Below are 57,671 nucleotides of genomic sequence, written 5' to 3' on the forward strand. Positions count from 1 at the left end.
GGCGGCGCCACTTCTATATTTCGTCGTTCTTACGGAAGCTTGAGCCAGGGGCTACGGTAAGGGAGCGTGGCGTTCCCGCTGGACGTCCACGATATCTGCGTATAAGTGGCGTAGGCCTCGCCCCGCTCGGCCGTGCTGTCGCGGAAGTCGGGGGCGGTGAACCGCTTATTGCGAATGCCTCCGCGGGGGCACGAGTGCACCTTCTGGGACATCAGCCTCGAATTGCCCGACCGGGCCACCCGAATGTGGATTTTGCAGGCGGGATGGCCGGAGCGAAGCGTGATGTACGCGTCGGGTCGGCCCACACTGCGGCGCGGCGCGCTGATGCACGTCTTTATGTCGACATATGTGGCCCTGGTGGTCGAGCCTTCGGTATAGCTGTAGCAGCCACCACCACTCGCCGCCTGGGCGCTGGGCCCCGTCATGACCGACGCGGCCACAATTCCGGCGACGCCGACCACTTGCGCCGTTTTTTGCATGAAGCGATTCAATGAAACCCCCAGTTTTGACTCGCCGGAGATCCGGCGAGACGGTCACCGCGCACACTATGGCGGCCTGTGAGCCGCGCATAGCGATCTTCGTGATTTCTGAGGTTTTCTTGAGGTCGCGCCGGTACCCGGGTTTTGTGACCGTCACCAACGAATGGGCTCCGCCGCATTGCGCGGCGGAGCCCATTCGGTCGGCTCCTCAGAAGAGGGATGCCGGTCAGAGAACCTTCGAGAGGAACGCCTTCGTCCGGTCGTGCTGCGGGTTCGTCAGTACGTCGCGCGGGTTGCCCGACTCGACCACCACGCCATCGTCCATGAAGACCAGCGCGTCGCCGACCTCACGGGCGAAGCCCATCTCGTGCGTGACGACGATCATCGTCATGCCGTCCTCGGCGAGACCGCGCATCACGTCGAGTACGTCGCCCACCAGCTCGGGGTCGAGCGCCGACGTCGGCTCGTCGAAGAGCATCAGCTTCGGCTCCATCGCCAGCGCGCGGGCGATCGCCACGCGCTGCTGCTGGCCGCCGGAGAGCTGCGACGGGTAGTTCTTCGCCTTGTCGGCCAGGCCGACGCGGTCCAGCAGACGCTCGGCCCGCTCTCGGGCCACCGCCTTCGCCTCGCCCTTGACCTGGATCGGGGCTTCCATGACGTTTTCGAGCGCCGTCATGTGCGGGAAGAGGTTGAAGCGCTGGAAGACCATGCCGATGTCCCGGCGCTTCAGTGCGACCTCGCTGTCCTTCAGCTCGTACAGCTTGTCGCCCTTCTGGCGATAGCCGACCAGCTCGCCGTCGACGTACAGCCGGCCGGCGTTGATCTGCTCCAGGTGGTTGATGCACCGCAGGAAGGTCGACTTGCCCGAGCCGGACGGACCGACCAGACAGAAGACCTCGCGCGGGGCGACCTCAAGGTCGATGCCCTTGAGGATGTGGGCGGCGCCGAAGGACTTGTGTACGCCCTCGGCCTTCACCATGGGGGTCATCGGGCTGCCTCCGCACCACTACGGTTGCTCAGGGACAGAATGTTGGCCCTGATCTTCTGCAAGGGAGTCCCGGGCAGGCTGCGGGTCGAACCGCGTGCGTAGTACCGCTCCAGGTAGTACTGGCCGATGCTGAAGACGGTCGTCAGAATCAGGTACCAGGCGGCGGCGAGGAACAGCATCTCCACCGGGGCGCCCGACGTCTGACCGATGTCCTGGGCCTGGCGGAGAAGTTCGTAGAACTGCACCGCGGAGACCAGCGAAGTCGTCTTGAGCATGTTGATGACTTCGTTGCCCGTCGGCGGCACGATCACGCGCATCGCCTGCGGGATCACGATCCGGCGCAGCGTCTTGTTGTGGCTCATGCCCAGCGCGTGCGACGCCTCCGTCTGGCCCTCGTCGACCGAGAGGAGACCGGCGCGGCAGATCTCCGCCATGTAGGCGGCCTCGTTGAGGCCCAGGCCGAGCAACGCCGTGAGCAGCGGCGTCATGAACGAGGACCAGTAGTCCTTGTAGATCGGCCCGAGGTTGATGTACTCGAAGACCAGGCCCAGGTTGAACCAGACCATGAGCTGTACGAGCACCGGGGTGCCGCGGAAGAACCAGATGTACGACCACGCGATCGACGAGACCACGGGGTTCTTCGACAGCCGCATCACGGCCAGGACGATGCCGCCGAAGACGCCGATGGCCATCGACAGGACGGTCAGGAGCAGGGTTTGGCCCACACCGTCGAGGATCCGGTCGTCGAAGAAGTTGTCGGGAACGGCCGCCCAGTTGATCTTGCCCTGGGCGAAGGCGTAAACGATGGAGAAGAACAGAGCGACGGCGACGACCGCGGACACGTAGCGCCCGTAGTGCCGGACCGGGATGGCCTTGATGGCCTCCGGTCCGCCCACGGGGGTCGGTGCGTCCTCGGGCCCGTCCGTCTTGTTGACGTCAACAGTCACGGGTGGTGCCTTTCAGAGCTCGGCCGGTTTTCAGGAGCCACCGTTGATCTTGGCTTCCTTGATGGCGCCGGCCTTGACGCCCCACTTGGAGAGGATCTTGTCGTACTCGCCGTTATTGATGATCGCGTTGACAGCGAGTCGCAGCGCCTCGGTGAGCTCCTTGTTGTCCTTGGCGACCGCGATGCCGTACGGAGCGGCCTCGACCTGCTCGCCGACGAGCTCGAAGTCCTTGCCGCCGCCCGAGGTCTTCACGGCGTACGCCGCGACCGGGAAGTCGGAGGAGCCGGCGTCCCCGCCACCGCCGCGCAGGCGGGTCTGGGCCTGCTGGTCGTTGTCGAAGGACTCGATCGCGATCTTGCCCTTCTTGTCCTTCTCGCACTTCTTCGACTCGGCCTTGGCCATGTCGTGCGAGACGGTGCCGCGCTGGAGGACTACCTTCTTGCCGCAGAGGTCGGACCAGCCCTTGATGCCCTGGGTCTTGCCCTTGGGGGTGTAGAAGGAGACGCCGGCGATGAAGTAGTCGACGAAGTCGACGCCCTCGCCGATCTTCTTGCCGGTCTCGGAGTCGATGCCCTCCTGGCGCTGCTTGGTGTCGGTCATGGCCGACATCGCGATGTCGTAACGCTTTGAGCGCAGGCCGGTGAGGAGGGTGTCGAAGGTGCCGTTCTCGAACTCGAACTTCACTCCGAGCTGCTTGCCGAGGGCCGCGGCGATGTCGGGGTCGATGCCGACCGTCTTGCCTGTCTTGTCCTTGAATTCGACCGGCGGGTAGGCGATGTCCGAGCCCACCTTGATGACGCCCTTGTCCTGGATGGCCTGCGGCAGCTTGTCGGCGAGCGGGGCGGACGAGACCTTGTCCGGGTCGTCCTTCTTGCCGCCGCCGGTCTGGTCGCCGCAGGCGGTCAGCAGCATCGTGCCCGCGACCGCGATCGCGCCGACCGCGACAATCCGGGACTTGATGGCGGTCGTACGGCGGATGGTGCGTGCGGTCATGGGTGGTTCCTCCAGCGGGACGGGGGAGTGGCCTGGGAGGTCGGGCACACTACTTCGAGTATCGCGACCTCGTGTGATTACGGCATCTTGCCATTCGGACTAGCCCATTCAGGGCTCCAGTCATGTCAAAATCGGGTAACGGGTGACCCCCGAATCTCAACAGGCCGGTACATCAAGGCCGGACCATCTGTTGAGCACTGCCGTTCCGGCCGGAAAATCTTCGGTCCGTCTCGCCATTCGGAACCGATTCATGCAACAAACCGGACTTGTCCGTACATGTGTGCATGAGTCGTGTCACCGAGGTGATATGGGCTCTCGTTGATGCCGCCGATCAGGTAGAAAAGACGGTTACACCCCTCATCCGGGGCTCAGGGCGCGTGTGCGGCGCGCCCGCGCGTACGTACCTCCTCTCTGCCAGGGCGGGCCAACCGCCTGGTGCAGGGAACGGACGCGGTGCCCGCCCACCCCTCCTCAACCAGGAGCGGCCACCCTCAATTGATGAAGACTTAAGGGGTAAAACAATGGCAGCGGAGATCGTCAATCCTCGCAGCGACAGCAGCACGGACAACAGTGCGGAAGGTGCTCCGGAGGAGCCCTTCGATCCGGCCTTCGCCCTGCACCGGGGCGGCAAGATGGCCATCCAGGCGACCGTTCCGGTGCGCGACAAGGACGACCTGTCCCTCGCGTACACGCCGGGCGTCGCCAAGGTGTGCAGCGCGATCGCGGAGCAGCCCGAGCTCGTGAACGACTACACCTGGAAGTCGAACGTCGTGGCCGTCGTGACGGACGGTACGGCGGTTCTGGGGCTCGGTGACATCGGTCCCGAGGCCTCGCTCCCCGTCATGGAGGGCAAAGCGATCCTCTTCAAGCAGTTCGGTGGCGTCGACGCGGTTCCGATCGCGCTCGCGACGACCGACGTGGAAGAGATCATCGAGACCGTCGTGCGGCTCGCCCCGTCCTTCGGCGGCGTGAACCTGGAAGACATCTCGGCGCCGCGTTGCTTCGAGATCGAGCGCCGGCTCCAGGAGGAGCTGGACATTCCGGTCTTCCACGACGACCAGCACGGCACGGCCGTGGTCACCCTGGCCGCGCTGCGCAATGCCGCCAAGCTCACCGGCCGTACGCTCGGCGACCTGCGCGCCGTGATCTCGGGCGCGGGTGCGGCCGGGGTTGCCATCGCGAAGTTCCTGCTGGCGGCGGGGCTCGGTGACGTGGCCGTGGCCGACCGCAAGGGCATCGTCAGCCGGGACCGCGAGGATCTGACGGACGTCAAGCGCGAGCTGGCCGAGATCACGAACCGGGCGGGGCTGAGCGGCTCGCTGGAGACGGCGCTGGCCGGTGCCGATGTCTTCATCGGTGTTTCCGGCGGTACGGTGCCGGAGCCGGCGGTGGCTTCGATGGCGCCGGACGCGTTCGTGTTCGCCATGGCCAACCCGAACCCCGAGGTTCACCCGGACGTCGCGCACAAGTACGCGGCGGTTGTCGCGACCGGGCGCAGCGACTACCCGAACCAGATCAACAACGTTCTGGCCTTCCCGGGGATCTTCGCGGGTGCGCTTCAGGTGCGGGCGTCGCGGATCACCGAGGGCATGAAGATCGCCGCGGCGAACGCGCTGGCGGATGTCGTCGGTGACGCGCTGGCCGCGGACTACGTGATCCCGTCCCCGTTCGACGAGCGGGTCGCCCCGGCCGTCACTGCGGCGGTGGCCGCGGCTGCCCGCGCGGAGGGTGTGGCGCGGCGGTAGGCGCTCCTGGCTTTACGCAGGCATACGGGCCGTGGCGTCCCCCCGCTGAGGGGTGGCGGCACGGCCCGTGCGCGTTCCGGTGCGCGGGAGCGTATGCAAGCGCCGGCAACCGGCGCCTGCCCCCGTTTGCTGAGTTGACGTGTGTCACACCAATGCGTGGTTCCGCCACGCACCCGCCCGGCCTATCGTCATGGTCATGTTCGCTGCCTACGCCGCCCGCATCGACCGCGACCACCCGCTCAACGGCCTTGAGCTGGGTGAGCGGCCCGCGCCCGAGGTGAAACCCGGCTGGACCACCGTCAACGTGAAGGCCGCCTCCCTCAATCACCACGACCTCTGGTCCCTGCGCGGCGTCGGCCTCGGTGAGGAGGCTCTGCCGATGATTCTCGGCTGCGACGCCGCCGGCATCGACGCCGACGGCAACGAGGTCGTCGTGCACTCCGTCATCGGCGAGACCGGCCACGGCGTCGGCCCGCGCGAGAAGCGGTCGATCCTGACCGAGAAGTACCAGGGCACCTTCGCCGAGCAGGTCACCGTCCCCGTGTGGAACGTGCTGCCGAAGCCCAAGGAGCTGTCGTTCGCGGAGGCCGCGTGCCTGCCGACCGCCTGGCTCACGGCGTACCGCATGCTCTTCACCAACGCCGGCGTACGCCCCGGCGACAGCGTCCTCGTGCAGGGCGCCGGCGGCGGTGTCGCGACCGCCGCGATCGTGCTCGGCAAGGCGGCCGGGCTCAGGATGTACGCCACCAGCCGCGACGAGGCCAAGCGCAAGCGCGCCGTCGAGCTCGGCGCGGTGGAGGCGTTCGAGCCGGGCGCGCGGCTGCCGCAGCGCGTGGACGCGGTGATCGAGACCGTCGGCGCCGCCACCTGGTCGCACTCGGTGAAGTCCCTGCGGCCCGGCGGCACGCTGGTGATCTCGGGCGCGACGAGCGGCCCCAACCCGCCGTCCGCCGAGCTGAACCGGATCTTCTTCCTGGAGCTCAAGGTCGTCGGCTCGACGATGGGATCCAAGGACGAGCTGGAGGACCTGCTGTCCTTCTGCGCGGCGACCGGCGTACGCCCCGTCATCGACGAGGTGCTGCCGCTCGACCGCGCCCGCGAGGGTTTCGATCGGATGGCGGGCGGCGACCTCTTCGGGAAGATCGTGCTGACTACCTCTTGATGGTCCGTCAGTTCTGCTGATTGCCTCTCCGGTACGCGTTACGCGTCCACGTGTGCTGGAGGGGTGTCCATGCGAACGTTCAGAGGCATTGGTGCTTTCGTCTGTACGGTCGCGCTGGCGGCCGGGGTCCTGACCCCGGCCGCCAACGCGGAGAACGCGGAGGAAGGCGGGGGCGGTATACCGCGGCTCACCGACGACCGCGGCCGCGTCATCACCCTGCGCGGCTGGAACGTCGAGGACAAGACGAACCGCGGTGAGAAGGCGCTCGCCGCCATCACGGAGCGGCACTTCCGCGACCTGAACGCCAACGGTTTCAACTTCGCCCGGCTGCTCGTCTTCTGGGACGACCTGGAACCCCGCCGGGGGCAGTACAGCGCGGCGTACCTCCGCAAGATCGAGCGGATCCTGGACTGGGCCGACACGTACGACATCCAGGTGCTGATCGACGCCCACCAGGACGTCTTCGGCCCGGCCTTCGGGCATCGCGGCATCCCCGAGTGGGCGACGCGCACCGACGGGCTGCCGTTCACGCCGAATCCCGACGACTGGTTCTCGGAGTATTTCCAGCCGGCCGTGCAGCGCGCCTTCACCCACCTCTACGAGGACCCGGATCTGCAGCGTGCCCAGGCCGCCATGTGGCGCGTGCTCGCCGACCGGTTCGAGGGGCATCCGGCCGTGCTGGGGTACGACCTGATCAATGAGCCGATGGGTGAGCTGGGGGAGGGCGAGGACCTGCCCACCGCCGCCCGCCGGATCGAGCGCGACCAGATCACGCCGATGCACAACCGCCTCGCGGACGCGGTACGTTCCGTCGACCGCGACAACTGGGTGTTCGTCGAGCCGACGCCGATCGTGGGCGAGGGCGTGCCGACCGGCCTCGGAAAGATCAAGGACCCGAAGGTCGTGTACGCCCCGCACTTCTACAACACCGCGATGGAGGCGGGCGCCGACTACGACCCGGCGGCCGGCTGGATCGAGTCGTACGAAGCGGCTGTCACGGCGTATCCGAAGGAGCACCGGGTGCCGGTGGTGGTGGGGGAGTGGGGGCCTCTCAACAACGCCCTCCCCAACATGGGGCGTTTCTACCGCGAGGCGCTGGCGTCCATGAACCGCTACAGCTCCGGCTGGGCGGGCTATGTGTGGTGTTACGGCGGTGGCTACTGCGCGGTGGACGGGGCGGGGAAGTTCCGTACGAACAAGGAGCAGACGGCGTCGCCGTACGCGTCCGCTGTCGCGGGCCGGGTGCGATCCGAGTCGTACGACCCGGCGACGCGGACCTACCGCCTCTCGTACGTCGCCTCCGGGCGCGGCGCCGCTACCGAGCTGTCGCTGCCGTCGCGCGCCCGTGACTGGCGAGTGGCGGTGGAGGGGGCGGCGTGGGTGCTGGGCGGGCGGATCCATGCCCGGCCGGGTGCGCGGATCTCGGTGACGGTCGGTCCGGACCCCTTCGTGTCAACTGTGGTTGACGGTCGCGGCGTGTCAATGTAGGTTGACACGCATGACCAATGCAACGGATCTCGCCGAGCGCGCGGGCGATCGCGACCCACGGGTCGGGCTGCGCGCTGTTGTCGCCCTGCGGCGGCTGCTGGAGCAGCTCGAAGCCGTGCAAGTGAGGAGTGCCCGCGCCCAGGGCTGGTCGTGGCAGGAGATCGCGGCCGAACTGGGCGTCAGTCGGCAGGCCGTCCACAAGAAGTACGGGAGGCGTTGATGTTCGAGCGGTTTACGAAGAGTGCCCGGGGTGCGGTGAAGGGTGCGGTCGTCCAGGCGGAACGCGCGGACGCGGACTCGGTCACCGAGGAGCATCTGCTGCTGGCCCTGCTGGACCAGGAGGGCACGCGCTCGTCCTTCGCGTTCGCCTCGCTGGGCATCGCCGGACGGCGGGAAGCGGTGGCGCGGGCGCTGGCCGATGCGCGGCGCCGGGGTGGCCTGTCGAAGGCGGACCAGGAGGCGCTCGCCGGTATCGGCATCGACGTCGCGGAGATCGTGTCGAAGGTCGAGCAGGCGCACGGCGAGGGCGTCATGCAGTCCGGCCGCGGCCCGAAGCGCGGTCTGCTGACGGGGCACCGCCCGTTCACGCCGCAGGCGAAGGCCGTGCTGGTGAAGTCCCTGCGGGTCGCGCTGGGTCGCGGTGACCGGCGCATCGGCGACGAGCACCTGCTGCTGGCGCTGGTCGCGCAGCCGGGCGCGGTGGCCGACGTACTCGCGGAGTACGGCGCGACGTACGGGGCGGTGGAGCGGGGGCTGTTCGGGGGCGGCTCGGTGGGGGGCGCCGGTGGCGGCGGCGAGGCCGCGGTGGGGTGACGGGGCGCGGGCTTGGGTGCGGGTGCGCGGGGTGCGGGGCGGGTGTGGTGCGCTGCGGGTGCCTGCGGCGCTTTCCTCTACCCGCCCCAGACCCCGCTCCTCAAACGCCGGAGGGGCTGGATGGTGCGGCCGAGTCCAGCCCCTCCGGGGTCTGGGGCTAGGCCTTCGGGCCGCGCAGGAGTGCGCCGATGTGGGCCGCTGCCGTCGACAGGTGGCGGCGGGCCTCGCGGAGTTCGTGCTCCGTTACGCCGTGGTCCCGGGCCGCGTCGCGGATGTCGTCGCGGAAGCGGTCCAGCAGGCGGTCCAGGTCGCGGGCCGGGTCGCCGGACGGGGGCTCCTGGGCCCACTCCGGCTCGGGGGGAGTGTCCGCGCGCTCGACCTTGACCTCGGCATCGGCCGGCTCCTGCGGGGGCGCCGCCGGACGGCCGAAGAAGCCGAACTCCTTGGTGACCTCGGCCAGGCCCTCGCGCACCCCCTTCGGCCAGTCGCCCCGCGCGAAGTGGTCCTGCACCTGCTGCGCGATCCGCTGCATCTGCTCGCGCGCCTTCTCCTGGGCCTCCTTGGCCTGGCGGCGCGCCTGCTGCGCGTCCTCGCGGGCGCGGCGGCTCTCGTCCTTCGCGCGGCGGGCCTGCTCCTTCCACTCCTGCTTGGCCTTGCGCAGCTCCTCCTTCGCCGCGTTCCATGACTCGCTGTCGCCGAACGCGCTCTCCCAGTCGCCCCCCTTGGGCTGCGACGGTGCGGCCGTGTGGCGGGTTTCGCTCGCCGCGGCCCGCATCTCACGGCGCAGGTTGCCCGCCGCGCCGCGTACGTCGTCGCGGATCTCGGCGGCCAGTTCGGAGACCGACTCGCGGATTTCCAGCTCCAGGTCGGCCAGTTCGCCGCCGCGTCCCGCCAGTTCGGCGCGGCCCGCGTCGGTGATCGAGTAGACCTTGCGGCCGCCCTCGGTGGCGTGCGTGACCAGGCCCTCGGCCTCCAGCTTGGCGAGGCGCGGGTAGACGGTGCCGGCGGACGGGGCGTACAGGCCCTGGAAACGCTCCTCCAGGATGCGGATCACTTCGTAACCGTGACGCGGCGCCTCGTCGAGCAGCTTGAGGAGGTACAGGCGCAGACGGCCGTGGGCGAAGACGGGGGGCATGTCAGAGCACCTTCTTGTTGGCGTCGGCCTCGTGCAGGTCTTCTTCGGCCGGCGGGCGGCGCAGCAGGGCGATGGAGCCGGAGACGGTCGTCGCGCGCAGCCGGCCGCTGCCGGACCCGAGCGTGCCCGTGATCCGCTTCGCGCCCCACTGGCCGCTGACCCGCAGGTCCTCGAAGGCGTTGGAGACGGAGCCGCTCGCCGTGTTCGCCTCGACCGTCGCGTCGGCCGGGTGCGGCAGCCGGATGGCGACCTCACCGGAGACCGAGGTGAGGGCGATGTCGGTGGGCTTCCCTGCCGGGTCCACATCGACGACCATGTCGCCGCTGACGGAGTCGGCCCGTACGGAGGATCCCGAACCGTCGACCACGGTCAGGTCTCCCGAGACCGAGTGGAAGCGGAGGTCGCCGGTGACGCCTTGAGCCTCCAGGTTCCCCGCGACGGTGTCGGCGCGGACGGCGCCGGAGAGACCGACGAGGGTGGTGTCGCCGGTGATGCCGCGTACGTCCGTACGTCCGCGGACCCCGGAGACGACGGCACCGGCGCCGATGACGCCGACCTCTACGGAGCAGTCCGCCGGGACGGCCAGGGAGACGACCGCGCTGCGGTGCCGGCCCTTGGGGTCGAGCCACTTGAGGAAGCCCTTCCAGGGCAGGTCCTCGTAGGTGACGGTGAGAGTGCCGTCCTTGTGGGTCACGGTCAGTGGCGGGCCGTCGATCGTGGAGACTTCGAGGCGGGCGGGGCCTTCCTCGATGCCGACGACATTCACCGTCCCGTTGACGATGCGCACGTTGAGCGCGGTCACCGGGTCCTCGAAGGTGAGCTTCCGCGGCTCCGCGACCGCCCATTCCAGCTCTGTCATGTCGTCTCCCCGATCTGGCCCGCCTCGCCTGACGCAACATATCGCGTCTATTGATAAACACGATATATCGCGGCCGGGGGAAGTCAAGGCGGGGCTGCTGCGCGTGCGGCCCACTCGTACGCGTCATATGCGGGCAAAGTGCCCTAGCGTGAGGGCATGAACGCGACACCCGGATTCGGCCCCGTGGGGGCGCTGCTGCTGTGCGGGGCCGAGCCCGAGGCGGTACGGCCCGCGGCGCATCTGCTGCGCGAACGGCTGCTGCTGTCGCCGGCCGGCGGCTCCGCCGACGGCTGGAGCGTGGTCGTACCCGAGGGCAAACCATGGCTGGACGACGGCGAACCGGTCGACCGCGTCCTGGCGGGCTGGGCCACGGCCCTCGCCGTCGGCGTCACCTGGCCGGTTCTCGCCCTCTGGTGGGACGCCGACCGGGCCGGCTTCACGCTCGCTTCGGGCTTCCGGCGCCAGGTCGGTTACGAATGGCTGGCGGACGGGACGCCGGTGGGGGAGGACGAGGCGATGCGTACGTTCGCGGCGCGGCTCGGACTCGACCCCGTACTCGACATGGAGTCCCTCGCGGCGCTCACCCGCCCCGACCCCGACGCGGACGGCAGGGCACGGCTGCTCGGCCTGATCGCGGTCCTGTCGCGCCTGGGCGTCGCGCTTCCCCCGGGGCTGACGCCCGGCGAACCGGCCGACCGGCTGCGCGAGGCGGCGCGGGTGCAGCCGGGCACGGAGTCGGTCGAGTGGCCGGGCTGGCGCGACGCCGTGCGCGCGGAGCTCGACGTCGTCGAAAGCGGCCCCGTCGGTCCCTGGGTGCGCGGGCCGAGGGCCCGCCTGCTGAACGGGGCCCAGCTGGCGGCCGGCGTCTCGCTCGCCCTGTGGGGCCTGCGGCGGCGCAGCGGCGGCTGGGCGTTCGCGGGCGGCGTGCTGGTGGCGCAGGGGGCGCTCGGCCTGGCGTACGACCGGCTCCGCGCCCGCGCCTGACGCGGAGGCCGGGCCGGGACCGCGCGTGTGCGCCCGCGATGCGCCGCCGTGCCCACCTACTCGGCGTCGTCCTCGTCGTCGTCCAGGCGGGCCAGCCAGGTCGCGAGCCGCTCGACCGGAACCTCGAAGTCCGGGTTGAGATCGACGAACGTACGCAGTTGCTCGGCGAGCCACTCGAAGGTGACTTCCTCCTCGCCGCGCCGCTTCTCCAGCTCCTCGATACCGCGATCGGTGAAGTACAAGGTGTTGCTCCGTGGGTGGGACAGGGGTCGGACAGGGGGAGTGGACCAGGTGGACAGCGGTTGTTCCCAGCCAGGATAGGCACTGATCGCCGAGTCCCTCGCGCTCGTACCCTGCAGCGATTAACCTTCACCATTCATCGCGTGGGGGAGCGGGGGACGCTGTGGCCAATGGGATCGCACAGGTTCGGCTCGACGACGGGACCGTCGTCTGGGCCCGTGTCAGCGAGGCGCAGGAGCTCGACCGGGGCGGTGGCTACCGGGACACCGGGATCGGTGACCGGGTCGTCTCCATGGCGGGTGGACTGACCGATGTCGTACAGGGTGTGGTGCGGTCGCTGCGCGCCGGGCTGAGCCCCGCCGCCCCGGTCGAAGTCGCCGTCACCTTCGGTATCGAGCTGTCCGCCCAGTCCGGCAAGGTGATCGGGGTCCTCGCGGACGGCGGCGGCAAGGCCTCCGTGTCGGTGTCCCTGACGTGGACCGAACCGGTCGCGGAGCCGGCCGCTGATCCCGCTGCTGATCCGGCAGTGAGTCCGGCCGTGGCTCCGGGGGCGCAACCCGTCGGGGATCCGGCCGCCCGGCCGGGCCCGGCGCCCGGATCGTCGGCCCGCGGCACGTTATGAGCGCGTCATGAACGCCTTCGACGAGATCGTGCGCCCCTCTCTCGTACGCATTGCCGCGCCCGGAGCCGGGTATGACCCGCACGGCACCCACTACTGGGGCAGCGGATTCTTCATCGCCCCCGGCTGGGTGCTGACCTGCGCACATGTCGTGGGAAAGGGGGAGGCCGCCGTGTGGAGGGGAGAGCGTGCGCTCGGCATCACCTGGCAGGGCGGTGTGACCACGGGTGAGGTGGTCCTCGCCAAGCCGCGGCCCGCCGACCCCGACGAGCCCCCGTACCGCTGGGAGTTCCCCGACATCGCCCTGGTACGCGTTCCGGACGCGCAGGACGCCGCCTGCGTCTGGCTCAGCGAGCGGCCCCTGGACATCCCCGCCGACGTAAGCCTGCACGGCTGGTCCAGGGAGACCGGCGACCTGGGCATACGGCACGGCGTCGGCCAGGCCCACGCCACCGACGGAAAGGCGCTGCTGCTGCGGGGCAGTCTGCCCGTGGAGGGCTGCTCGGGCGGCCCCGTCGTCGATCTGAAGCACGGCGCCGTCATCGGCATGAACAAGGGGCGCGGGGAGCACGAAGGGGCCGCCGTACCCATCACTGCCCTGCGCGAGCTGCACGATCTGCGGGGCGGCGGAATCCTCCACACCGTCCTGCGCGAGCACGACCGGCACCACCTGCGCCGCTTCCGCAGCACCTCGGCCGCCGGTGGCGGCTGGACCAAGGCCCAGGCCGACCTCCGCAAGGGCGCCCCCGGGTTCCTGCCCGCCGCGCGCGCCCACCTCTTCGGCCGGTTCGCCGAACTGCCGCCGCCCACCGGGCCGGGCGAGGTCATGGTCCTCGTGGACGACGTCAAACGCCGTGTCCTGCACAGGGATTACCAGTCACCCATCGAGCACGACCCGCGCACCTGGCGCGACGGCGTCGGCCTGCTGCACGATCTGCGCGGCCGGGACGGCGGTCACGATCTCGACGTCGACGCGGTGCTGCTGTACGCCGCCAAGGTCGTCAGGCACCTTGCCGAGCAGGGCCGGAGCCGGGCCAGGGCGGACGGTCCCCAGCGGGCCGCTCTCGGCGAGCTGGGCGAGCTGGGCGAGTGGATCACCACGCAGGGCGAGTCCGCGCACCAGGCGATCCGCGAGGAGATCGCGCAGGTGCTGGATTTCGGTGAAGCGGCCTCCCCTGCCCCGGAGTTCGCGTTCCACTCCGTACGGGAAAGGCCGTCCGGCCATGCCCGCGCCGACGTGCTCGTCGAGATCGACCCGGTCCACTACGGCGACCGCTACCCGTGGCGCGTGAAGCTCCTCTACGACGGGCGCACCGTCAGCCCGCTGTCCGGCGACGACCGCGGTGTGCGCCGCGCCGACCTGCGGGAGACCTTGCGCGAACCGCTCGCCGACGCCCTGCGCCGCGGTGACAGCGGGGAGCATCTCGCGGCGGTCGAGGCACTGTTGCCGCGCGAACTGTTCGACGAACCGCTCGACACCTGGCGGCTCTCGCCCGAGGACGACCTCTTCGACGAGCACAGCATGGCGCTGGGGGAGCGCCGCATCGTCGTCATAAGGGACCGCAGGCGCCGGGACCGCCCGGCGAGCCCCGAATGGCGCCGCCGCTGGCAGGCCGCCGTCCGCGGGCCGCTCACCGTCGTACCGCTGCGCGGCGAGGTCCCCGCGTCCGGGCACGGGCCCGGTGCCCGCCGGGAGTCCCGCAGGGCCACGTACGCCAGGCTGTCCGACGCCGGGAACGGCACAGTGCCCGTGTACTGCGGGCCGGTCGGCAGTGGTGACGGACTCGATGCCATGGCTGCCGCCATCGCCGCCGGGCACCCGCTCGCGCTGTGGCGCCGGGGCGGCCAGGACCACAGCGACTGCCGTGAGTTCCACGTACGCGCCGACGAGCTGCTGGCGCGCGCCGACGGCGTGGACGGCCTGCACCGGCACATACGTTCCCTGCGCATCATCTCGATGGATCCCGACGCGACACCCGACATGGTGTCGGAAGCGGCCTGGGCCGCCTCCGTCGCCGTACTCTTCGATCCGCCCGACCGTCCGCCGTACGACGGTGTGCCCCTTCACGCGCCGCCGAAGCTCTCCGGGCCGAGCGCATGACGGCCCGTCAGGGCGTGCGTGGAAAGGCGCCTGGAAAGGTGCGTGGAAACGTGCCTCGAATGCCTGGCCACATCCTGGGAACCGGACCTGAATCAGGGTCGGCAGACCGGTACTTGAACGGTAACGTCAGCCCCCGGACCACCTACCCGCGAGGTGAAACTCAGTGACAGACTGGCGGATCTATCGCGGCGCGGGACTGCCGCACGACGGAGTGCGGCGGTTACCCGGCCCGCCTCCCTGGCGTGATTTCGCCGCAGTGGGCCCGGACCCCGGCGGCACGGAGGGCCCCGACGCCACCGACCCGAGCGCCGCCCGCAGGCTCGGCGTACAGCGTCGGCTGGTGGAGAACCACCACCCCAGACCCGCCGAGGTCGACGCGGTCAACGCGGCCCTGTATCTGCGCCGGCCGCTGCTCGTGACCGGCAACCCGGGTACCGGAAAATCCACTCTCGCTCAGGCCGTCGCGCACGAACTCGGCCTCGGGCGCGTTCTGCGCTGGCCGATCGTCAGCCGGTCCACCCTCCAGGACGGGCTCTACCGCTACGACGCCATCGGCCGCCTCCAGGACGTACAGCTGGAGCGGGCACAGGGCGGGACCGGGGCGGCTGCCCCAGGACACTCATCGCCCTCGGCCATTGGTTCGTACGTACGCCTCGGACCGCTCGGCACCGCGCTGCTGCCGTCCGAACAGCCGCGCGTGCTGCTCGTCGACGAACTCGACAAGAGCGACCTAGACCTGCCGAACGACCTCCTGAACGCCCTGGAAGAGGGCGAGTTCGCCATCCCCGAGCTGGAGCGCATCGCCGACCGCGAGCCGGTCGTCGACGTCCTGACCGACGACGGCCGCAAGGTGCCGGTGCGCGGGGGCCGCGTCCGCTGCACCACCTTCCCGTTCATCGTCCTCACCTCCAACGGCGAGCGGGACTTCCCCGCCGCCCTGCTGCGCCGCTGCATTCAGCTGGAGCTCGAACCGCCCGGCGAGGAGCAGCTCACCGCCATGGTCGAGGCGCACCTGGGCAGCGACGCCGCGATCGAGGGGCGGGACCTGATCGAGCGGTTCCTCGGCCGCGAACCGGGCGAGATCATCGCTGCCGACCAGCTGCTCAACGCCCTCTACCTCACCCAGCACGCCCCGCGCGCGGAACGCGTCACGCGCGAACGCATCGCCGAAATGCTCATGCGACCACTCGACCGCCCGAGGTGAGTGCCGGATGGACCTGGGGGAACTCGTCGGCAGGCTGAGGAGCGGCGGCCTCGACCCCACGGCCGAGGAGGTCGCGGACGCAGTCTGGCTGGCTCAGTGGCTGCCGTCGGGCCGTACGCCGACGGGCGCGTCCGGCGACCCCCGCGAGCCGGGAGAGGCCACCGCCCCGGCCCAGGAAACCGGCCATGACGCGGACCGGGACGCTGGCCACAGCGGGCGCGCGGTCCGTCCCGCGGCGGGCGACGCGGGCTCCGACGCACCCGACGCCGACGCCGACGTGCCCGGGCCTTCTCCGGCGACCGGCCCCGTATCGCTCTACGCACCCGGCGGCCGGCGGAACCGGGGCGCGGGAGGCTCCGCGAGCTCCGCCGGGGCCGCCTTCCCCGTACGCGCTCCGGCGGCTGCCGCGCTGCCCGGGCTGCTCGGCCTGCAACGTGCCCTGCGCCCCCTGCGCCACTACACCACCACCACCGCCGCCGTGCGTCCGGCCGCCGACGGGCGGCTCGACGAGGACGCCACGGCCGAGCGCAGCGCCATGTCCGGTGCCATCACCCCGGTGCTGCGGCCGTCCGAGCGCCCCCGCCTGGACATCCAGCTGCTCATGGACACCGGGCCCGCGATGGCCGTCTGGGAGCGGATGGTCGAGGAGCTGCGGCAGGCCTGCCAGCAGTCCGGGGTCTTCCGTGACGTGCAGGTGCACCAGCTGTACGACGCCGGGGACGGCGAGGTCCCCCTCATCGGTACGACCTCCGGCCCCGGCGGGCACACGCGGATGCGCCCCGCCGACCAGTTCCACGACCCGATGGGGCGAAGGCTCACTCTCGTCGTCAGCGACTGCGTCGGCCCGCTGTGGCAGCAGGGCCGCGCGCAGCGGCTCATCAGCCAGTGGCCCCGGAGCTCACCGCTGGCCGTCGTGCAGCCGCTGCCGCCGCGTCTGTGGGCCCGTACCGCGCTGCCCGCCGAGCCGGGGCTGCTGGTCCGGTCGGCGGCCTCCGGCGGCCGGACGGCCTTCCTCCCCGACGAGGAGCCGTGGGAGCCGGTGGAGGCGACGGCCAGGCCCGTGCCCGTACTGCCGCCGACGCCCGAGGCGTTCGCGTCCTGGGCGCGGCTGCTGTCCGACCACGGCGGCAGTACGGTGCGCGGCTGGGCGGCCTGGGCCGACGACGCCCACGACCTCCCGGACCACATCGCGTCCGCCCCGCCACCACCCCTCCCGCCCGACCGCGGCGCCGACGAACTGCTGCGCGCCTTCCGCGCGAACGCGTCACCCGGCGGTGTCCGCCTCGCCGTCCACCTCGCGGCGGCGCCCCTCACCCTGCCCGTGATGCAGCTCGTACAGCGCGCGATGCTGCCCGACACCGGGCCGATGGAGCTCGCCGAGGTGCTGCTCGGCGGGCTGCTCAGGCAGCTGCCGGGACCGGACTCCAGCTCGCCCTGCTACGTGTACGCGGACGGGGTGCAGGAACTGCTGCTGAACTCGCTCGGCCAGGACGCGGCCGCGCTCGTGCTCAAGCACTGCTCCTCGTACGTGGAACGCCACTTCGGCAGGGGCGCCCGCAACTTCTCGGCGCTCGCCGCGACCCGGCTCTCCGAACGCGGCGCCGTGGCGGCTCCCGACCTCCCGTGGGAGCGAGGTGCCGGCGCAGAGGACGCGGAAGACGGCGAGGCCGGCGGAAGGGGAGCCGGCGGTGAGCCCGAACTGTTCGCCGAGATCCCCGCACGGGTGCTCCGCTTCTACCAGCCCGACCTCACCACCCCCGAACCGCTGGCCGAGGCCGAACGCCTCCTGGGCCAGTGGCACTCGCGAGGCGACCCGTCCCTGCTCCGCCGCGCCCGCGAACGCGCGGAGGCCGCGCTGAGCGGCGGCGACGGCCCGGACGCCACCGGGGTGCCCGAGAGCGAGACCGGGGCCGTGCGCGCCGGCGTGGTGCTCGGCCGGGTGCTGCTGGCGGAGGCGGCGGCTCCGGCGGTGCGCGGCACCGAGCGGGGGCGCGAACTGCTCCTGCGCGCGGCCCGCACCCTCGCCGAAGCGCGCGACCGCGCGACCGGAGGCAGCCGGGGCCGGGCCGAGGCCTGCCTCGAACTCGCCGCCGCGCACCACGCCCTGTGGCGGGAGACGCGCGACGCACAGCACCTCGCCGCGGGCCTGGACGCGCTCGCGGGTGACGCCTCGGCGTGGCCGGCGGCGTCCCGCAGGGTGCTGCACCTGCGCCGGGGGCGGCTGCTGCTCGCGCGGCACCGGGCTGAAGAGGCGGTACGTGAACTCCGCACGGGATGTGACCTGCTGGACACCGAAGACGTCCCCGACAGCATCCGCTGCACCGCGCTCCTCGACCTCGCCGACGCCCTGCGGGCCGCCGGCGCCCCGCACGCCGGCACCGCCGAGACCCTGGCCCGCGCCGAACAGTCCGTCGGCGAGGACCCGGCACTGCGCCTGCGCTGCCTGACCGCCCAGGCCCGCCTGCACGACGCGGCGGGCGACCACCCGGCGGCCGACCGGGCGTACGAGGCAGCCGCCGGAGCCGCCCCGCCGGACAGCGCGAAGCGGTGCGAACTGCTCACCGAATGGGGCGAGTCGCTGCTGCGCCGAGCCGCCGCCCAGGACGGGCCCGCCGGGGAGGACGCCGTGGGCCGGGCGGAGAGCGTCCTGCGCGAAGCGCTCGCCGGGATGCCCGCCCGCTCACCGTCCCGCAGCGGACTGCACCTGCTCCTCGGCAGCGCGCTGGCGCTCCGCTTCCAGCGGGTCGGCTTCCTGCCGGACCTGTACGAGGGCCGCCACCTGCTGGAGGAGGCGGCGAAGCGGCTGACGGACGGCGTACTGCGGGCCGAGGCGTGGCTGACGCTCGGCCGGACCAGGTTCGAACTCGCCCACCTGTCCGCCGCGACGCTGCTGTCGGACGCACTCCAGGCGTACGAGAACGCACAGCGCGACGCCGACGCCGCGCACGGGGACCGGCCGGGCTCCGTCACGGCGGTCCGGGCGGTGTACGCACAGGGCTGCACACTGGAGTTCATGGGCCGCACCGGGGCCGCGCGCCGGGCGTTCGAGCAGGCGCACGAACGCTGGCAGCGGTTGATCGCGTCACTCGTCGAGGTGGACTGGCGCGAGTCGGGGGCACCCAGGGAGCGGATCACACGTCTCGCGGAGGCGGCCCGGGGCAGAGCGGTCCGTGCGGACGATCAACGGCTTGCCGAGCCCGACCGGCGGCAACTGGCGCCTCCGTGGTGGCCGTTGACCGAGGTGAGTGCCGGTTGACCGGAGTGCAGTCGAACATGTTTCTGTTTCACCGGTGTCGGGAAGAACTGGGCAGCCGCTGCGGCCGTGCGGGACGGGTGCCGGCAGGAGGGAGTCGGGCGTGTCGCACAGGAACACCGTGGTTGCCGGCCAGGACCAGGACGCCGGACGGCCGCCCCCCGTGCCCGATCTCACCCACGTCGACCTGCGGACTTTGCGCACCATGGATGATCCGGGACTTGCCGAGGCGGTTGATCAGGTGCTCGGGCGGTCCCTGGAGCTCACCGAGGCGTGGTGGGCGACTTCCGACCCGGGAAACCACTGAGCTGCGGCACTTTCCGGTCAGATGGGTGGGGTGGGCAATCGGCACCGGACGCCACCACGGTGCCAGGTCCGGCGAGAGGGGGCCCGGGTGACCGTGGCTCCCTTACCCTGCGCCCACATCACCTGGCTCGCCCGCACCAGGCCCGACCCCGCCTGCACCGTCACGCTGCGCAACGCGCTGCACGCCCGGCGGCTCCTGCTGCTCAAGTCCTTGCTGACGCGCCTCGAACGGCAACGGAGCTCCATCGATCCGGCCGTACGGGAACGCTTCCGCCGCCATTGGGCGTTGCTGGAACACGCGGAGCGGCGCGACCCCGCCGCCGTCCGCGACGTAGTCGACTATCCGCTGACGGGCGCCTGGCTGGCCGGGGCCCTGGCCCTCCCCGAAGGGCCGGCCCTCGACCGGCGGCTGGCCCACTTCGGCGGTATCGCGACCACTGCGGCCCTGCGGGCGGGCTGCGACCTGCGCCTCACCCTCGACGCTCCCACGGGTCTGCTCGGCCTCCCGGGCCTGGGCACCCTCCACTGCCCCGACCGCCGGGCCGAACTGCACGCGCGCGGCCGGACCGTACGGATCACCGGCGGCCGCGGCCGCGCCCTGCTCCTGCGGCGCGGCGACGCCGGCCCGCACCGGCCCGTCGGCGCCGGTCCCGGATGGTCGCCGCTGCGCCCGCTGCCCGGAGGCACCGCCGTCCTGGACGACCTCGACCCGTACCGGGTCCCCACCGGTGGCATCGGCGCCGTAACCCTGCCCGCCGCGGACCGGGCCACAGTCGCCCACGAAACCTGGGCACGGCTGTGGCAGCAGGCCATCGCGCTGATCGCCGGCACAGACCCCGGGCGGGCCGCCGAGATACTGGCGGTGCAGCGGGTGGTCGTGCCGCTCGCCCCCGCAGACCCGGACGCGTACGACGGACGCCGTCCGATGAGCGCGACGCTGCGGGCGGCGCCCGGCAGCGTACTGATCTCCCTGCCCGCCGGACACCATGAACTGGCCGAGGTGCTGGTCCACGAGACGCACCACACCAAGCTGGCCGCACTCCACGAGCGTGTGCCGCTGTACCGGCCGGGTGACGGGGGACTGCACCGGGTCGGCTGGCGTCCCGACCCGAGGCCTGTGGCCGGTGTCTTCCAGGGTGCGTACGCCCATCTGGCTCTCACCGATCTGTGGCGGCGGGCGGCGACCGGCGCCGACATCCCGGCAGGCTGGCGGCGCAGAGCCGCCGAGCAGTTCGGGCAGCACCGCGGACAGGTCGCGCAAGCATTGTCCGTACTGCTTGGATCCGATGAACTGACCATCGCCGGAAGGGAGTTCGCACAGGGGATGCGAGATCACCACGCGAGCCTCGGTACGGCTCGGCAGTCCTTCAGGTGACACTGTGTCAATAGATCGTGACAATGGGTCGACAGGCACTGGCAGCGTAAGACAGGGAGACGTGCAGATGGTGGATCAGCGGCGCTCGGGCGGGGCCGGTGCGGCGGACCGTAGCGGCCAGGACGGGCCCGAACACTTCCTTGTGGTCTTTCCCGGCTACCACCGGCCCTGGGCCAACTGGATCGGGCAGCGCCTGGAAGCCCACGGCCAACGGGTCACGCTCCAGCGCTGGGACCCGCCCCGCGAGGTGCCGCTGGAGGAGTCGCTCGCCGACCTGCTGCTGTCCACCGGGCGCGTCCTGCTCGTCCTCAACGACTGGTTCTTCGAGCTGGGGCCCCGAGCCGTCGGCGAGTGGAACGACGTCCTGCGGGGGTACGTCGCCGAGAACGCCGAACGGTTCGCCGCCGTCAACCTCACCAACCGCCAGCTGCCGCCCGCCACCGCCGTACTCGAACCCGTCAGCCTGTGGAGTACGGGCGAGCAGGAAGCCGAGGAACGACTCCTCGGCAGACTCGGCATCGACTTCCGGCGCACCTCCGGCCGTCGCCCCGCGGCCGGCGGCTCACGCTTCCCGAACACACCTCCCGAGATCTGGGGCGAAGTGCCCCGCCGCAACGGCCGTTTCACCGGTCGCGACGAGCTCCTCACCCAACTCCAGGAACGCCTGACCGAGGCCGAACGCGGCAACTCCGCCTGCACGCTCCTCGGCATGTCCGGCATCGGCAAGACCCAGCTCGCCGCGGAGTACGCCCACCGCTTCAGCACCGACTACGACGTCATCTGGTGGGTCAACTCCGACGACCGCAACATCCAGCGCGACCGCTTCGGAGAACTCGCCGTCGAACTGGGCCTGCACAGCGGCAGCGAACCCGGTGAGCGCATCCGCGCGGTCCGCGAGGCGCTGCGGCGCGGCGAACCGTACGGCCGCTGGCTCGTCATCTTCGACGGCTGGGACGACACCGACGGTGCGAGCGTCATGCTGCCGCACGGCCCCGGACACGTCATCGTGACCTCCCGGAACAGGGGCTGGGGCGACTACACCGACGTACTCGAAGTGCCCAGTTTCGACCGCGCCGAGTCCACCGCCTATCTGATGCGCCGCGCCCCGCACGTGACGTCGGAGCAGGCCGACGAAGTCGCCGCCGAATTCGGCGACGTGCCCCTGCCGCTCGTGCAGGCCGCCTCCTGGCTGGGCGAGTCCCGGATGGAGGTTCCCGAGTACCTGCGCATGGTCCGTGAGGGCAGGCTGTCCACCGTGGAGGAGCCCGCCGGGGACGGCTTCCCGCACTCCTCGCTCACTTCCTGGTCGATCCTCATCAACCGGCTCAGGCGTACCCAGCCGCAGGCGGTCGAGGTCCTCAGCCTCTGCGCCTCCTTCGCCCCCGGCCGCATCCCCCTCGGCCTGGCCCGCGCCTACCCGCAGGCCGACCTGCCCGAGGACCTGCGGTGGATGAGCACCGATCTGCCCGCCTGGACCCGGGCGCTGGACACTCTGGTGAACTACTCGGTGCTCACCAGGGAGAGCCGCGGCCCGGTCAATGCCGAGATGGGCCCGCACCAGGAGTCCGTGCACATGCACCGGCTCGTCCACGACATCGTGTCCCGGCTCACCAGCGACGAGCGCCGTGACATTCACCGCAAGGCCGTTCGGACGCTGCTGGCCGAGGCCGACCCCGGCAACCCGCTCGACAGCAGGCAGTGGCCCCGGTACGCCGAACTTCTGCCCCACCTGGAACCGTCCGGCGCGCTCAGCAGCTCCAACAGCAGGGTCCAGGCCGCCGTACTGAACTGTCTGCGGTACTGCGTCCGCAGCGGGGAGTCCACGGCCGGCACCCGGCTCGCCGAGAAGATCCGGCGCTCCTGGACGACGTTCATGGACCCCCTGGCCCAGCACATGCTCGATCTGACCACCCAGCAGTGCAACCTGCTTCTCGCCTCCGGCAGTTTTCGCGAGTCGTACGAACTGGGGCGTGCCCTGCGGGACCGGCTGCTCGCCGCCGAGGTGCGCGACGAACTCGGCGAACTCAACGTCAACGGCAGCCTCGCCAGCAGCCTGCGCCGCCTGGGCCGGTACAGCGAAGCTCTGGACCTCCAGGCGAAGGTCCTCCAGGACGCGGAACGGCTGCTCGGTGAGAACGAGCTGACCTCCCTCAACGCCCGGCACAACCTCGGCGTCGGACTGCGTCTGCTGGGTCGCTACAAGGAGGCGTACGAACTCGACCTGGAGACCCTCAGCCGACGCGAGACCGTCCTGCGTGCCCGTCACATCACCACTCTCAACTCCGGGAACGCGGTGGCGCACGGCCTGCGGCTGCTCGGCCAGTACCGCGACTGCGTGGCCCGGCAGGAGCCGGTGGTGCGCCTCCATGTCCAGGTCCTCGGCCCGCTGCACCCGCAGACGCTGGCCGCACGCACCTACCTGGCGCTCGCGCGGCGGCGCGAGGGCGGCTTCCAGCAGGACATCGCGCCGCTGATGGACAGCCTGATGCAGCAGCTGGAGCAGGTGCACGGCAGGACCCACTTCAGCACGCTGTCGTTCATCAACGACTACGGGAACTTCCAGCGTGAGCACGGTGACCTGGGCAACGCCAGGGATCTGATCGCCGAGGCGGAGGCCGGATACCGCGCGCTGCTCGGTCCCGCCCATCCCGTGGCGACCGGCATGCTCACCAACACCGGTCTGGTGATGCAGGCATCAGGTGACCGCGGCGAGGCCATGTCGATGTTCGAATCCGCGCTCGCCGGCCTGACGGCAACCCTCGGCGCCGACCACCCCTGGGTGCTGGGCTGCGCCCTCAACGCGGCCGGCGGGCGCAACTTCAACGGCCGGGTCACGGACGCGGCGGAGCTGAGCCGGGACACACTGCGCAGGTCCCGCCGGGCCCTGGGGGACGAACACCCGCTCACCCTGTCGTGCCAGACCGCGCTCGCTGCCGATCTGCGGGCGCTGCGCGAGCACGAGGAGGCCGACAAGGTCGAGGCGGACGCGCTGCTGGGCCTCACCCGCATCTTCGGCGCCCAGCACCCGCACACGCTCTCCGCGCGCCAGCGCAACCGCCCGTACTGGGACTTCGAGGCGTACCTCGGCTGATTCGCCCGTACGTACGCCGGAGGGCCCGGCACCGCATCGCTGCGGTGCCGGGCCCTCCGGGGCGTACAGGCGCTGATCAGGCCGGACCGGTCAGGCCTCGAAGACCTCGTTCAGCAGCTGCTGCTGCTCCGCCTGGTGGCGCTTGGCCGAGCCGACCGCCGGGGACGAGCCGTGCGGGCGCGAGATGCGCCGCAGCCGCTCGCCGTGCGGGATGTCGGCGCCGACCGCCAGGTCGAGGTGGTCGATCAGGTTGAGCGCGATGAACGGCCACGCACCCTGGTTCGCCGGCTCTTCCTGCGTCCACAGGTACTTCTCGGCGTTCGGGTACTTCGCGATCTCCTGCTGGAGCTCCTTGCCCGGCAGCGGGTACAGCCGCTCCAGACGGATGATCGCCGTGTCCGTGTTGCCGCGCTTCTGACGCTCCGCCGCGAGGTCGTAGTAGACCTTGCCGGCGCAGAAGACGACCTTGCGGACGGCGGCCGGGTCGACGGTCGTGTCGCCGATCACCGGGCGGAAGCCGCCGGTGGTGAACTCCTCCGCCTTCGACGACGCCGCCTTCAGACGCAGCATCGACTTCGGGGTGAAGACGATGAGCGGCTTGTGGTGCGGGTTGTGGACCTGCCAGCGCAGCAGGTGGAAGTAGTTCGACGGCAGGGTCGGCATGGCGACCGTCATGTTGTCCTGCGCGCACATCTGGAGGAAGCGCTCGGGACGGGCCGACGAGTGGTCCGGGCCCTGGCCCTCGTAACCGTGCGGAAGCAGGAGCGTGACGCCGGACGTCTGGCCCCACTTCTGCTCGGCCGAGGAGATGAACTCGTCGACGACGGTCTGCGCGCCGTTGACGAAGTCGCCGAACTGGGCCTCCCACATGACCAGCGACTCGGGCCGGGCGAGCGAGTAGCCGTACTCGAAGCCCATGCACGCGTACTCGGAGAGCAGCGAGTCGTAGACGTTGAAGCGGGCCTGGTCCTCGGAGAGGTACTGGAGCGGGGTGTAGTCCTCGCCGGTGTTCTGGTCGACGAGCACCGCGTGGCGCTGGCCGAACGTACCGCGGCGGGTGTCCTGGCCGGACAGCCGGACCGGGACGCCCTCCATCAGCAGCGAGCCGATGGCGAGGGTCTCGCCCATGCCCCAGTCGATCGTGCCGTCCTCCACCGAGGCCGCGCGGCGCTGCATCTGCGGCATCAGGCGGGGGTGGACGGTGATCCGGTCGGGGATGTTGACCTGGGACTCGGCGATCCGCTTGACGACCTCCTGGGAGACCGCCGTCTCGATGGCCACCGGGAACTCGGCCTGGACCTCCGGGATGTGGGCGGGAGCCGGGGCGGAGGTGGCCTCGCGGACCTCCGCGAAGACCTTCTCCAGCTGGCCCTGGAAGTCCTGGAGCGCCTGCTCGGCCTCTTCCAGCGTGATGTCGCCGCGACCGATGAGCGACTCGGTGTAGAGCTTGCGCACCGAGCGCTTCTTGTCGATCAGCGTCACCATCTGCGGGTTGGTGAACTGCGGGTTGTCGCCCTCGTTGTGACCGCGGCGGCGGTAGCAGATGAGGTCGATGACGACGTCCTTGTTGAAGGACTGGCGGAACTCGAAGGCGAGCCGCGCGACGCGGACCACGGCCTCCGGGTCGTCGCCGTTCACGTGGAAGATCGGCGCCTCGATCATGCGGGCCACGTCGGTCGCGTACATCGAGGAACGCGAGGACTCCGGGGCGGCGGTGAAGCCGACCTGGTTGTTGATCACGATGTGGACCGTGCCGCCGGTGCGGTAGCCCCGCAGCTGCGACATGTTGAGCGTCTCGGCCACAACACCCTGGCCGGCGAAGGCCGCGTCACCGTGGAGCGCGACGGGCAGGACCGTGAAGTCCGTACCGCCCTTGTTGATGACGTCCTGCTTGGCGCGGGCGACACCCTCCAGGACCGGGTCGACCGCCTCCAGGTGGGAGGGGTTGGCGACGAGCGAGACCTTGATCTGCTCGCCGTCGAGACCGGTGAAGGTGCCCTCGGCGCCCAGGTGGTACTTGACGTCGCCGGAGCCGTGCATCGACTTCGGGTCGAGGTTGCCCTCGAACTCCCGGAAGATCTGCGCGTACGACTTGCCGACGATGTTCGCCAGGACGTTCAGGCGGCCGCGGTGGGCCATGCCGATGACGACCTCGTCCAGGCGCGACTCGGCGGCGCTGTCGATGACCGCGTCGAGCAGCGGGATGACGGACTCGCCGCCTTCGAGGGAGAAGCGCTTCTGGCCGACGTACTTCGTCTGCAGGAAGGTCTCGAACGCCTCCGCGGCGTTCAGGCGGCGCAGGATGCGCAGCTGCTCCTCGCGCTCCGGCTTGGCGTGCGGACGCTCCACGCGGTCCTGGATCCACTTGCGCTGCTTCGGGTCCTGGATGTGCATGAACTCGACGCCGACGGTCCGGACGTACGAGTCGCGCAGGACACCGAGGATGTCGCGCAGCTTCATCATCGACTTGCCGGCGAAACCGCCGACGGCGAACTCGCGCTCCAGGTCCCAGAGCGTGAGGCCGTGCTCGTTGATGTCCAGGTCGGGGTGCTTGCGCTGCTTGTACTCCAGCGGGTCGGTGTCGGCCATGACGTGGCCGCGGACCCGGTAGGAGTGGATCAGCTCGAAGACGCGGGCGGCCTTGGTGACGTCGTCGTCGTGGGAGACGTCGATGTCCTTGAGCCAGCGGACCGGCTCGTACGGGATCCGCAGCGCTTCGAAGATCTGGTCGTAGAAGTCGCTCTCGCCGAGCAGCATGTTGGCGAGGATGCGCAGGAACTCGCCGGAGGCGGCGCCCTGGATGACCCGGTGGTCGTACGTCGAGGTCAGGGTCATGACCTTGGAGATGCCCAGCTTGTTCAGGGTGTCCTGCGAGGTGCCCTGGAACTCGGCCGGGTAGTCCATCGCGCCGACGCCCATGATGAGGCCCTGTCCGGGCATCAGGCGGGGCACGGAGTGGACGGTGCCGATGCCGCCGGGGTTCGTCAGCGACGCCGTTACGCCGGTGAAGTCGTCCATCGTCAGCTTGTTCGCGCGGGCGCGGCGGACGATGTCCTCGTACGCCTGCCAGAACTCGAAGAAGTTGAGCGTCTCGGCCTTCTTGATGGCCGCGACGACGAGCTGGCGGTCACCGTTGGGCTTGACCAGGTCGATGGCCAGGCCCAGGTTGATGTGCGGGGGCTTGACCAGGGTCGGCTTGCCGTCCTTCTCCGCGAAGGAGTAGTTCATCGACGGCATGGCCTTGAGGGCCTGCACCATGGCGAACCCGATGAGGTGCGTGAAGGAGACCTTCCCGCCCCGGGCGCGCTTGAGGTGGTTGTTGATGACGATGCGGTTGTCGAACAGCAGCTTCACCGGCACGGCGCGCACGGACGTGGCCGTGGGCAGTTCGAGTGAGGCGTTCATGTTCTTGGCGACGGCCGCGGACGGGCCGCGCAGCGTCACGTACTCGGGGCCCTCGGGGGCTTCGGTGGCGGGCTGGGCCTTGGGCTCGGTCTTCGCCTTCGCGCCGGCCTGCTGTGCGGCGGCCGGTGCGGGGGCGGAGGCGGGCTTGGCGGCCGGAGCTGCCGGTGCGGCGGCCGGTGCGGCCGTCGCGGGGGCCGGGGCCTGGGCCGCGGGCGTTGCCGCAGCGGGTGCGGCAGGCGCGGCGGGGGCCGGCTGGTCGGCCGCGGGCGTCGCCGGGGTGGCGGGCGCGGCGGGGGCCGGAGTGGCCTGGGCCGGCTGTGCGCGGGCCTCGGTCACTTCTTCGGCTTCGGGGGTGGCGGACTTCTCCGCCGCCGGGGTGGAACCGGGCTTGTAGTCGGCGAAGAAGTCCCACCAGGCGCGGTCGACCGAATTCGGGTCCTGGAGGTACTGCTGGTAGATCTCGTCGACGAGCCACTCATTGGGACCAAAGGCAGCGGCAGGGTTCTTCCCTTGGCCGTCTTGGTCGGTCGAGACGCTCGGGCTACTGGGGGACTGAGACGACACGGCGTTAACCGCCCTCTTCCGCTTCGCAAGGTGATGGACAGCGGAAATAAAGGCTACGCCTCCCCGGCCGGGAGGTGCAGGCCGGGCGGGCCTTCCGTCGCGTAAGTCACATCGGAGTGCTGGTTTCGTCGCGCGAAATGGCGGGAAACAAGCGTGGTTCCGGTGTGGTCCGCTGTGGTCCGGGTAGGACGGACCGTGGTTACGGCCCACTTTGGGCCGCACCCCCAATGGATGACACGCAGAACGTGTGCTTCCGGTTCGACCCTACGTCAACCAGTCGGCCGGGGGGTTCCCGGAAGAGTGACCCGGATCCGGCAGCCACGTGCGGATTCAGCCACTCCGATCCGCCCGCCGTGCAGATCCACCGCCCAGCGCGCGATCGCGAGCCCCAGGCCCGTACCGCCGTCGCTGCCCGGCCCGTGCGGCGCCGGCAGGCTGCCGCGGTTGAAACGCTCGAAGACCCGGTGCCACTCGGACTCCGGTATCCCCGGCCCCTCGTCCAGGATCTCCAGGTCCAGGCTCTCGGGCTGCGTACCGCGCCGGGCACGCACAGTGACGCGGCCGTGCGGCGGGCTGTGCTTGACCGCGTTGTCGAGGAGATTGGCGACGACCTGGTGCAGCCGCTCGATGTCCGCGTGCGCGGTCAGCTCGGGCGGCGAGACATCGAGGTGCAGATGCACATCGGTACGCGTATGACTGCCGGACCCGGACGCGAGGGAGCGCTGCGAGGCGATCACATTCGCCTCCTTGAGCACGCCGGAGAGGTACGGCCAGACCTCGAAGCGGTGGGCCTTGAGCGGTACGACGCCGTTGTCGAGGCGGGACAGGTCGAGCAGCGTCTCGACGAGCCTGCCGAGCCGCTCGGTCTGTTTCAGCGCCGTACGCATCGTCTCGGGATCCGCGGCGGACACCCCGTCCACGACGTTCTCCAGCACGGCTCGCAGCCCCGCGATGGGCGTTCTGAGCTCGTGCGAGACATTGGCGACCAACTCCTTGCGGTGCCGGTCCACGGCCTCCAGATCGTCCGCCATGCGGTTGATCGTGGCGGCGAGATCGCCGAGCTCGTCCCGGCGGCCCGCGCCGCGCACCCGCCGGGTGTAGTCACCGTGCGCGATGGACTTGGCCACCGTCGTCATCTCGTCGAGAGGTGACGTCAGGCTGTGGGCGACGAACTGGGTGATCAGCATCGACGCGATGACGGAGAAGACCGTGATGAAGCGCAGCTCGGTCTTGGTGCGCAGCGCGACGAGGATGAGCCCGGTGGTGATGAAGACCGAGACGACGACGAGTGTGCCGAGCTTGGTCTTGATCGAGAAGGGACGCAGCCCGTTCCCCTGGCGCGTCATGCCGGCGGGGTCTCCAGTGCGTACCCCACACCATGAACCGTGCGGATGCGCTCCGCGCCGATCTTCCGCCGCAGCGCCTTGATGTGGCTGTCGACGGTCCTGGTGCCCGACGCGTCCGCCCAGTCCCACACCTCGGCGAGCAGCTGCTCGCGCGAGAGCACGGCGCGCGGCGTGTTCGCCAGGCACACCAGCAGGTCGAACTCGGTGGGAGTCAGGTGTACGTCCTCGCCGCGCACCCGTACGCGGCGCTGCGCGTGGTCGATCTCCAGCTCGCCGAGGCGCAGGATGCCGCTGCGGGGCGTAGAGGCGGCGAGCGTCGCCCGCTCCACCCGTCGCAGCAGGACATGCACGCGGGCCGCGAGCTCGCGCATGGAGAACGGTTTGGTCATGTAGTCGTCGGCGCCGACCCCGAGCCCGACCAGCATGTCGGTCTCGTCGTCGCGCGCTGTCAGCATCAGTACCGGCACGGGCCGCTGCGCCTGGACGCGGCGGCAGACCTCAAGTCCGTCGAAGCCCGGCAGCATGATGTCGAGAACCATCAGGTCGGGCTGCCACGCCTCGGCGGCGTCCACCGCGGCGGGTCCGTCGACGGCCGTCTGCACCTGAAAGCCCTCGGCGCGGAGTCGCGCGGCAATGGCGTCGACGATGGTCGCGTCGTCCTCGACGACCAGCACCCGGCGCTGGGCGCCCGGAGTGGCCGCGAGGCCGTTGTGGCTGGTGTGTGTCTGCTGCTCCATTGCCCCGCCCCTGGGAGTTCTCTGCTATCCCACGTGTAGGGCAGCAGCGTAGATGCACGGACAGCGTCCCGGCTACGCAGGGCGAACCCCGAGATGGACCACGTCAGGAACGCCCCGGGACACTTGGATCTCTTCCGTCCTAACCAAGTTGAATCCGGCATTCCGCAACGCATCCTCGAATGCGCGGGATGGTTTGGCCGACCAGACGGCGAGGATTCCCCCTGGTCTCAGCCGTCTCATGCACCCCGCGAGCCCCTGCGGGGAGTAGAGATTGGCGTTGTCGTCGGTCACGGTCCAGTCGGGCCCGTTGTCGATGTCGAGACACAGCGCGTCGTACCTGTCCTGGTACGTACCAACGCCACCGATCCGGTTTTCGCAAACGTAATCCACCAGATCGGTGTGAATGATCTCGCATCGTGGATCGGCGAGCGCGTCGCCCGAGATCCGTGCCAGTGGTCCCTCGCGGTGCCAGTCGATAATCGCCTGCTCACGCTCGATAACCGTGATCCGCCCCCAGCGGTCCTGCGCGGCGGCGCGGGCGAGCGAGAAGCCGACACCGAGGCCGCCGATGAGGAGGGCGGGGCGCTCGGGCTCGGGGGCGGGGGATGGGCGGCCGGGCTCGGGGGCGGGGAGCGCGTCGAGGGCGTCGAGGGCGGCGTCGATGAGGAGGCGCTCGGAGCGGCCGTCGGAGGTGTCCATCAGGAAGCAGCCGTTGGCGATGATCTCGAAGTGCGCCCCGCGCTCCCGCAGAACGACTTCACCGTACGGACCGTCGCGCCGATCGATGGTGGTGGCGGTGGCGGTGGCGTACGGAGAGGGAGCGGTGGCCATGGGGGGAACCTCCTGGGGGCGGTTCGGTGCTTCCTTCGGTCGTCGGGGGCCATCCTGGCGTCGCGACGACGGCGTGAACAAACCATTTCGGCCAGGGGACCCGGACGGATTACGGGGACGGCGGAGGCGGGCGAGGCGGCACACGGTCGGGTCAAGGGCCACGTACCCACGTACCGGCCGGCCGTGCGGGCCAGAATCCACGACGGCATCGACGCGGCGGACTACGTCACCGATCAAGGTCCTGCGCCGGATGATGCGCAACGTGGGGGTGCGGGAAGGGCGGAGTGAGTGAGGGCGGGGTCGGCGTGAAGGGGCTTCGTGTGCCCCGGGGCGTTGATCGCGTCTGCGATGGGGGCCGCCACTCGTAAGTGTCGCGTCGGAGGCCCGCCGGTAAAGGGCGCTCCTGCGTCGCGTCGCCTGCGGCGATTGCGCTGCGCTTCACCCTTGACAGTGAGGATGTGGGTGGCACTGCTTGGGTGGTCTGACCCGACCCTTGACAGTGGCACCATCACCGGCTCCCGGAACTCTGCGTCCACCCTCCTCCAAGGGCGAGGGGGAGGTAGCAAGAGGAGGAGGAGAGATCGATCGTTGCGCCCGTCGCCAGCCAGGCCGCCAATACCGTCTCGTACTCGCTGCGCGCGCCGCGCGCACCGCCATGCCCCCTGACATGCTCCAGTGCAGCACTCTGCGCCGAGGTGAGGTCGAAGGGGTTCATCGCCCGTGCCCCGGGTGAAGTTCGCCGTCATGGGAGGCCCGTCCTCACTCCGGTCAGCCGAGTAAGTTACGCCGACCAGTGGGGCGTACACCTGCCATCCCAGCGACTCGTACAGTCCCCGCCCCTCCGTCGTCGCGACCAGGATCCCGACCGTGGGGCCCTGTTCGTACGCCGCGCCCTGGAGGGGGTACGCATTACCAGCGCGCCCAGGCCGTTGCGTCGGTGTGTGGGGTCCGTCTCCACCTGGTCGCCGTCGGGAGCGAGCACCAGGACGCGGGTTACGCCGCCGCGCTGCCAGGGCTTGACTGTGTAGCCCTCCGGGCCGAGCCGCGGCGCGACGGTCGCCGCGTCGGCGGCCGCTGCTCGGGACCCCAAACGGCTCCAACCCCTGATCGCTGACAGCGAACGCCCGCCCGGGAACATTCCGTCGCACCCAAGCATTGAGTCGGCATAGCTCAAGTTCACTGCCGAAGGGGAGATCATGGCATCGACGTCCAACCCGCTCACCCTGCCCGTGCTGCCGCTCGATGACGAGGTCGTGCTGCCGGGAATGGTGGTGCCCCTGGACCTGTCCGATACCGACGTACGCGCCGCGGTGGAGGCCGCCCAGGCTGCCGCCCGTTCCAGCGACAACAACGGCAGCGGCAGCAGCAACAGCAACAGCGGCAGCAGTGGCAACAAGCCGCAGGTGCTTCTCGTTCCGCGTATCGACGGTACGTACGCCGCGACCGGCGTCCTGGGCACGGTCGAGCAGGTCGGGCGGCTCTCCGACGGTGACCCCGGCGCCCTGATCCGCGGCCGCAGCCGCGTCCAGATCGGCGCGGGGACCACCGGGCCCGGCGCCGCGCTCTGGATCGAAGGTACGGCTGTTGACGAGTCGGTGCCGGATCCGCTCCCCGGGGCCGTCGCCGAACTGGTCAAGGAGTACAAGGCCCTCGCCACCAGCTGGCTGAAGAAGCGCGGCGCCTGGCAGGTCGTCGACCGCGTCCAGCAGATCGACGACGTGTCCGCCCTCGCCGACAACTCCGGCTACTCACCCTTCCTCACCACCGCCCAGAAGGTCGAGCTGCTCGAGACCGCCGACCCGGTGGTCCGCCTCAGGCTCGCCGTGAAGTGGCTCAGCGAGCACCTCGCCGAGCAGGACGTCGCCGAGTCCATCGCCAAGGACGTGCAGGAAGGCGTCGACAAGCAGCAGCGCGAGTTCCTGCTGCGCCGCCAGCTCGACGCCGTCCGCAAGGAGCTGCGCGAGATCAACGGCAAGGACGGCGAGGAGGAGTCCGACGACTACCGGGCCCGTGTCGAGGCCGCCGACCTCCCCGAGAAGGTCCGCGAGGCCGCCCTCAAGGAGGTCGACAAGCTGGAGCGGTCGTCGGACCAGTCACCGGAAGGGTCGTGGATCCGTACCTGGCTCGACACCGTCCTCGAACTTCCCTGGACCGAGCGGACCGAGGACCAGTACGACATCCGCGGCGCCAAGGCGATCCTGGACGCCGAGCACGCCGGCCTGGACGACGTGAAGGAGCGCATCACCGAGTACCTCGCCGTGCGCAAGCGCCGGGCCGACCGCGGCCTCGGCGTCGTCGGCGGCCGTCGTGGCGGCGCGGTGCTGGCGCTCGTCGGGCCGCCCGGTGTCGGCAAGACGTCCCTCGGCGAGTCCGTCGCGCACGCGATGGGCCGCAAGTTCGTACGGGTCGCGCTCGGCGGCGTACGCGACGAGGCGGAGATCCGCGGACACCGTCGTACGTACGTCGGGGCTCTTCCGGGGCGGATCGTCCGCGCCATCAAGGAAGCCGGGTCGATGAACCCCGTCGTCCTCCTCGACGAGATCGACAAGGTCGGCTCCGACTTCCGCGGCGACCCCGCCGCCGCGCTGCTCGAAGTCCTCGACCCCGCCCAGAACCACACCTTCCGCGACCACTACCTGGAGGTCGAGCTCGACCTCTCGGACGTCGTCTTCCTCGCCACCGCCAACGTCCTGGAAGCCATCCCCGAGGCCCTGCTCGACCGCATGGAGCTGGTCACGCTCGACGGCTACACCGAGGACGAGAAGGTCGTCATCGCCCGCGACCACCTGCTGCCGCGCCAGCTGGAGCGGTCCGGACTGGAGCCCGGCGAGGTGACCCTCGACGAGTCCGCGCTGCGCAAGCTCGCGGGGGAGTACACCCGTGAGGCGGGCGTACGGAACCTGGAGCGGTCGGTGGCACGCCTCCTGCGCAAGGTGGCGGCCAAGCACGAGCTCGGCGAGCAGGAGCTCCCGCTCACGATCACGGACGGAGACCTACGTGCCCTGATCGGCCGGCCCCACCACGTCCCCGAGTCCGCCCAGGACCCGTCGGAGCGCCGTACGGCCGTTCCCGGCGTGGCCACGGGTCTCGCGGTCACGGGTGCGGGCGGCGACGTCCTCTTCGTCGAGGCCTCCCTCGCCGACGAGGAGACGGGTGGGGCGGGGCTGACCCTCACCGGCCAGCTCGGCGACGTCATGAAGGAGTCCGCCCAGATCGCGCTCTCCTTCCTCCGCTCGCACGGCGCGGAGCTGGAGCTGCCGGTTGCGGACCTGAAGGACCGGAGCGTACACATCCACTTCCCGGCGGGTGCGGTCCCGAAGGACGGGCCGAGCGCGGGCATCACCATGACGACGGCCCTCGCGTCGCTGCTGTCCGGGCGGCTGGTCCGTACGGACGTGGCCATGACGGGCGAGGTGTCCCTGACCGGACGCGTCCTGCCCATCGGCGGCCTGAAGCAGAAGCTGCTGGCGGCACACCGGGCGGGTACGACGACGGTCGTGATCCCGAAGCGGAACGAGGCCGACCTGGACGACGTACCGGCCGAGATCCTCGACAAGCTGGAGATCCACCCGGTGACGGACGTCCGCCAGGTCCTCGAGATCGCGCTCGCTCCGTCGGAAGTCCGGGTGCCGGTGGCGGCGTGACGGACGTCGCCGGTGGCCCGGCTGTGGCGGCCCCCTGCTCCTATCGGCCGAGTCTCAGTCCGAGTCTCGGCCGTGCGGACGGGGGGCTTCCGCGCGAAAGGGCAAGTAATCGGATACAACGGAGGTAGGTCGCGGCGCGAACGGCGGGCGAAGGCGACAGCGACACCCAAAAGGCGACACGCAACCAGGCGACACGCGACACGCGACAGGCGACACGCAACCGGTGAGGGCGACAGCGAGGGCTAGGTGGCGGCATGAGCGTTCCTGAGCGGCTCACGGTGGCCGTCGGCCTTCTCGACCTACGTCCCGAAGACCGCGTACTGGAGATCGGCTGCGGGCGCGGTGTCGCCGCCGGGCTGATCCTGGAGCGTCTTCCGCGCGGCGAGTTCGTGGGGCTGGACCGCTCCGAGGTGGCTGTCGCGGCCGCGAGCGGGCGCAATGCCGAGGCCGTGTCGGCGGGCCGGGCCACGTTCGTCCACACCGCGCTCGCCGACGCGGACCCCGACGCGCTCGGCCGCTTCGACAAGATCCTCGCCGTCGATGTCAACGTCTTCTGGACCGGACCGGCCGCGCGCGAGCTGGAGGTCGTCACCCGTCTGCTCCGCCCGTCGGGCAGCCTGGTGCTCTGTTACGTTCCGCCGGATCCGGATCCGGCGCAGGTCACCAAGGTGAAGGGTCTGCTGCTCACGCACCTGAGCGACGCCGGGTTCATCGCCACCGCGACGACGCACGCGCTCGCGGACGGCGCGTCGATGCTGGCGGTGGTCGGGGCGGTCGCACAGCTGCCGGGGGGCTGACGGCTCCGGTACCGGCCCCGCGTCGCGCCCGTACCGGCTCCGCGTCGGCGCCCGTACCGGCTCCGCGTCGGCGCCCGCACCGGTCCCGCGGCGGCCCGCGGGACCGTGCCGTTGAGCCGGTCAGCCGTAGGCGAGGGCCTGTACGCGGTCGAGGGCACCGTTGAACTTGTTGTGGTCGCCGACTATCGGGCCTGTGGAGGTGTACTGCCACATGGTCTGTACGCCCCAGCCGGCCGGGAGTTCTCCCACGGTCGTGTTGTACCGGGCGATCCACAGCGGGTTGACGGAACCGAAGCCGGCGTAGTTGCCGGTGCAGGTCTTCCACCAGCTGGTCGCCGTGTAGATGACGGCGTCACGGCCGGTGCGGGCCTTGTAGGTGTTGAGGAAGTCGCGGATCCAGGCGACCATCCCGCTCTGCGTCTTGCCGTAGCACTGCGCGCCGTAGGGGTTCCACTCGATGTCGAGCGCACCGGGCAGCGTCCGCCCGTCGCGCGACCAGCCGCCGCCGTTGTCGACGAAGTAGTTGGCCTGGTTGGCGCCGGTGGAGTCGTCCGGTGTCGCGAAGTGGTACGCGCCGCGGATCATGCCGACGTTGTACGAGCCGTTGTACTGCTGCCCGAAGTAGGGGTTTTTGTAGTAGGTCCCCTCGGTGGCCTTCACGTAGGCCCACTTCACGCCGCTCGTCCACAGGGACGCCCAGTTGACGTTGCCCTGGTGGCTGCTGACGTCCACGCCCTCGGTCTGGGTGACACGGGTGTCGCGCGGCAGGCCGCCCTGTCCGTCGTGCTTGATGACGCCCATGCCCATGTGGGCGGAGCCAGGTTCAGGCTTCTTGGCGGCGGCGGCGGTGGCGGTGGTGCCGGTGGTGCCGGCGCCGGTGGCGGTGGCCGCACCCGGCAGGGTCACGACGAGAGCGAGCGCGGAGAGGATGGAGAGGAGAATCCCGGCCGCCGCGGTGTGCGGGCGGCGGGCCGTTCCGGATCTGTGCACGGGCATTGCGTGCCTCCGAAAGGCTCGGTGGGGGATACAGAACAGGCCTGGGGCGACCTGTCGACAAAGCCACTGGTGTGGACATGTCATGCATGAAGCTACGCACGTAGACAGCGGGTGCGGAAGAGGGGCCGGGTGCCGCCGTTGGTCTACTCCTGCGAAATACTGACCGAGCTGCGGCAATGGCCACTGGTGAAAGAAAACTTCAGGGTGAGGAAAGCGCGCAATGAGTTCTGACGTGCACGGAAACGGAAGAGCGGATGACGGGCGCACGCCGGAGGCGAGTGGTGTGGACCACGAATTCCTCGCCCTGGAAAGAGAATTGGCGCTCTTTCTGCGCCGGGCCCGCGCGTCCTCCGGCGACATGGCCCGTGAGGTCCACCCGGATCTGGAGCCGGCGGCGTACGGGCTGCTCGTACGGCTCGACGAGGTGGACCGGCAGCGGGCCACGGAACTGGCCGCGTGGTTCGGTGTGGGCAAGGCGACGATGAGCCGGCAGCTGCGGGCCCTGGAGAGCCTCGGGCTGGTCACGCGCGAGCCGGACCCCGCCGACGGCCGGGCCTCGCTGGTCGCCCTCACCGATGAGGGGCGCGCTCGCTTCCGGCGGGTACGGGATGCGCGGCGCGCCCGGTACGTACGCAAGCTGGCCGGCTGGGACCGGGCGGAGGTGGCGGAACTGGCGCGGCTGCTGCGCCAGTTGAACGAGCGGGCGGAGGGGTAGCCGCTGGGGTGCGGGTGGCCGCCGCGCGGGGCCTTTCCCCGACCCACCCCTTCCCGAAACGTGCGCAGCGCCCCCTCACACCTCGGCGAAAATCACCGCCGCGTCGTCATGGCGCTTCCAGCGGCGCACCAGTGGCGTGGTCGCCTCCTCGCGCTCCAGCGCCCGCACGCGGTCGATCAGGCCCTGCGCGCCCTCCTTGCGCAGTACGCCCACGCACTCCGCCCAGTCCCCCGCGCCGAACATGTCCACCCACCGCGTCACCCCGTCGCTCAGCGCCGCCAGCGCCCGCACCTTCGCCCGCGCGGTCACCCCCGTCACCGCCCGCGCCGCCACCGCCGGATCCGCGGCGGCCGTGAAGAAACCGCCCTCGGTGTTGCGCAGGGCGTCGGTCGCGGCGAGCGAGGACAGCACTTCCGGGGGGACGAGGTCGAGGCGGTCGTCGAGCACCGCGCGCACCGTGCCGTCCGGGGACTCCAGCAGCAGTGCCGAGTCCGAGAGCACCAGGTGTTCGATCTCGTCGGCTCCCCAGCGCGCCAGGACCACCGTTGCCTGGGGTGTGCGGACGTGAGAAAGGTCACACGTGTCGCGGTGGGCATCGGCGGTGCGCCGAATTGCCTCCGCCAGGACCTCGGCAAGGGTCAAATCCCGCCGCGAAGCGGACAATTCAATCAGGGCGCCACCGAGCCCCGCCGTGAACCAGGGCACCGAATGCCGGCACCCGTAGTCGCCCGCCGGAGGCGTCACGCCGTCCAGCAGAACGAGCGCCCCACCCTGGCCGGCGGCAGGCAGAGCGACAGACGCCCAGTCCTCGTTGGGGCGTTCGGGATCGCCGGGGGTCGTGGCCAGTTCGAAGCGCATGCGGCCAAGTCTGCCTGAGGGCGTGGAAAGGCCGCCGGGTGCCGCCCGATGGCTTCCCTGCTGCGCCCAATTGGCCCGTACCAGCAGGTCGGAGACGGGTTTATGGGCGGAATGACACACTCCGCGAAGCTGCGGGGGCGCATCTTGCCAAAGGCCGGGCGGAACTTCCAACCGGCACTCCGCGCGCCCGTGAGATGAACGGGATCGAGAGTTGTTCGCCAACTCGTGAGTGATGTTCACTCGTTCGGGTGGCGGAGCGCGTGCTGCGCGCCTTCTTCCCAAAAGCACTGGAATGGTCTGAAGCCATTCGAGCCGTTAGCTGGGGTGGTGCGGGGCGCTCTTGAGTGACCGGTCGTCACCTCGGCCACGTGAGCAGACGAGTCAAGCAAGAATGCGAGCACCGGTGCAGAAAAAGCGGCCTCGGGGCGATAGCGGTAATGGCGAGCGGACCGAACGCACCGTACGGGTACGCAGTCGGCTGGTCGCCGGCGTGGCCCTCGTCGGCGTCACCGTCCTCGCCGCCGGTACGCCCGCCATCCTCAGCGCCTCCTCCGAACTCTCCGAATCCCAGCGCCTGGTCACCCTCGCCGAACTGAACCGGCAGGCAGTCACCCTCGCCCACTCCCTCGCCGACGAACGCGACGACGTCACCGCGTACATCGCGGCCGGACGCGGCGGCAGCGACAGCACAGGTGGCGAAGCCGACGGCAAGGGCGACGGCAAGGGCGCCGCGGGGCTCTCGGAGAGCCGCAGCGCCCGCGTCGACCGCCAGATGGACGAGATCGAGCTCGCGGCCCCCGCCGGCCTGCGCCGCGACCTCGCCAGGATCCCCGGCATCCGCAGGGACGCCCTCAGCGGCGAGGGCACCGCCCTGGAGGCCCACAAGGCGTACAGCGGGGCGATCGAGAAGCTCCAGGACCTCGCCGACGAGCTCGCCGACAAGACGCCCCCGCGCGCCGCCGAGGCCACCCGCGCGCCCGCCGCGCTCGGCCAGGCCGTCGAGCAGGCCGCCGCGACCCGCGGCCTGCTGCTCGCCGCGCTGTCCGTGCCGCGCGAGAACACCGGCAACCGCATCGACCCCATCACCGGACTCCTCGTCCCCGCCGGGGAAGATCCGAACTCCGAGAGCGTCCGGACCCGCAACGCCCTCAGCGCCGCGGCCCAGCAGTCGCGCGTACGCGAACTCGCCGCGCTCGCGGACTTCGACCAGGCGGCCGGGCACGCCGCCCGCGAGTCCCTCAAGACCACCGTCACGGGACCCGACGTCAAGACGGCCGAGCAGTTCCTCACGAACCTCACCGACCAGCCCCAGCTTTCCGACGCCGATCTCAGCACCGACCGCGCCAAGGCCGAGGCCGCACTGTCGGCCCGTATCAACCTGATGCGCGGCGTCGAGTCCTCCATCGGCTCGGCTCAGGTCGCCCGCCTCTCCCAGCTGCGCGACGACGACGTCACCGCGCTGGAGATCCGGATCGCCTTGGCCGGCGCCTGCCTGCTGTTCGCCGTCGGCGTCAGCACAGCCGTCGCCCGTACGCTCACCCGCCCGCTGGCCGTGCTGCGCCTGGGCGCGGCGAGGCTGGCCGCCGAACCGGAGGGCGACGCGGAGGCAGGAGGCGAGGCCGTCGAGCCGGTGCGCTTCACGGGCCGCAACGACGAGTTCGCCCAGGTCGTACGGTCCCTGAACACGCTGCACGGCCGGCTCGCCGAGGTCGGCGCCCGCGCGGAGAAGCTCGCCGGTGACCGTACGCACCTGATCGGCCAGCGCGAGACCCTCGCCACCCAGCGCGCCGAACTCCAGGAGCAGGTGGCCGAGGCCGCCGCGAAGCTTGAGCGCATGCGCCACACGGTCAACTCCACCTTCGTCAACCTCTCGCTGCGCACGCTCGGCGTCGTCGAGCGCCAGCTCGGCGTCATCGAGGCCCTGGAGGAGCGCGAGCAGGACCCGGAGCGCCTCGCGACCCTCTTCAAGCTCGACCACATGGCGACGGTCATGCGCCGCCACGGCGAGAACCTGCTGGTCCTGGCCGGTACGGAGCACGGGCAGGGGCAGCAGGCCCCGGTGCCGCTCGTCGACGTACTGCGCGCCGCCGTGAGTGAGATCGAGCGGTACGAGCGGGTGGCCATCCAGTCGGTCCCGCCGCACGCCCAGGTCGCGGGCTTCGCCGCCAACGACCTCAGCCACCTCCTCGCGGAACTCCTGGAGAACGCCACCTCGTTCTCCCCGCCGGACGCCAAGGTCGAGCTCTCCGGCTGGCTGCTGGAGAGCGGCGAGGTCATGCTCTCCGTCCAGGACGAGGGCATCGGCGTACCGCCGGACCGGCTCACCGACCTGAACGCGCGGCTCGCCGATCCGGGTTCGTACGAGCCCGGCGACGGTACCGACGGCGGCATCGGCCTGCACGTGGCCGCGCTGCTGGCGGCACGGCACGGCGTACGGGTGACGCTGCGGGAGCAGAAGCAGGGCGGCATCGCCGCCGTCGTCGTACTGCCCGACGCGCTGCTGCCTTCCGCCCCGCCGACGGCCGCGCCGCCCGCGGTGCCGATGGCCGGAGACGCCCCCACGCTGAACCTCCCCGGTTCGGTCGCGGAGGCCAACTCCAACACGCTGCCCGGGCGCTCCGATGTGCCTCCTCCGGTGCTGGACCCGCTGGTGGCGGCGGCGGAGCGGACGATCCGCGAGGACGCGGAGCTCTCGGAGACCTCCGAGACCTCTGAGACCTCTGAGACCTCTGAGACCTCTGGGACCTCCGAGCTCGATACGCCCGCCCCCGGCCCGTACGACATCGGCCCCGACACGCACGAGCGCGCCGCCGACGGGAACGCCGACACCCCGGCCCCCGTCGACGAACCGACCTGGACGATGCGGCTGCCCCAGCAGGCCCCCGCGCCCCAAAGCGAGATGGACGCGGAGACGGCGGAAGCCGACGACCACGACGCGCCCGCCCCGACAAAGGTCGAGCCGGTCACCGACAAGGGGCTGCCCAAGCGCACCCCCAAGGTCGTGCAGTCCGGCCCCGCCGAGCCCAACGAGCGCTCCGGCAGCGTCGACGCGGACGCCCTGCGGCGCCGGCTCGGCGGCTTCCACCAGGGCGCGATCAAGGGCCGCCGCGACGTAGAGGCAGAGATCTCGGCCAACTCCGGGCCAGAGACATCGACAGAAGCAGAGACAAGAACAGAGACCGAAACCGATACCGATACCGATACAGATTCCAAGGGGGACACAGTTGAGGAGGCACGCAGTTGACTGCGTCCAGCACGTTCGGGCTGAGTAGCGAAGCCCGTAATCTCCATTGGCTGTTGAGCAACCTCGTCGACGAGGTACCGGGTCTCCTGTCGGTCGCCGTCGTGTCGTCCGACGGGCTGCTCCTCCTGTCCTCCGACCCGGAGCGGAACGCCGGACCGACCGCCCCCTCCGTCCGCCAGGACGGCCCGAAGGGTTCGAGCGCCGACCTGGCGACCATCGTCTCGGGCCTCGCCAGCCTCACCCAGGGCGCGGCGAAGCTGATGGACGGCGGCGGCGTCAAGCAGACGATGATCGCGATGGAGTCGGGCAGCGTCTTCGTCATGGCGATCAGCGACGGCTCGCTGCTCGGCGTGCACGGTTCGCCGGACTGCGACATGAGCGTCGTGGCGTACCACATGGCGCTCTTCGTCGGCCGCGCCGGCCACGTCCTCACCCCCGAACTCCGCAGTGAGCTGCGCAAATCGTTGGAGAGCGCCCTGTGACGCCGTCCACCACAGCCAAACTTCCGGTACGGGGCGACGGCCGCAGGCCCGCCCGCGTACGCCCGTACTCGCTCACCGGCGGCCGCACCCGCTTCACGCACGTCCTGCTCGTCGAGACGTTCGTCGCGGCGATCGAAGCGTCCGAGGAGCGGCGCGAGCTGACCAACGGCGGCCTCCAGACGCGCGTCATGCCGGAGATGCGGGCGATCGTCGAGCTGTGCCGCCGCATGCGTACGGTCGCGGAGATCTCCGCACTGCTGAAGATGCCGCTGGGCGTCGTCCGCGTGCTGCTCAGCGACTTGGCCGACCAGGGAAAGATCCGTGTGTACGGGACCGGGCACGCGCCCGGCCAGCCGAACCGCGCGCTGCTCGAAAGGGTGCTGAGTGGACTCCGCCGTCTCTGAAACCGAGACCTTCCACGCCCGCGCCACCGGGCACACACCGCCGGTTCCGTCCCAGTCGCAGGTGCCCCTGCCGACCCTCCCGCCCGAGGCGGACGAGGGCGCCCGGGAATGGCAGACCGACCGCACCCGGGCCCCGATAGCCACCAAGATCGTGGTTGCCGGCGGCTTCGGCGTAGGCAAGACGACCTTCGTCGGCTCGGTCTCCGAGATCACCCCGCTCAAGACCGAGGCGGTGATGACCACCGCGAGCGAGGAGACGGACGATCTCACCGCGACGCCGGAGAAGACCCACACCACCGTGGCGATGGACTTCGGCCGTGTCACGCTCGACGACGACCTCGTGCTGTACGTCTTCGGGACGCCCGGCCAGCAGCGCTTCTGGTTCATGTGGGACGACCTGGTGCGCGGCGCGATCGGTGCGGTCGTCATGGCCGACACGCGCCGGCTGTCCGACTGCTTCCCGGCGCTCGACTACTTCGAGAGCTGCGGGCTGCCGTACATCGTTGCCGTGAACCACTTCGAGGGAACGGCGGCGTACGAGGCCGAGGACGTCAGGGAAGCCCTGACCGTGCCGCCGCACGTACCGGTCGTGATCATGGACGCACGCAAGCGGATCACGGTGGTCGAGTCGCTGCTCGCCCTCGTCGGCCATGCGCTCGCTGTCACGCCCGAATAGCGCCGTACCCCCGAAATAGCTACTCAACGGAGAACCCGCCATGCGGAAGATACTCATAGTCGGAGCCGGCCAGTCCGGTCTCCAGCTCGCCCTCGGACTCCAGACCCGCGGGTACGAGGTCACCCTGATGTCCAACCGCACGGCGGACGAGATCCGGTCGGGCCGGGTCATGTCGACGCAGTGCATGTTCCACACCGCCCTCCAGCACGAGCGCGACCTCCAGATCAACTTCTGGGAGTCGCAGGCGCCGAAGATCGAGGGCCTCGGCGTCTCGGTCGCGGCGCCGGACTCCTCCCGCGCGATCGACTGGGTCGGAAAGCTGGACGGTTACGCCCAGTCCGTCGACCAGCGCGTGAAGATGGCCGGCTGGATGGAGACGTTCGCGCAGCGCGGCGGGCAGCTCGTCATCCACGGGGCGGCGGTCTCCGACCTCGACTACTTCTCCCGTACGTACGACCTGGTCATGGTGTCGGCGGGCAAGGGCGAGCTCGTCTCGATGTTCGGCCGCGACGCGTCCCGTTCGCCGTACGACGCCCCGCAGCGTGCACTCGCTGTGGCGTACGTCCACGGGCTCGGCCCGCGCCCCGAGCACCCTGACTTCGAGGCGGTCCGCTGCAACCTGGTGCCGGGCGTCGGCGAGCTCTTCGTCATGCCGACGCTCACCACTTCGGGCCGTGCGGACATCCTCTTCTGGGAGGGCATCCCGGGCGGCCCGTTGGACGTGTTCAAGGGAGTGAAGGACCCCTCCGAGCACCTGTCCCTCACCCTGGAACTGATGGAGAAGTTCCTGCCGTGGGAGTACGCGCGCGCGACGAAGGTCGAACTGACCGACGCGAACGGCACGCTGGCCGGCCGGTACGCACCGACGGTGCGCAACCCGATCGGCCGGCTGCCGGGCGGGGGCCTCGTCCTCGGTGTCGCGGACGTGGTCGTCGCCAACGACCCGGTCACGGGCCAGGGCTCCAACTCCGCGTCGAAGTGCGCGGCGTCGTACCTCTCCTCCATCACGTCCCACGGCGACAAGCCGTTCGACGAGGCGTGGATGCGCTCCACGTTCGACCGCTACTGGGACACCGCGCAGCACGTCACCAAGTGGACGAACGCGATGCTCGGCGTTCCGCCGGAGCACGTGCTGAACCTGATCGGTGCGGCAGGCGGCCTCCAGCCGGTGGCCGACCGCTTCGCGAACGGCTTCAACGACCCGTCGGACTTCGAAAACTTCTTCTACGACCCGGAGAAGACGTCGGCGTACCTGTCCTCGGTCACTGGAGCATGACGGGCCTCTGAACAGCGGTCCAGCCGTTGTCGTTGGCGGTCGTAGCCGGTCCCTTTCGGACGCCCCGGAGACGGCCCGGCCGTGAGTGACTGGTGCCTGCCAACGTTGATGCCGAGCCGGATATGGAAGACCCCCAGCCCTGATCGGCTGGGGGTCTTCCTGCAGCAGGCATGGACGGTTTCGAACGGCTGGCATTTGCGTTGTGAGCCTGGCGACGACCGCCGACTTGTCCTGGCTCGCCAATAGACGCACAGCGCTCCACGCTGATGTCCAGCCCGGGTTCTGGAGCAGGTGCTTAGAAGGGACTTGAGCGCCGTCACCTCATCGATCCTCTGACTGCGGATTTGATTTGCCAGAGGGTGCGCTGGCCGTCGGATTCCGTGAAGCGCTGAGCCTGCCGGATCGACTGCGCGCACGCCCTCCTACCTAGGTAGACAGATACTCATCTACCTAGGTAGATTGCAGCTATGTCGGCAGTGAAGATGACACCGCACACGCAGACAGTGCTGCGTGCGCTCCTCGGGAAGGGCGTCGACGGCGTGCGCCGCTCGTTGGTGCTGGACGAAGGGCTCTACGGGTTGGAGCTGTCCAAGATGTCAGGGCTGCCGAACGGCACCCTCTTCCCGATCTTGGAACGGTTGCGTCAGGCAGGATGGGTCGAGAGGTACTGGGAGCAGGACGACATCGCCGAGGCTGAGGGGCGCCCCCGGCGGCGCTTCTATCGCATCACCCCGAAGGGTGCTGACGTTGCTCCTCTCGCCTTGGCGCAAGCAGCTGCTGCAGCACCTGCTGGCTCAGCGTCGAAAATCGGGCGCCCCGGCATGGCAGGAGGGGCCCGATGAGTGTGCAGGGGGCTTCTGGAGATGAGTCTTCACCCTTAAAGGAAAACGTCGGCGATTACTCCATGTTCGAGGCGAAGCGGCAGGCACCGACTCCGATGGTGGGGTTCCTCATCGACGAGGGCGACGATCTGTCGACGGGGGTGACACAGCAGCGCCGGGCTCCGTTGCCGATCAGGGCGAAGCAGCAGCGCCGGGCTCCAGTGCCGAGCAGGATGAGGCAGCAGGATCCCCCTCCGTGGCCGACCATGGGGCAGCAGGGTCCGGCTTCGATGACGGGGTTCCTCATCGACGAGGGCGACGATCTGTCAACGAGGGCGACACAGCAGGGTCCGGCTCCGATAAGGGGGTTCCTCATCGATGAGGACGACGACTCACCGTTCGTAGGGGGTGTTGATCAGGAGGTCTTCAAAGGGCTGGACACACCGTCAGATGCGGACGACCCTCAGGCCCCCGAGGCATTGCCCGGCATGCTGTCGTCTAACGGCTTGTCGCAGGGGCGCTCCGACTCCGGCAAGAATGTACTTCGCCTTGTCGCATTGCTTCTCCCGGGAGACGAGCGGTCCGAGTGGCTGGAGGAACAGCGTGGATACCTGGTGGATATGTCCAGTCGCCGGGCTCGGTGGGCATGGATTGCAGCGCAGCTCATCGCGATGCCTCGATATGCGTACGCGGTGCGTACGGGCAGTGAGACGGAGCCAGCATGACGACCCAGCCACCTCCACCTCCGTCCGTCCCGAACGCGCCAGGCTCGGAACCTGAAGCGCTGTTGACCCAACGGGCAGTCTTGGTGTTACTCACAGCTGCATTCATCGGCACGACTGTCGGCGTCCTGACTTTCTTCAGTGCGGTCAACGCCGCCGGCGCTCTGCTCGCCGGACTGACCGGCTTTGGCGTCAGCACCCTCGGACTGCACAAGCTGATGGGCTGAGTAGCGGCCTGAGGTGTTTCAGCCCGCGTGGACCGGCCCAGCGGCCTTTCAAGGGCGGTGGCCGGTCCACGCGGGGCTGCGGCCCGCTCCGTTGCACTTCTGGGCCCCGTGCAGCGGCCTGAACAAACCGGGCCCGGCGCGGGCCCTGATGAAGTAGAGAAATTCTTACCGCGCAGGTCTGATGACTCCTGGTTGCCCCCAAATCTATACGTCCGCCTGTGTACGGCACTGCTTATGCCTGTTGACAAGTTCCGCCACCGGTGCGGGCCGTAGGATCGACGCCGATGATTGAAACGATCGTGTTCGACGTCGGCGAGACCCTCACCCGAGATGACCGCTACTGGGGCTCCTGGGCAGACTGGCTTGGCATCCCCAGGCACACGCTGTCCGCCCTCGTGGGTGCCGTTACAGCCCAGAGCCGTGACAACTCCGACGCCCTCCGCCTCATCAAGCCCGGCATAGACGTGCGCGAGGCGTACCAGGCCCGCGAAGCAGCAGGCCGCGGTGAGCATCTCGACGAAACGGACCTCTACCCGGACGTGCGTCCCGCCCTAGCAGGGCTCCGCAAGCTCGGTGTCCGCGTCATCGTCGCCGGGAATCAGACGCCCAAGGCCGGCCAGCTGCTGCGCGCTCTCGACCTGCCCGCAGACCTGGTCGTCACGTCGGGAGAGTGGGGTGTCTCCAAGCCGGACCCGGCTTTCTTCGCCCGCGTCCTCGAAGCCTCCGGTGCCGCGCCACACGAGACTGTGTACGTCGGCGACCACCCCGTGAACGACTTGTGGCCGGCGAAGGCCGCAGGCCTGCGGGTCGCGCACATTCGCCGCGGACCGTGGGGTTACCTGTGGGCCGACGACCCCGAAGTCGTGGCCGCGGCGGACTGGCGCATCGACACCCTCACCCAACTTGCCTCGATCCTCTCCGACTGAGCGTCAAGAAGGCGGTGTACTGCGGGTATTTGAGCTGCACCGGTTTGCGTGCCTGCGTGTCACCGTGCGAGTACGGTTTGGAGTGACGCCCCGAACGGAGCCTGTATGCCTGGCGACTCCATGCGCGAGGTAGGGCACCGCATCGCCACTGCCCGCCGCGCCCACCGCATGACTCAGGACGACCTCGCCCGCGCCGCGTTCGTATCCCTCAGCATGCTTCGCAAGATCGAGCAAGGCAGCAGGCTTCCCAGCGACGACACCCTCGATGCCATCGCCGCCGCCCTCGCCATGGACCCCAGCAGGCTCCTCGCCGGGCACAGCCGCACCGACAGCCGAGTCCACGACGCACTGCCCGCGCTCTCGGCAGCTATCGCCACCTACGACCTCCCGGACGACGGCCCCACGCGCCCACTCGTCGAACTCCACACCGCGGTCGCCAACGCCGTCGCCTGGCGCCTCGCCGCACAGTACGTACAGATCGCCCACAACATCCCTGGCCTCCTCGCCGAACTCTCCCGCGCGTACCACGACGCTCCGATCGGCCACCGCCCCGAACTTGCCGCACTCCTCGTCACGGCGTACCGGTCCGCAGACGCCGTCGCCTACAAGTTCGGGTCCTACGACCTGTCCGCCCGACTCGTCGAACTCATGCGGTGGGCAGCACCACAGACCGAGAACGCGCTGCTCGAAGCGAGCACCGCCTACGTGCGTTCCGAGACATTCTTTGCCGCCCGCGCTCACGGGCCGGGCTTGTGTGCTCTCGAGCAGGCAGTGGACGCTGCACCACGCCCCGACACCCCGCAGACCGCTGCGGCGCGCGGGACACTGCATATGCGGGCCGCCGTCATCGCAGGCCGCGCCGGGAACGCCGGCGCCGCCGACGTTCACCTCGGCGAGGCCCGGCGATTGGGCGACCTCGTGCCGGAAGGCATCTACGTGGGTACGGCGTTCGGGCCGTCCTCCGTGCGGATCCACGAGGTATCGGTCGCGGTGAGCCTCGGCAGCGACCATTTACAGCGGGCGCTCGCCATTGCTCGCGAGTGGGCTCCGCCCCCCAGTCTGCCTTCCGAACGGCGCTCCGGTTTCTACATCGAACTCGCCCGCGCCCAGCTGTGGGCCGGTGCGGCCGACGATTCCTTCGAGTCACTGAAAGTGGCGCGCCGCATCGCACCGCAGCACACACGAGAACACCCGTGGGCCCGGGAAGACGCCGCCACCCTGCGCCGCCTCAAGCGGGCGGACGGCGAGAGCCTGACGAGCTTTGCCGAATGGATCGGCGCGATCTGAACACAGTCTGCGGGTGACACAAGGTGTGTCACTTAAGGCCCTTGCCCCGAATCATCATCTGTCTGTCCGCACCAAAATGGCAGATAGGGCAGCCCATGAATGAGGCAGCGCCACCAATGCGGCGAAATCCGGTCATGAATCCCGCCGCAGTCCGAGAGCTACTGCCGTGGCTGCCGCCCACCCACACCATCTGGAGCATTCCGGCGGGTGTGCATTGGGACGCGGTGAGGGCGCCGCGCAGCGTCGGCGCCATCGCCATCCGTGAGCTTGGCGACGCATGCGGACCTGTGATCTGTGATCCGTGGACGCGCTTCGTCTACGTACTCACCAACACGGGGAGCACCACCAACTGGGACGTGCGCGAGACCATGGCGTACTGGCCGACGACTTACGTCGAGGTCCCGCCGCTCGGCGCCGAGGAACACCAACTCCACTGGGCGGTCGAACCCACAGGCCCCGGTCACCTCACCGACGTAGAACTGCTGCGCACCGCGCTGGGTACCGCCGTGGACAGCGCCTTCGGCCCCAGGACGGAGCACGTCGGATGAGCGGCATCACGCGTATGGCTGCTTCGGGTGCGCTGTCTCGTGCAGTCGCCGCAGAGGCGGACGCCTCCAGACGCGCGTACCGGGCGCTGCTGGACCACTCTGCGGGATGCCCGGAGTGCAACAAGGCAGCCCCTCGCTGCCCGACCGGTGCCGACCTGCGGAGCCGATGGCGGGAGGTGCGCGGATGATCTGCGGCAAGTGCGACCAGACGATCCGTGACGGCGAGCAGTACACGACGTACGACATCCCCGCCGCGTCCGGACCCGGCACCACCGTCCACTGGCACGTGGTCTGCCCCGACCGCGCCGGTGCGCGTGGCCTGACGGGCGGCGTACCTGACGGAGGTGACGGCGTCCGCGTAGCCCTATGGGCGTGTCCTCAAACGCCGGACGGGCTGCATTCGGCCGCACTATCCAGCCCCTCCGGCGTTTGAGCCCTCGCAGGGCTACGCCGCCGGCGCCGACTCCTCTCCGTACCCTCTGTCCTCGCCCGCCGACGCGCCGCGCGGAAGCTTCGGTGGGGTGTAGGAGGGGAGGGGCTTCAGCAGGGGGTCCGGGCGGACCGCGCCCAGCAGGGGGTTCGCCGCGATCGGGGAGACCTTGACGCGGGTGCCGGGGCGCGGGGCCTGGATGACCTGGCCCTTGCCGAGGTAGATCGCCACGTGCGTCGCCTTGGGGAAGTAGATCACCAGGTCGCCGGGGCGCAGCTGCCGCAACGGCACCTTCGGCAGCTGCCGCCACTGCTCCTGGCTCGTCCGGGGGATCTCGCGCCCCGCATGCGCCCACGCCTGCGACGTGAGCCCCGAGCAGTCGAAGGACCCCGGCCCCTCCGCTCCCCACACGTACGGCTTCCCGATCTGCCGTACGGCGTACTCCAGCGCCCGGCCGCCCAGCCGCGACGGCGCCCGTGTGGCGGCCGAGCCAGGGCTGCCGAGTGCGCCCGAGGCGAGCAGGTCGCGCTGCGCCACGCCGGTGTTCCGCTCCTCCAGCCGCGCCAGGTCGGCGAGCTGTTCCTCGGTCAGCGAGGCCAGCAGCTCCTCGACCTCCCCGAGCCGCGCCCGTACCGCGTCGCGCTGCTTCTTCTGCTTTCTGGCGAGCGTCTGCTGCTTGTCGAGCGCGTACCGCGCCCTGGTCGCCAGCTCGTCCGCCCGGCGTTCGCCGCTCTCCAGCCGCGCGATCGTCGCCGCCCGGTCGTCGGCCGCCCGCCGGAGTACGTGGCCCTGGTCCAGCGCGTGCTGCGGGTCCTTCGCCAGCAGCAGCCGCAAGTACGGGGAGAGGTCGCTGCGGCCCTGGTACTGCTCGCGGGCCAGCCGGCCCGCCGCGCCCCGGCTCTCGGCGAGCGCGATCCGGGCCCTGGACAGGCCCTTGGTCACCTTCTTGACCTCGCGCAGCTGCTTCTTGACGGACTCCTCCGTCGCCTTGTACGTCTCACTGGCCTCTTCGGCCCGCTGATACAGCCTCTGGAGCTCCGTCAGCAGCTCCGCGACTGTCGCCTCCCCGGCCGCCGGCGCGGGCGCGGGGAGCGGCGGGGAGGGAGGCCGGGGCACGGGAGCGGACGGTACCGCCGCGGTGACTGGGGCCGGTAGTGCCGTGAGCACCGTGGCGGCGGCCAGCGCCACCGTACAGACGGACTGGGCGAGTCTGCCTGACACGTCATCACCTCCGGTTCGCGGCCGGGCGCTCCGGCCCTTAGGTGATGATGTGCGGCGATGCCGAGGCCGCGAGCGGGTCACTGGGCGGGTTGGGCCAACGCCGTCACCCTTCGAGGGGCAATCCGCGATGCCGGCGGCGTGGCTCCCGCGTGCCTCAGCCGAGCTTGGCCAGCTGCGCGTCGATGGCGGCCTTCGGCTGCTCCGTCTTGCCCGCGAGGCTGATCGCGAAGAAGGACACCAGCGCATTGCCCTTGCGTACTGTCACCAGCTGGGACGTGCCGACTGCGCCGTCCTGCTCGGTCGTCACCGTGAAGGCGACCGCCTCGTCACCACCGGCGTAGGTGCCCGGGGCGAGCTTGGTCACCTTCGTCTTGTCCGAGCCGGCGGTCATGGTGAAGCCGCCGGCGCAGGCCTCACCCGCGGTGCGCAGCGCGGCGAGCGCCTCCTGGGCGCCCTTGCCCTCGTACGAGCCCACCCCGTCCGACATGAGCACCGTCTTGCCCAAAGCGGCCAGACCGGCCTCCGCCTTCTCCTCGGTCGTAGCGTCCTTGGCCGGCTTCTCGGGCAGGGTGGAGATCTTGCGCGACGTGGTCGCGGCGGGCGAGCCCACGGGCTTGAGCATCATCGCGTCGACGAGCGGCTTGCACTCGGCCTTGTCGCTGGTGGCGGTCTTCGCCAGGGCGACCTCCGCCTTCGAGGGCTCGGTGACCTTGTGGTTCTTCAGGTCACCCTCCGCCAGGACGAGCTTGTCCAGCTCGGCCTGCGACAGTGCCTTCGTGGCCTTGCCCGGGGCCTTGTCGTCGGGGGCGGCATCAGCGGACTTGTCGGCCCCGCAGGCGCTGAGGAGCAGGGCCATCGAGATCGCGGAGGCGGCTACGGCGGTACGGCGGACAGTGGTGCGGCGCATGAGACAGCATTCCTCTGGTTCGGTCAGCTCGGTCAGCTCTGTCAGCTTGTTGAGCGGCGGTGAACAACCTTTCCCCCGCGCGGGGTTCACCCGTCCCGGTGACACGCGGAGTCTGTTGTGACCAGTGAATCTACGGCCTGCGCCGCCCCGGTGATCAACGAATTTCAACCGTCCGCGCGATCGTGACGCCTGCGCAATCCCAGAGGTATTCAATCGAGACGCGTTCCCGTACAACCCTCAACCCTTCAACGCTTCAGTCCAGGGGGAGCGCGTAGAAGTTGCGGCCGCGCCACAGCACGGCTCCGCCGGCGGACGTCTGCGCCCGGTACGGGGCCCGGGTGTCCGGCGCGCCCGGCGCCGTCACGCCGGAGTCCTGGAACTTCCACAGCCGCCGGCCGTCGCGCGCGCCGATCGCCGTGGCCTGCGTCGCGTTGAGCGCGAAGACCGTGCGGCCGCTGTCGCTGAGCGTGACCCGGGGGGTCGCCCGGCCGGGGTACTCCGTGGAGCGCTTCCACTGCTGGGTGCCGGATGCCGTATCGACGGCGTACACGTCGTTGTAGCCGTTGGCGACGTACAGCGTCTTGCCGCGTACGACGCCGTCGCCGAAGCCGAAGGGGGCGTCGCCGGCGGGGCCCGAGGCGTTCTTGAGCCTCCAGAGCTTCTTGCCGCTGCGGGTGTCGTACGCCCGCAAGCGGCCGTCGTCGGCGGCATAGAGCCGGCCTGACGGGTCGTCGGTGGCTCCCGCGTCGGGGCGTACGCCGGTGAAGAACTTCCGCCACAGGGTCTTGCCTGTCCTGCGGTCGATGAGGACGAAGGCCGCCTTGCCCTTCGCCTTCTTCTTCTGGTCCGCGGTGAGGGAGTCGGCGTCCTGGCGTACGAGCAGGCTGCCGGGGCGGATGCCGACCGCCTCGTAGCGGGGGACGGTGCCGGGGCGGCCGTTCGGCATCTCGGTGCGCCACAGTTCCTTGCGTGCGGCCATGTCGTACGCGAAGAGGTAGGTCCGCGTGCGCGTCACCTTGTCCTTCTTCCCGTCGAGGGTCTCGGCCTTCCCGGAGAACCAGACGACGGGGCCGTCCGCGGCCACCTTCCAGCCCAGGGTGACCCTGGTGTCCTGCTGGCCCTTGGCGAGGAGAGGCTCGTACGGCGCACGGTGCTTGACCAGCCCGTCCTTCGCGGACAGCCAGAGGAAGTCGGACGCGGTGACGACGAAGCAGTGGGTGTCGTCGGCGGCTTCGGGGCCGTATTTCGTACCGGCGGCCTTCTGCTCCCAGAGCGGGCGGCCGGTACGCAGATCCAGCGCGGTCGTCAGTTCCTCACCGGGGATCAGGAGCACCTGGTCGCGCCAGATGCGGGGGGTCGGGCCGCCGGCCGTGAGGGTGAGGGGGTGCTGGTAGTGCCAGAGGGGGTCGGGGGCGACACCGGGCAGTGGTCTGCGGCGGGCGGCCGGCTTGGCGTCGTTCCCGTCGGTCCGGGGTGAGGGCGCGTTGTCCTCGTCGCCGCCGGAGAAGGCCAGTGCTCCGGCGCCGCCCACGACGAGCCCTGCGGCGCCGGCGGCGATGCCGGCGAACAGGCCGCGCCGGCTCAGGCCGCCGGGGAGGGGGCTTGGGGCTGCTCCTGCGCCGGTGGGTGTGGGCGTGGGTGTGGTTGCCGGCATCGGCGCGAGTTGGGCACGTTGTTGCGGCTGCTGCGCTGGTGGCAGGGCGAGGGCGGTGGCGGGGTGGGTGAGGGCGGGCGCGGGCCCGCACCGCGGTGCGCGGAGGCGCCGGGTCAGGCCGCTGTCGACGTCTGCGGCGCCGGTGGGGCCTGCGGCGCTTTCCCCTGCCCGCCCCTCCCCGGAACCGGGGGCAGGCCCCCAGGCCCCCGGACGCCCTCCGGGCGTGTCCTCAATCGCCGGACGGGCTTGATTTGCCGCCGCCGCCTGTTCCGCCAGGGCCGACAGCACGCGGCCGGGCAGCCACCCCTGGCGGGCCAGGGCTGCCGCGCCCTCCAGGGCCAGTTCCGCTGCCAGCGTGCCAGGGGTCGGGCGGTCCGCCGGGGACTTGGCCAGGCAGCGGGCGATCAGCGTGCGCAGTTCCGCCGGCACGGCGGCCAGTTCGGGCTCCGCGTGCGCGATGCGGTCGGCGGCCGCGTCCTGCGGGCCCGCCGCCCACGGCGTCGCCCCGGTAGCGGCGTACGCCAGAAGCAGCCCGAGGACGAAGATGTCGGACGCGGGGCCCGGCTCCCGGCCCGCCAGCTGCTCCGGGGTGAGGTAGCCGAGGCGTACGGACAACTGGCCGCCGGGGCCCGCTTCGGCGGCCGCCGCCGCACCCAGCGCGCCGAACGCCGTCAGGCGCGGTCCGTCGGCGGCCAGCAGCACCGTGTCGGCGGCGAGGCCGTGCAGTACGGCGCCGGTGGCGTGCACGCGGGACAGGGTCTCGGCGAGCGCGGCGCCCAGGATGCGTACGGCCCGCTCCGGCAGCGGCCCGGCGAGCGCGACCGCCTCGGCGAGGGTGAGTGCGGGGACGTAGGCGGTCGCCGTCCACAGTTCGGGAGCGTCGGTGCCCGACGCCAGCGGGGCCCGCACCCAGCCACCGGCCAGTCGTTCGGCCGTCTGTGCCTCCGCCTGGAAGCGGCGGCGGAACGCGGGCAGGCCCGCCAGCTCCGGCCGCGCCACCGCGACCACCACGGTCGCACCGTCGTCGGGGGCCTGCGCCAGGTACTGCACGGCGCTCGCCGTCTCGCGCAGGTGCAACAGCAGGGCGTACGGGCCGACTTGGCGTGGATCGTCCTGACGCAGCGCCTCCAAGGCGCACCCCCCGTGGTCACCGTGATCCTCGCGATCACCGTGCCGGAGCCGCTGGCGCTCTGCGGTCACAGTGGCCAGGTCCGGCACACCGCCGATCTTATGAGGTGCTGTCCGGTTTCGACCAGGGCCACCGGGGCCGGTGGCGCTCGCGCCCGTCCGGCGCGTACTCGTACTTCCAGCCGCGCTGAAGCCCCAGCCGTTTGCTGTACCCGGCGGGAACGCGCAGGTAGGCGTGCACCGTCGGCGGGCCGCCGTCCTCGTCCGGCACGGGCACCTCGTACCACTTCGGCGGGTGTCCCGTCGGCCCGACCAGGACCGGCAGCACCCGCCCGTCCAGGGGGCCGCCCACGAAGGGCGTGTTCTCGCTTCTCACGGTGCCAGTGTTACAGGGTCACGGGGGCACAGGGTCAGAGCAGGTGCGCCGCCTCCGCGATCACCGGGATCACCCGCCGTGCCAGCACCCCCGCCGGGCCGTCCGCCGTCTCCGTCGCCAGCGCCGCGCGCGTCACTTCCGCCGTCTGCGCGTCCGTCGCCGCGGTCACGGTGAGGAGGGCGATGAAGTGGTCGACCAGCCAGTCCCGCAGTTCGCCGGCCGGCGGCTGCTTGCCCTCGTCCAGCCAGATCAGGGAGGCCGCCTCGACGGCCGTGATCCAGGTGCGGACCATCATCCGCAGCCGCGGCCCGGCCGTACCCGCGACGCCGAGGTGCGTCAGGATCTGCTCGGCCGCGGCCCGCCGCACCCCGTCGACGGTCGCGGTCGTACGGGACGTCTCGGCGACGCTGCCGCCCTGGAGGAGGGCGCTGAACCCCGTGTCGTGCTGGCCGACGAAGGTCAGGTAGCGGTCCAGGGCGCGGGTGAGGCGCCGGGTGAGCGGGCCCGTCTGCGGCTCGGCGAAGCACAGCTTCAACTCGTCGGCGGCGGAGCCGAGCGCGGCCTCGTACAACTGCTGCTTGCCGCCCGGGAAGTAGCGGTACACGAGCGGCCGCGACACCCCCGCCGCCTCCGCCACGTCGTCCAGCGACACCTCCTCGGGTGCCCGGTGCGCGAAGAGCGACAGGGCGGCGCCGAGGAGCTGGCGGCGACGCTCCTCGACGCTGAGTCTGCGGTACGCGGGGGTGGTGGCTGGGGTCGTCGCTGCCGGGGTCATGTCGGCAGCGTAACCCCACATTTCACCGTTTACGCGAGGAGTCCCGAGCTCTTCCAGAGCCTGCGGCCGACACCCTGGAGCACGCCGATGTCGTCCAGGAAGTCGGTGAGCCGCCTGGCGCCGTTCTGCATGACCTCGGTGCGGTGGCCGCTCGCCCTGACCTGGGCGACGGCCTCGCGGCGGTCGAGGCCGACGTTCTCGTAGACCTTCGGGTTGACGAAGCAGGTGGAGAAGACGCGGGCCGCCTCGCCGCAGCTCACGCGGGTGAGTTCGCGCTCCCAGGCGGGCGCGGTCACCATCTGGCGGCGCAGCTCCTCGCGGGCGTACCGGACATGGCGGGCCTCCTCGACCACGTGGATGCGGGTCACGCCGCGCACGAGGGTCTGGACGCGCTCGTCGGGGAACGTCAGGCGCTGCATCCAGTCGAGGATCTCCTCGCCGAGGAGGGTGGCCGCGAAGGACCCGGGTGTGGTCGAGACGGTCTTCAGGACGCGCGCCAGGTTGTGGTAGAGCCGCGGCACCGGGTACGAGGGGGCGCCACCCTTCTGGATCATCTTGGCGAACATCATCGAGTGCCGGCATTCGTCGGCGATCTCGGTGAGCGCGTAGCGCACGTGGTTGCTGGTCACGGACTTGTCGTAGATGTGCCGGACCAGCAGCTGCATCAGGATGATCTCGAACCAGATGCCGAGGGATGCGAGCGACGCGGCCTCGTGCCGTGCCAGGTCCATGCGCTGCTCCTCGGACATCTTCCGCCAGAGCGGAGTGTCGTAGAGCGATACGAGCTCGGGCGGCCAGAACCACTTGCCTTCCTCCACCGGGGCGTCCCAGTCGAGTTCCGTCTCAGGGTCGAAGGAGTGCTTGGCGGACGACTCCAGCAGGCGCTCGGCGACCTGCTCACGGTCCTTGAGGAGGCCGAGTGCGTCCCTGAGTACGTCGCGTTCGGTCACTGTCGTCATGGCGGGGGGCACCTCACGAGTGGGTTACCGGCGGTCACAGCTGCGTTCAGGTCTTATGAGACTGCTTGTCAGCAAGACAGTCAATCCCTTGCGCACGACTTGTTGAGCGCTCGTCGAGCGCTTGCCGAGCGCTTGGACCCGCTTGTTGACCCGCCGTCTATCAGCGTGTGAGTCTGCCAACTGTCCGGCGTGTAAAGGGATATGCGGCAAGGAGGCGTCAGTGTCGACGCACGAGCTCTACACCAAGGCCCCCACGGACCCGCTGTGGGAGGTGCCGGCCTCCGGCGCGGCGCGCTTCAGCTGGGAGTACGACGAAGGGCGCGCCCGCCTCCTGGCCCTCTACCAGAAGGGCAAGGACAAGCAGTGGGACGGCGCGACCCGCATAGACTGGGACATCGAGGTCGACCCGTACGATCCGCTCGGCACCCCCGACGAGTCGCTCAGCCTCTACGGCACCCGCCACTGGGCGAAGATGACCGAGAAGGACAAGGGCGAACTGCGCCGGCACTACTCCTCCTGGCAGTTCAGCCAGTTCCTGCACGGCGAGCAGGGCGCGATGGTGTGCGCGGCCCGGATCGTCGAGTCCGTCCCCGACCTCGACGCGAAGCTGTACTCCGCGACCCAGACCATGGACGAGGCCAGGCATGCGGAGATCTACAGCCGCTTCCTGCACGAGAAGGTCGGGATGCTCTACCCGGTCAACGACAGCCTCCAGAGCCTGCTGGGCGACACCCTCCGCGACGCCCGCTGGGACATGCCGTACCTGGGCATGCAGGTCCTGATCGAAGGCCTGGCCCTCGCCGCCTTCGGCATGATCCGCGACACCACGGACAAACCCCTGCCCAAGCAGATCCTCGCGTACGTCATGCAGGACGAGGCCCGGCATGTGGCCTTCGGCCGGATGGCGCTGCGCGACTACTACAAGCAGCTGTCCGACGCCGAACTGCGCGAGCGCGAGGAGTTCGTCATCGAGGGCTGCTACTTGATGCGCGACCGGCTGCGCGGCGTCGAGGTCCTGGAGAACTTCGGCATCTCCAAGCAGGAGGCGCAGGAGTACTCCGAGCAGTCCGAGTTCCTGCACCTCTTCCGGAAACTGCTGTTCAGCCGCATCGTGCCGTGCGTCAAGGACATCGGTCTGTGGGGCGAGCGGCTGCAGAAGGCCTACCTCGACATGGGCGTGTTCGACATGGGTGATTCAAATCTGGATCTCCTCATGACCCAGGACGAGGAGATCGCCGAAGCACTCGACAAGCAGCGTTTCGAGGCGGAGGACGCGGAACGGGTGGCGGAGATCGACGCGGCGATCGCGGCGGGGGCGGACGAGGAGCGGTCGAACGGTTCCTAGCGGGCCCTCCGGCTCAAAAGAGGTGTACGGCCGGGCACCCCGCCCGGCACGATGGCGGCCATGACCACGAACGCGAACGTGCCCGCCGCCCGCCGGAGCCTGGAAGCACTCGCCCTCGGTGACGCTTTCGGCGAGCGCTGGTTCCCTCTCTTCCGCGAGCGGCAGCAGGCGTTCGAGGAGATCCGGGACCGGCGCGTCCCCGAGGAGCCCCTCTGGCACTGGACCGACGACACCGCGATGGCGCGCGCCGTCATGCGGGTGCTCGACGAGCACGGTGAGATCCGCCAGACGCCGCTGGCGATGTCGTACGCCCTCACCTTCATGGCCGACCAGGCGCGCGGCTACGGCAGCGGAATGCACGAGCTGCTCCCGCAGCTCATCGAGGACCCCTCGGCCTGGCCCGGCCTCGCCCGCCGGCTCTTCGGCGGGGAGGGCAGCCTCGGCAACGGCGCGGCGATGCGGGTGGCGCCACTGGGGGCCTGGTTCTCCGGCGACCTCGAAGTCGTCGTCGCGCAGGCTGGGTTGTCCGCCGAAGTGACTCACGCCCATCCGCAGGGCGTCGCGGGCGCGGTGGCCGTCGCCGTCGCG

General features: G+C 70.5%; 48 protein-coding genes (1 of these 48 running past the window's edge). 30 read left to right on the forward strand and 18 right to left on the reverse strand.

All coding sequences use genetic code 11. The annotated features are described in order from the left end of the window. Window positions 1-705: 705 nt before the first annotated feature. From J7E96_RS22700 to J7E96_RS22710, 3 genes are read right to left on the reverse strand one after another with little or no spacing between them, the layout of a single operon-like run. Entirely contained in the window at window positions 706-1,467 is a 762-nt protein-coding gene (locus J7E96_RS22700) for an amino acid ABC transporter ATP-binding protein (RefSeq protein ID WP_285439503.1), read from the reverse strand. Then, window positions 1,464-2,414 carry an amino acid ABC transporter permease gene (locus J7E96_RS22705; RefSeq protein WP_215133507.1) on the reverse strand — a complete coding sequence of 317 codons (951 nt, stop codon included), beginning with the start codon at window positions 2,412-2,414 and terminating at the stop codon, window positions 1,464-1,466. Before J7E96_RS22705 ends, J7E96_RS22700 begins: the two co-directional genes overlap by 4 nt. A gap of 30 nt (window positions 2,415-2,444) precedes the next feature. Beyond that, on the reverse strand, window positions 2,445-3,407 hold the full coding sequence (locus J7E96_RS22710) for an ABC transporter substrate-binding protein (RefSeq protein WP_215133508.1): 963 nt from the start codon (window positions 3,405-3,407) through the stop codon (window positions 2,445-2,447). A gap of 521 nt (window positions 3,408-3,928) precedes the next feature. Between J7E96_RS22710 and J7E96_RS22715 the strand changes: the two genes are divergently transcribed. The 5 genes from J7E96_RS22715 (at window position 3,929) to J7E96_RS22735 (ending at window position 8,615) form a co-directional block, all read left to right on the forward strand. After that, window positions 3,929-5,152, forward strand: coding sequence for an NADP-dependent malic enzyme (locus J7E96_RS22715; protein ID WP_215133509.1), 1,224 nt, complete (start codon window positions 3,929-3,931; stop codon window positions 5,150-5,152). Between the two features lie 196 nt (window positions 5,153-5,348). Beyond that, window positions 5,349-6,314 (forward strand): zinc-binding dehydrogenase, encoded by a 966-nt coding sequence (locus tag J7E96_RS22720; protein ID WP_215133510.1) that lies wholly within the window; start codon window positions 5,349-5,351, stop codon window positions 6,312-6,314. Between the two features lie 69 nt (window positions 6,315-6,383). Next, window positions 6,384-7,802, forward strand: a complete 1,419-nt coding sequence (locus J7E96_RS22725; protein WP_215133511.1) for a cellulase family glycosylhydrolase — start codon at window positions 6,384-6,386, stop codon at window positions 7,800-7,802. A gap of 10 nt (window positions 7,803-7,812) precedes the next feature. Further along, a complete protein-coding gene (locus J7E96_RS22730) occupies window positions 7,813-8,022 on the forward strand; it encodes a helix-turn-helix domain-containing protein (protein ID WP_215133512.1) in 210 nt (69 codons plus the stop codon). Further along, window positions 8,022-8,615, forward strand: coding sequence for a Clp protease N-terminal domain-containing protein (locus tag J7E96_RS22735; RefSeq protein WP_215133513.1), 594 nt, complete (start codon window positions 8,022-8,024; stop codon window positions 8,613-8,615). The genes J7E96_RS22730 and J7E96_RS22735 overlap by 1 nt, the downstream gene beginning before the upstream one ends. Before the next feature lie 157 nt (window positions 8,616-8,772). Here the strand turns inward: J7E96_RS22735 and J7E96_RS22740 are convergent, their stop codons facing one another. Both J7E96_RS22740 and J7E96_RS22745 read right to left on the reverse strand, forming a co-directional pair. Beyond that, window positions 8,773-9,750 (reverse strand): PadR family transcriptional regulator, encoded by a 978-nt coding sequence (locus J7E96_RS22740; protein ID WP_215133514.1) that lies wholly within the window; start codon window positions 9,748-9,750, stop codon window positions 8,773-8,775. A 1-nt stretch (window position 9,751) separates the two neighbouring features. Beyond that, entirely contained in the window at window positions 9,752-10,609 is an 858-nt protein-coding gene (locus J7E96_RS22745; RefSeq protein WP_215133515.1) for a DUF4097 family beta strand repeat-containing protein, read from the reverse strand. 156 nt (window positions 10,610-10,765) lie between these two features. Between J7E96_RS22745 and J7E96_RS22750 the strand changes: the two genes are divergently transcribed. Further along, on the forward strand, window positions 10,766-11,593 hold the full coding sequence (locus tag J7E96_RS22750) for a hypothetical protein (protein ID WP_215133516.1): 828 nt from the start codon (window positions 10,766-10,768) through the stop codon (window positions 11,591-11,593). Between the two features lie 56 nt (window positions 11,594-11,649). Here the strand turns inward: J7E96_RS22750 and J7E96_RS22755 are convergent, their stop codons facing one another. Beyond that, complete coding sequence (locus tag J7E96_RS22755; protein WP_214977923.1) at window positions 11,650-11,835, reverse strand: DUF6104 family protein; 186 nt, start codon at window positions 11,833-11,835, stop codon at window positions 11,650-11,652. Window positions 11,836-11,996: 161 nt separating this feature from the next. On the opposite strand from J7E96_RS22755, the gene J7E96_RS37605 reads away from it, so the two are divergent. The 7 genes from J7E96_RS37605 (at window position 11,997) to fxsT (ending at window position 23,782) form a co-directional block, all read left to right on the forward strand. Continuing rightward, entirely contained in the window at window positions 11,997-12,455 is a 459-nt protein-coding gene (locus J7E96_RS37605; protein WP_308296087.1) for a CU044_2847 family protein, read from the forward strand. Window positions 12,456-12,462: 7 nt separating this feature from the next. After that, a complete protein-coding gene (locus tag J7E96_RS22765) occupies window positions 12,463-14,553 on the forward strand; it encodes a trypsin-like peptidase domain-containing protein (RefSeq protein WP_215133517.1) in 2,091 nt (696 codons plus the stop codon). A gap of 163 nt (window positions 14,554-14,716) precedes the next feature. Beyond that, on the forward strand, window positions 14,717-15,757 hold the full coding sequence (locus J7E96_RS22770) for a MoxR family ATPase (protein WP_215133518.1): 1,041 nt from the start codon (window positions 14,717-14,719) through the stop codon (window positions 15,755-15,757). A 7-nt stretch (window positions 15,758-15,764) separates the two neighbouring features. Beyond that, window positions 15,765-19,013: an SAV_2336 N-terminal domain-related protein gene (locus tag J7E96_RS22775; RefSeq protein ID WP_215133519.1), complete on the forward strand. Its 3,249-nt coding sequence runs from the start codon at window positions 15,765-15,767 to the stop codon at window positions 19,011-19,013. A 100-nt stretch (window positions 19,014-19,113) separates the two neighbouring features. Next, entirely contained in the window at window positions 19,114-19,317 is a 204-nt protein-coding gene (fxsA, locus tag J7E96_RS38265) for an FxSxx-COOH cyclophane-containing RiPP peptide (RefSeq protein ID WP_215133520.1), read from the forward strand. Window positions 19,318-19,410: 93 nt separating this feature from the next. After that, window positions 19,411-20,691: an HEXXH motif-containing putative peptide modification protein gene (locus J7E96_RS22785; protein WP_308296089.1), complete on the forward strand. Its 1,281-nt coding sequence runs from the start codon at window positions 19,411-19,413 to the stop codon at window positions 20,689-20,691. A gap of 67 nt (window positions 20,692-20,758) precedes the next feature. Continuing rightward, window positions 20,759-23,782: an FxSxx-COOH system tetratricopeptide repeat protein gene (gene fxsT / locus J7E96_RS22790; protein ID WP_215133522.1), complete on the forward strand. Its 3,024-nt coding sequence runs from the start codon at window positions 20,759-20,761 to the stop codon at window positions 23,780-23,782. Between the two features lie 90 nt (window positions 23,783-23,872). Here the strand turns inward: fxsT and J7E96_RS22795 are convergent, their stop codons facing one another. From J7E96_RS22795 to J7E96_RS22810, 4 genes are all read right to left on the reverse strand, one after another. Next, window positions 23,873-27,751 (reverse strand): multifunctional oxoglutarate decarboxylase/oxoglutarate dehydrogenase thiamine pyrophosphate-binding subunit/dihydrolipoyllysine-residue succinyltransferase subunit, encoded by a 3,879-nt coding sequence (locus tag J7E96_RS22795; RefSeq protein WP_215133523.1) that lies wholly within the window; start codon window positions 27,749-27,751, stop codon window positions 23,873-23,875. A gap of 269 nt (window positions 27,752-28,020) precedes the next feature. After that, a complete protein-coding gene (locus J7E96_RS22800; RefSeq protein ID WP_215133524.1) occupies window positions 28,021-29,097 on the reverse strand; it encodes a HAMP domain-containing sensor histidine kinase in 1,077 nt (358 codons plus the stop codon). Beyond that, window positions 29,094-29,834: a response regulator transcription factor gene (locus tag J7E96_RS22805; protein ID WP_215133525.1), complete on the reverse strand. Its 741-nt coding sequence runs from the start codon at window positions 29,832-29,834 to the stop codon at window positions 29,094-29,096. The genes J7E96_RS22800 and J7E96_RS22805 overlap by 4 nt, the downstream gene beginning before the upstream one ends. Window positions 29,835-29,906: 72 nt before the next feature. Then, complete coding sequence (locus tag J7E96_RS22810; RefSeq protein WP_215133526.1) at window positions 29,907-30,665, reverse strand: spermidine synthase; 759 nt, start codon at window positions 30,663-30,665, stop codon at window positions 29,907-29,909. 1,196 nt (window positions 30,666-31,861) lie between these two features. Between J7E96_RS22810 and lon the strand changes: the two genes are divergently transcribed. Together lon and J7E96_RS22820 are read left to right on the forward strand one after the other, a co-directional pair. Beyond that, the gene (lon, locus tag J7E96_RS22815) at window positions 31,862-34,309 is read left to right on the forward strand and encodes an endopeptidase La (protein ID WP_215133527.1); all 2,448 of its coding nucleotides are present in this window, start codon (window positions 31,862-31,864) and stop codon (window positions 34,307-34,309) included. A gap of 254 nt (window positions 34,310-34,563) precedes the next feature. After that, a complete protein-coding gene (locus tag J7E96_RS22820; protein WP_215133528.1) occupies window positions 34,564-35,106 on the forward strand; it encodes a cyclopropane-fatty-acyl-phospholipid synthase family protein in 543 nt (180 codons plus the stop codon). Window positions 35,107-35,226: 120 nt separating this feature from the next. On the opposite strand, the gene J7E96_RS22825 is transcribed toward J7E96_RS22820, so the two are convergent. Next, a complete protein-coding gene (locus J7E96_RS22825) occupies window positions 35,227-36,102 on the reverse strand; it encodes a lysozyme (protein WP_215133529.1) in 876 nt (291 codons plus the stop codon). 220 nt (window positions 36,103-36,322) lie between these two features. Between J7E96_RS22825 and J7E96_RS22830 the strand changes: the two genes are divergently transcribed. Beyond that, the gene (locus tag J7E96_RS22830; protein WP_215133530.1) at window positions 36,323-36,817 is read left to right on the forward strand and encodes a MarR family winged helix-turn-helix transcriptional regulator; all 495 of its coding nucleotides are present in this window, start codon (window positions 36,323-36,325) and stop codon (window positions 36,815-36,817) included. Between the two features lie 75 nt (window positions 36,818-36,892). Here J7E96_RS22830 and J7E96_RS22835 read toward each other — a convergent pair whose 3' ends face one another. After that, a complete protein-coding gene (locus tag J7E96_RS22835; protein ID WP_215133531.1) occupies window positions 36,893-37,675 on the reverse strand; it encodes a protein phosphatase 2C domain-containing protein in 783 nt (260 codons plus the stop codon). Between the two features lie 403 nt (window positions 37,676-38,078). On the opposite strand from J7E96_RS22835, the gene J7E96_RS22840 reads away from it, so the two are divergent. From J7E96_RS22840 to J7E96_RS22895, 12 genes are all read left to right on the forward strand, one after another. After that, window positions 38,079-40,919: a nitrate- and nitrite sensing domain-containing protein gene (locus tag J7E96_RS22840; protein ID WP_374196710.1), complete on the forward strand. Its 2,841-nt coding sequence runs from the start codon at window positions 38,079-38,081 to the stop codon at window positions 40,917-40,919. Further along, on the forward strand, window positions 40,916-41,401 hold the full coding sequence (locus J7E96_RS22845) for a roadblock/LC7 domain-containing protein (protein ID WP_215133533.1): 486 nt from the start codon (window positions 40,916-40,918) through the stop codon (window positions 41,399-41,401). Before J7E96_RS22840 ends, J7E96_RS22845 begins: the two co-directional genes overlap by 4 nt. Then, on the forward strand, window positions 41,398-41,805 hold the full coding sequence (locus J7E96_RS22850; RefSeq protein WP_214971774.1) for a DUF742 domain-containing protein: 408 nt from the start codon (window positions 41,398-41,400) through the stop codon (window positions 41,803-41,805). Before J7E96_RS22845 ends, J7E96_RS22850 begins: the two co-directional genes overlap by 4 nt. After that, entirely contained in the window at window positions 41,786-42,481 is a 696-nt protein-coding gene (locus tag J7E96_RS22855; protein ID WP_374196711.1) for an ATP/GTP-binding protein, read from the forward strand. The genes J7E96_RS22850 and J7E96_RS22855 overlap by 20 nt, the downstream gene beginning before the upstream one ends. 40 nt (window positions 42,482-42,521) lie before the next feature. Next, entirely contained in the window at window positions 42,522-43,757 is a 1,236-nt protein-coding gene (locus J7E96_RS22860) for a styrene monooxygenase/indole monooxygenase family protein (protein WP_215133534.1), read from the forward strand. 467 nt (window positions 43,758-44,224) lie between these two features. Further along, window positions 44,225-44,599, forward strand: coding sequence for a PadR family transcriptional regulator (locus J7E96_RS22865; protein ID WP_215133535.1), 375 nt, complete (start codon window positions 44,225-44,227; stop codon window positions 44,597-44,599). After that, window positions 44,596-45,303 (forward strand): hypothetical protein, encoded by a 708-nt coding sequence (locus J7E96_RS22870; RefSeq protein ID WP_215133536.1) that lies wholly within the window; start codon window positions 44,596-44,598, stop codon window positions 45,301-45,303. The genes J7E96_RS22865 and J7E96_RS22870 overlap by 4 nt, the downstream gene beginning before the upstream one ends. 83 nt (window positions 45,304-45,386) lie before the next feature. Beyond that, entirely contained in the window at window positions 45,387-45,527 is a 141-nt protein-coding gene (locus tag J7E96_RS22875; protein ID WP_215133537.1) for a hypothetical protein, read from the forward strand. 284 nt (window positions 45,528-45,811) lie between these two features. Then, window positions 45,812-46,453 carry an HAD family hydrolase gene (locus J7E96_RS22880; RefSeq protein WP_215133538.1) on the forward strand — a complete coding sequence of 214 codons (642 nt, stop codon included), beginning with the start codon at window positions 45,812-45,814 and terminating at the stop codon, window positions 46,451-46,453. A gap of 105 nt (window positions 46,454-46,558) precedes the next feature. Beyond that, window positions 46,559-47,740: a helix-turn-helix domain-containing protein gene (locus J7E96_RS22885; protein ID WP_215133539.1), complete on the forward strand. Its 1,182-nt coding sequence runs from the start codon at window positions 46,559-46,561 to the stop codon at window positions 47,738-47,740. A gap of 134 nt (window positions 47,741-47,874) precedes the next feature. Beyond that, the gene (locus J7E96_RS22890; protein ID WP_215133540.1) at window positions 47,875-48,288 is read left to right on the forward strand and encodes a hypothetical protein; all 414 of its coding nucleotides are present in this window, start codon (window positions 47,875-47,877) and stop codon (window positions 48,286-48,288) included. Between the two features lie 184 nt (window positions 48,289-48,472). After that, entirely contained in the window at window positions 48,473-48,721 is a 249-nt protein-coding gene (locus J7E96_RS22895; RefSeq protein ID WP_215133541.1) for a hypothetical protein, read from the forward strand. A 12-nt stretch (window positions 48,722-48,733) separates the two neighbouring features. Here J7E96_RS22895 and J7E96_RS22900 read toward each other — a convergent pair whose 3' ends face one another. From J7E96_RS22900 to J7E96_RS22925, 6 genes are all read right to left on the reverse strand, one after another. Further along, entirely contained in the window at window positions 48,734-49,939 is a 1,206-nt protein-coding gene (locus J7E96_RS22900) for an NlpC/P60 family protein (protein ID WP_308296090.1), read from the reverse strand. Between the two features lie 154 nt (window positions 49,940-50,093). Beyond that, window positions 50,094-50,846: a hypothetical protein gene (locus J7E96_RS22905; RefSeq protein WP_215133543.1), complete on the reverse strand. Its 753-nt coding sequence runs from the start codon at window positions 50,844-50,846 to the stop codon at window positions 50,094-50,096. Window positions 50,847-51,099: 253 nt separating this feature from the next. Continuing rightward, the gene (locus J7E96_RS22910) at window positions 51,100-53,718 is read right to left on the reverse strand and encodes a PQQ-binding-like beta-propeller repeat protein (RefSeq protein WP_308296091.1); all 2,619 of its coding nucleotides are present in this window, start codon (window positions 53,716-53,718) and stop codon (window positions 51,100-51,102) included. A 10-nt stretch (window positions 53,719-53,728) separates the two neighbouring features. After that, a complete protein-coding gene (locus tag J7E96_RS22915) occupies window positions 53,729-54,004 on the reverse strand; it encodes a hypothetical protein (RefSeq protein ID WP_214971789.1) in 276 nt (91 codons plus the stop codon). Window positions 54,005-54,038: 34 nt separating this feature from the next. Then, entirely contained in the window at window positions 54,039-54,779 is a 741-nt protein-coding gene (locus J7E96_RS22920) for a TetR/AcrR family transcriptional regulator (RefSeq protein ID WP_215133544.1), read from the reverse strand. Window positions 54,780-54,808: 29 nt separating this feature from the next. Further along, complete coding sequence (locus tag J7E96_RS22925; RefSeq protein ID WP_215133545.1) at window positions 54,809-55,738, reverse strand: diiron oxygenase; 930 nt, start codon at window positions 55,736-55,738, stop codon at window positions 54,809-54,811. Between the two features lie 220 nt (window positions 55,739-55,958). Here J7E96_RS22925 and J7E96_RS22930 point away from each other — a divergent pair, with 220 nt between their 5' ends. Together J7E96_RS22930 and J7E96_RS22935 are read left to right on the forward strand one after the other, a co-directional pair. Beyond that, window positions 55,959-57,083, forward strand: a complete 1,125-nt coding sequence (locus J7E96_RS22930) for a ferritin-like domain-containing protein (RefSeq protein WP_215133546.1) — start codon at window positions 55,959-55,961, stop codon at window positions 57,081-57,083. Window positions 57,084-57,143: 60 nt separating this feature from the next. After that, on the forward strand, window positions 57,144-57,671 hold the 5' portion of the coding sequence (locus tag J7E96_RS22935; RefSeq protein WP_215133547.1) for an ADP-ribosylglycohydrolase family protein. It continues 357 nt past the right edge of the window; 528 of the gene's 885 nt are visible here — the first part of the coding sequence; the start codon lies at window positions 57,144-57,146; the stop codon falls past the right edge of the window.

The organism is Streptomyces sp. ISL-96 (assembly GCF_018614035.1).
Lineage (GTDB): Bacteria > Actinomycetota > Actinomycetes > Streptomycetales > Streptomycetaceae > Streptomyces.

Bases quoted from the DNA above. Each gene is read 5' to 3' on its own strand.
- J7E96_RS22700 (WP_285439503.1), bottom strand. From the start codon at position 1,467: ATGACCCCCATGGTGAAGGCCGAGGGCGTACACAAGTCCTTCGGCGCC.
- J7E96_RS22710 (WP_215133508.1), bottom strand. From the start codon at position 3,407: ATGACCGCACGCACCATCCGCCGTACGACCGCCATCAAGTCCCGGATT.
- J7E96_RS22715 (WP_215133509.1), top strand. From the start codon at position 3,929: ATGGCAGCGGAGATCGTCAATCCTCGCAGCGACAGCAGCACGGACAAC.
- J7E96_RS22720 (WP_215133510.1), top strand. From the start codon at position 5,349: ATGTTCGCTGCCTACGCCGCCCGCATCGACCGCGACCACCCGCTCAAC.
- J7E96_RS22725 (WP_215133511.1), top strand. From the start codon at position 6,384: ATGCGAACGTTCAGAGGCATTGGTGCTTTCGTCTGTACGGTCGCGCTG.
- J7E96_RS22730 (WP_215133512.1), top strand. From the start codon at position 7,813: ATGACCAATGCAACGGATCTCGCCGAGCGCGCGGGCGATCGCGACCCA.
- J7E96_RS22735 (WP_215133513.1), top strand. From the start codon at position 8,022: ATGTTCGAGCGGTTTACGAAGAGTGCCCGGGGTGCGGTGAAGGGTGCG.
- J7E96_RS22740 (WP_215133514.1), bottom strand. From the start codon at position 9,750: ATGCCCCCCGTCTTCGCCCACGGCCGTCTGCGCCTGTACCTCCTCAAG.
- J7E96_RS22745 (WP_215133515.1), bottom strand. From the start codon at position 10,609: ATGACAGAGCTGGAATGGGCGGTCGCGGAGCCGCGGAAGCTCACCTTC.
- J7E96_RS22750 (WP_215133516.1), top strand. From the start codon at position 10,766: ATGAACGCGACACCCGGATTCGGCCCCGTGGGGGCGCTGCTGCTGTGC.
- J7E96_RS22765 (WP_215133517.1), top strand. From the start codon at position 12,463: ATGAACGCCTTCGACGAGATCGTGCGCCCCTCTCTCGTACGCATTGCC.
- J7E96_RS22775 (WP_215133519.1), top strand. From the start codon at position 15,765: ATGGACCTGGGGGAACTCGTCGGCAGGCTGAGGAGCGGCGGCCTCGAC.
- fxsT (WP_215133522.1), top strand. From the start codon at position 20,759: ATGGTGGATCAGCGGCGCTCGGGCGGGGCCGGTGCGGCGGACCGTAGC.
- J7E96_RS22800 (WP_215133524.1), bottom strand. From the start codon at position 29,097: ATGACGCGCCAGGGGAACGGGCTGCGTCCCTTCTCGATCAAGACCAAG.
- J7E96_RS22805 (WP_215133525.1), bottom strand. From the start codon at position 29,834: ATGGAGCAGCAGACACACACCAGCCACAACGGCCTCGCGGCCACTCCG.
- J7E96_RS22810 (WP_215133526.1), bottom strand. From the start codon at position 30,665: ATGGCCACCGCTCCCTCTCCGTACGCCACCGCCACCGCCACCACCATC.
- lon (WP_215133527.1), top strand. From the start codon at position 31,862: ATGGCATCGACGTCCAACCCGCTCACCCTGCCCGTGCTGCCGCTCGAT.
- J7E96_RS22820 (WP_215133528.1), top strand. From the start codon at position 34,564: ATGAGCGTTCCTGAGCGGCTCACGGTGGCCGTCGGCCTTCTCGACCTA.
- J7E96_RS22825 (WP_215133529.1), bottom strand. From the start codon at position 36,102: ATGCCCGTGCACAGATCCGGAACGGCCCGCCGCCCGCACACCGCGGCG.
- J7E96_RS22830 (WP_215133530.1), top strand. From the start codon at position 36,323: ATGAGTTCTGACGTGCACGGAAACGGAAGAGCGGATGACGGGCGCACG.
- J7E96_RS22835 (WP_215133531.1), bottom strand. From the start codon at position 37,675: ATGCGCTTCGAACTGGCCACGACCCCCGGCGATCCCGAACGCCCCAAC.
- J7E96_RS22860 (WP_215133534.1), top strand. From the start codon at position 42,522: ATGCGGAAGATACTCATAGTCGGAGCCGGCCAGTCCGGTCTCCAGCTC.
- J7E96_RS22865 (WP_215133535.1), top strand. From the start codon at position 44,225: ATGTCGGCAGTGAAGATGACACCGCACACGCAGACAGTGCTGCGTGCG.
- J7E96_RS22870 (WP_215133536.1), top strand. From the start codon at position 44,596: ATGAGTGTGCAGGGGGCTTCTGGAGATGAGTCTTCACCCTTAAAGGAA.
- J7E96_RS22880 (WP_215133538.1), top strand. From the start codon at position 45,812: ATGATTGAAACGATCGTGTTCGACGTCGGCGAGACCCTCACCCGAGAT.
- J7E96_RS22885 (WP_215133539.1), top strand. From the start codon at position 46,559: ATGCCTGGCGACTCCATGCGCGAGGTAGGGCACCGCATCGCCACTGCC.
- J7E96_RS22890 (WP_215133540.1), top strand. From the start codon at position 47,875: ATGAATCCCGCCGCAGTCCGAGAGCTACTGCCGTGGCTGCCGCCCACC.
- J7E96_RS22895 (WP_215133541.1), top strand. From the start codon at position 48,473: ATGATCTGCGGCAAGTGCGACCAGACGATCCGTGACGGCGAGCAGTAC.
- J7E96_RS22905 (WP_215133543.1), bottom strand. From the start codon at position 50,846: ATGCGCCGCACCACTGTCCGCCGTACCGCCGTAGCCGCCTCCGCGATC.
- J7E96_RS22920 (WP_215133544.1), bottom strand. From the start codon at position 54,779: ATGACCCCGGCAGCGACGACCCCAGCCACCACCCCCGCGTACCGCAGA.
- J7E96_RS22925 (WP_215133545.1), bottom strand. From the start codon at position 55,738: ATGACGACAGTGACCGAACGCGACGTACTCAGGGACGCACTCGGCCTC.